This is a genomic window from Micromonospora sp. NPDC005161, from assembly GCF_053599855.1.
Genome location: NZ_JBSFYQ010000029.1, coordinates 1 through 56,035, shown reverse-complemented (window position 1 = coordinate 56,035; position 56,035 = coordinate 1). Strand labels below are relative to the sequence as shown.

General features: G+C 72.8%; 51 protein-coding genes, 1 tRNA gene and 3 pseudogenes (1 of these 55 cut by a window edge). 29 read left to right on the top strand and 26 right to left on the bottom strand.

Going from position 1 to position 56,035, the window contains the following annotated elements; genetic code table 11:
- Together ACWD5O_RS24970 and ACWD5O_RS24965 are read left to right on the top strand one after the other, a co-directional pair.
- On the top strand, positions 1-960 hold the 3' portion of the coding sequence (locus tag ACWD5O_RS24970) for an FAD-dependent oxidoreductase (protein WP_450086722.1). Its footprint begins 279 nt before the window's first position; 960 of the gene's 1,239 nt are visible here — the last part of the coding sequence; its start codon lies beyond the left edge, outside the window; the stop codon is at positions 958-960.
- Positions 961-1,101: 141 nt separating this feature from the next.
- Positions 1,102-1,175 (top strand) — tRNA-Ile (locus ACWD5O_RS24965).
- A gap of 238 nt (positions 1,176-1,413) precedes the next feature.
- Here ACWD5O_RS24965 and ACWD5O_RS24960 read toward each other — a convergent pair.
- From ACWD5O_RS24960 to ACWD5O_RS24950, 3 genes are read right to left on the bottom strand one after another with little or no spacing between them, the layout of a single operon-like run.
- Positions 1,414-2,313: an aminoglycoside phosphotransferase family protein gene (locus tag ACWD5O_RS24960; RefSeq protein ID WP_450086721.1), complete on the bottom strand. Its 900-nt coding sequence runs from the start codon at positions 2,311-2,313 to the stop codon at positions 1,414-1,416.
- Between the two features lie 60 nt (positions 2,314-2,373).
- Entirely contained in the window at positions 2,374-3,573 is a 1,200-nt protein-coding gene (locus tag ACWD5O_RS24955) for an MFS transporter (RefSeq protein ID WP_354965519.1), read from the bottom strand.
- Positions 3,574-3,606: 33 nt separating this feature from the next.
- On the bottom strand, positions 3,607-4,398 hold the full coding sequence (locus tag ACWD5O_RS24950) for an SDR family NAD(P)-dependent oxidoreductase (RefSeq protein ID WP_354965518.1): 792 nt from the start codon (positions 4,396-4,398) through the stop codon (positions 3,607-3,609).
- A gap of 56 nt (positions 4,399-4,454) precedes the next feature.
- Here ACWD5O_RS24950 and ACWD5O_RS24945 point away from each other — a divergent pair, with 56 nt between their 5' ends.
- Complete coding sequence (locus ACWD5O_RS24945; RefSeq protein WP_450086720.1) at positions 4,455-5,444, top strand: ArsR/SmtB family transcription factor; 990 nt, start codon at positions 4,455-4,457, stop codon at positions 5,442-5,444.
- Between the two features lie 134 nt (positions 5,445-5,578).
- On the top strand, positions 5,579-6,019 hold the full coding sequence (locus tag ACWD5O_RS24940) for a hypothetical protein (protein WP_354965516.1): 441 nt from the start codon (positions 5,579-5,581) through the stop codon (positions 6,017-6,019).
- A gap of 142 nt (positions 6,020-6,161) precedes the next feature.
- On the opposite strand, the pseudogene ACWD5O_RS24935 reads toward ACWD5O_RS24940, so the two are convergent.
- A pseudogene (locus ACWD5O_RS24935) lies at positions 6,162-6,413 on the bottom strand (helix-turn-helix domain-containing protein); the annotation flags it as partial.
- A gap of 284 nt (positions 6,414-6,697) precedes the next feature.
- On the opposite strand from ACWD5O_RS24935, the gene ACWD5O_RS24930 reads away from it, so the two are divergent.
- The 9 genes and pseudogenes from ACWD5O_RS24930 (at position 6,698) to ACWD5O_RS24890 (ending at position 19,361) form a co-directional block, all read left to right on the top strand.
- On the top strand, positions 6,698-7,078 hold the full coding sequence (locus ACWD5O_RS24930; protein WP_354965515.1) for an HD domain-containing protein: 381 nt from the start codon (positions 6,698-6,700) through the stop codon (positions 7,076-7,078).
- A 20-nt stretch (positions 7,079-7,098) separates the two neighbouring features.
- Positions 7,099-7,296, top strand: a complete 198-nt coding sequence (locus ACWD5O_RS24925) for a hypothetical protein (protein WP_354965514.1) — start codon at positions 7,099-7,101, stop codon at positions 7,294-7,296.
- Between the two features lie 276 nt (positions 7,297-7,572).
- Positions 7,573-8,577 (top strand): multicopper oxidase domain-containing protein, encoded by a 1,005-nt coding sequence (locus tag ACWD5O_RS24920; RefSeq protein WP_450086719.1) that lies wholly within the window; start codon positions 7,573-7,575, stop codon positions 8,575-8,577.
- A 23-nt stretch (positions 8,578-8,600) separates the two neighbouring features.
- Entirely contained in the window at positions 8,601-12,539 is a 3,939-nt protein-coding gene (locus ACWD5O_RS24915) for a ThuA domain-containing protein (protein ID WP_450086718.1), read from the top strand.
- Positions 12,540-12,619: 80 nt separating this feature from the next.
- Positions 12,620-13,807, top strand: a pseudogene (locus ACWD5O_RS24910) (OmpL47-type beta-barrel domain-containing protein); the annotation flags it as partial.
- A 299-nt stretch (positions 13,808-14,106) separates the two neighbouring features.
- On the top strand, positions 14,107-15,087 hold the full coding sequence (locus ACWD5O_RS24905) for a hypothetical protein (protein ID WP_450086717.1): 981 nt from the start codon (positions 14,107-14,109) through the stop codon (positions 15,085-15,087).
- A 63-nt stretch (positions 15,088-15,150) separates the two neighbouring features.
- Positions 15,151-15,579: a hypothetical protein gene (locus ACWD5O_RS24900; RefSeq protein ID WP_450086716.1), complete on the top strand. Its 429-nt coding sequence runs from the start codon at positions 15,151-15,153 to the stop codon at positions 15,577-15,579.
- 186 nt (positions 15,580-15,765) lie between these two features.
- Positions 15,766-16,560 carry a class I SAM-dependent methyltransferase gene (locus ACWD5O_RS24895; protein WP_450086715.1) on the top strand — a complete coding sequence of 265 codons (795 nt, stop codon included), beginning with the start codon at positions 15,766-15,768 and terminating at the stop codon, positions 16,558-16,560.
- 140 nt (positions 16,561-16,700) lie between these two features.
- Positions 16,701-19,361, top strand: coding sequence for a LuxR C-terminal-related transcriptional regulator (locus tag ACWD5O_RS24890; RefSeq protein ID WP_450086714.1), 2,661 nt, complete (start codon positions 16,701-16,703; stop codon positions 19,359-19,361).
- Here the strand turns inward: ACWD5O_RS24890 and ACWD5O_RS24885 are convergent.
- From ACWD5O_RS24885 to ACWD5O_RS24875, 3 genes are all read right to left on the bottom strand, one after another.
- Positions 19,356-20,297, bottom strand: a complete 942-nt coding sequence (locus tag ACWD5O_RS24885; protein ID WP_450086713.1) for a GNAT family N-acetyltransferase — start codon at positions 20,295-20,297, stop codon at positions 19,356-19,358. The two genes, ACWD5O_RS24890 and ACWD5O_RS24885, sit on opposite strands and share 6 nt — an antisense overlap.
- Before the next feature lie 10 nt (positions 20,298-20,307).
- Positions 20,308-20,877: a dihydrofolate reductase family protein gene (locus ACWD5O_RS24880; protein ID WP_450086712.1), complete on the bottom strand. Its 570-nt coding sequence runs from the start codon at positions 20,875-20,877 to the stop codon at positions 20,308-20,310.
- Positions 20,878-21,109: 232 nt separating this feature from the next.
- Positions 21,110-22,312, bottom strand: coding sequence for a hypothetical protein (locus ACWD5O_RS24875; RefSeq protein WP_450086711.1), 1,203 nt, complete (start codon positions 22,310-22,312; stop codon positions 21,110-21,112).
- A 592-nt stretch (positions 22,313-22,904) separates the two neighbouring features.
- Between ACWD5O_RS24875 and ACWD5O_RS24870 the strand changes: the two genes are divergently transcribed.
- Positions 22,905-23,174, top strand: coding sequence for a hypothetical protein (locus ACWD5O_RS24870; protein ID WP_450086710.1), 270 nt, complete (start codon positions 22,905-22,907; stop codon positions 23,172-23,174).
- Positions 23,174-24,215: pseudogene (locus ACWD5O_RS24865) on the top strand (hypothetical protein). Before ACWD5O_RS24870 ends, ACWD5O_RS24865 begins: the two are co-directional and overlap by 1 nt.
- Positions 24,216-24,264: 49 nt before the next feature.
- On the opposite strand, the gene ACWD5O_RS24860 reads toward ACWD5O_RS24865, so the two are convergent.
- Both ACWD5O_RS24860 and ACWD5O_RS24855 read right to left on the bottom strand, forming a co-directional pair.
- The gene (locus ACWD5O_RS24860; RefSeq protein WP_450086709.1) at positions 24,265-24,795 is read right to left on the bottom strand and encodes an SRPBCC family protein; all 531 of its coding nucleotides are present in this window, start codon (positions 24,793-24,795) and stop codon (positions 24,265-24,267) included.
- A complete protein-coding gene (locus ACWD5O_RS24855) occupies positions 24,796-25,107 on the bottom strand; it encodes an ArsR/SmtB family transcription factor (protein ID WP_450086708.1) in 312 nt (103 codons plus the stop codon).
- A gap of 98 nt (positions 25,108-25,205) precedes the next feature.
- Between ACWD5O_RS24855 and ACWD5O_RS24850 the strand changes: the two genes are divergently transcribed.
- Complete coding sequence (locus tag ACWD5O_RS24850; protein WP_450086707.1) at positions 25,206-26,135, top strand: LLM class F420-dependent oxidoreductase; 930 nt, start codon at positions 25,206-25,208, stop codon at positions 26,133-26,135.
- Positions 26,136-26,141: 6 nt separating this feature from the next.
- Here the strand turns inward: ACWD5O_RS24850 and ACWD5O_RS24845 are convergent, their stop codons facing one another.
- The gene (locus ACWD5O_RS24845) at positions 26,142-26,579 is read right to left on the bottom strand and encodes a hypothetical protein (protein WP_450086706.1); all 438 of its coding nucleotides are present in this window, start codon (positions 26,577-26,579) and stop codon (positions 26,142-26,144) included.
- Positions 26,580-26,680: 101 nt separating this feature from the next.
- Between ACWD5O_RS24845 and ACWD5O_RS24840 the strand changes: the two genes are divergently transcribed.
- Both ACWD5O_RS24840 and ACWD5O_RS24835 read left to right on the top strand, forming a co-directional pair.
- Positions 26,681-27,454: a hypothetical protein gene (locus tag ACWD5O_RS24840; RefSeq protein ID WP_450086705.1), complete on the top strand. Its 774-nt coding sequence runs from the start codon at positions 26,681-26,683 to the stop codon at positions 27,452-27,454.
- A gap of 41 nt (positions 27,455-27,495) precedes the next feature.
- The gene (locus tag ACWD5O_RS24835; RefSeq protein WP_450086744.1) at positions 27,496-28,734 is read left to right on the top strand and encodes an FAD-binding protein; all 1,239 of its coding nucleotides are present in this window, start codon (positions 27,496-27,498) and stop codon (positions 28,732-28,734) included.
- On the opposite strand, the gene ACWD5O_RS24830 is transcribed toward ACWD5O_RS24835, so the two are convergent.
- Both ACWD5O_RS24830 and ACWD5O_RS24825 read right to left on the bottom strand, forming a co-directional pair.
- Positions 28,735-29,883, bottom strand: a complete 1,149-nt coding sequence (locus ACWD5O_RS24830; protein WP_450086704.1) for a site-2 protease family protein — start codon at positions 29,881-29,883, stop codon at positions 28,735-28,737.
- A 63-nt stretch (positions 29,884-29,946) separates the two neighbouring features.
- The gene (locus ACWD5O_RS24825; protein ID WP_450086703.1) at positions 29,947-30,801 is read right to left on the bottom strand and encodes an alpha/beta hydrolase; all 855 of its coding nucleotides are present in this window, start codon (positions 30,799-30,801) and stop codon (positions 29,947-29,949) included.
- Positions 30,802-30,954: 153 nt separating this feature from the next.
- Here ACWD5O_RS24825 and ACWD5O_RS24820 point away from each other — a divergent pair, with 153 nt between their 5' ends.
- The 4 genes from ACWD5O_RS24820 to ACWD5O_RS24805 are packed head-to-tail and all read left to right on the top strand — an operon-like array spanning position 30,955 to position 34,478.
- Positions 30,955-31,854: an ABC transporter ATP-binding protein gene (locus tag ACWD5O_RS24820; RefSeq protein ID WP_450086702.1), complete on the top strand. Its 900-nt coding sequence runs from the start codon at positions 30,955-30,957 to the stop codon at positions 31,852-31,854.
- 1 nt (position 31,855) lies between these two features.
- The gene (locus ACWD5O_RS24815) at positions 31,856-32,671 is read left to right on the top strand and encodes an ABC transporter permease (RefSeq protein WP_354965491.1); all 816 of its coding nucleotides are present in this window, start codon (positions 31,856-31,858) and stop codon (positions 32,669-32,671) included.
- Between the two features lie 26 nt (positions 32,672-32,697).
- Positions 32,698-33,828: a sensor histidine kinase gene (locus ACWD5O_RS24810; RefSeq protein ID WP_450086701.1), complete on the top strand. Its 1,131-nt coding sequence runs from the start codon at positions 32,698-32,700 to the stop codon at positions 33,826-33,828.
- Complete coding sequence (locus ACWD5O_RS24805) at positions 33,825-34,478, top strand: response regulator transcription factor (RefSeq protein WP_450086700.1); 654 nt, start codon at positions 33,825-33,827, stop codon at positions 34,476-34,478. The genes ACWD5O_RS24810 and ACWD5O_RS24805 overlap by 4 nt, the downstream gene beginning before the upstream one ends.
- Before the next feature lie 34 nt (positions 34,479-34,512).
- On the opposite strand, the gene ACWD5O_RS24800 is transcribed toward ACWD5O_RS24805, so the two are convergent.
- Entirely contained in the window at positions 34,513-35,424 is a 912-nt protein-coding gene (locus ACWD5O_RS24800; RefSeq protein ID WP_450086699.1) for a L,D-transpeptidase family protein, read from the bottom strand.
- 79 nt (positions 35,425-35,503) lie between these two features.
- Complete coding sequence (locus ACWD5O_RS24795; protein ID WP_450086698.1) at positions 35,504-36,949, bottom strand: alpha amylase C-terminal domain-containing protein; 1,446 nt, start codon at positions 36,947-36,949, stop codon at positions 35,504-35,506.
- A 274-nt stretch (positions 36,950-37,223) separates the two neighbouring features.
- Here ACWD5O_RS24795 and ACWD5O_RS24790 point away from each other — a divergent pair, with 274 nt between their 5' ends.
- From ACWD5O_RS24790 to ACWD5O_RS24775, 4 genes are all read left to right on the top strand, one after another.
- A complete protein-coding gene (locus ACWD5O_RS24790; protein ID WP_450086697.1) occupies positions 37,224-38,900 on the top strand; it encodes a hypothetical protein in 1,677 nt (558 codons plus the stop codon).
- Positions 38,897-40,363: an NADH-ubiquinone oxidoreductase-F iron-sulfur binding region domain-containing protein gene (locus ACWD5O_RS24785; protein ID WP_450086696.1), complete on the top strand. Its 1,467-nt coding sequence runs from the start codon at positions 38,897-38,899 to the stop codon at positions 40,361-40,363. The genes ACWD5O_RS24790 and ACWD5O_RS24785 overlap by 4 nt, the downstream gene beginning before the upstream one ends.
- Before the next feature lie 70 nt (positions 40,364-40,433).
- Complete coding sequence (locus ACWD5O_RS24780; RefSeq protein WP_450086695.1) at positions 40,434-41,030, top strand: redoxin domain-containing protein; 597 nt, start codon at positions 40,434-40,436, stop codon at positions 41,028-41,030.
- A 32-nt stretch (positions 41,031-41,062) separates the two neighbouring features.
- The gene (locus tag ACWD5O_RS24775; RefSeq protein WP_450086743.1) at positions 41,063-41,977 is read left to right on the top strand and encodes a cytochrome c biogenesis CcdA family protein; all 915 of its coding nucleotides are present in this window, start codon (positions 41,063-41,065) and stop codon (positions 41,975-41,977) included.
- On the opposite strand, the gene serS is transcribed toward ACWD5O_RS24775, so the two are convergent.
- The 4 genes from serS to ACWD5O_RS24755 all read right to left on the bottom strand — a co-directional run bounded on the left by serS (position 41,974) and on the right by ACWD5O_RS24755 (position 46,236).
- On the bottom strand, positions 41,974-43,260 hold the full coding sequence (gene serS, locus ACWD5O_RS24770) for a serine--tRNA ligase (RefSeq protein WP_354965482.1): 1,287 nt from the start codon (positions 43,258-43,260) through the stop codon (positions 41,974-41,976). The two genes, ACWD5O_RS24775 and serS, sit on opposite strands and share 4 nt — an antisense overlap.
- 113 nt (positions 43,261-43,373) lie before the next feature.
- On the bottom strand, positions 43,374-44,462 hold the full coding sequence (locus ACWD5O_RS24765) for a DNA polymerase III subunit beta family protein (RefSeq protein ID WP_450086694.1): 1,089 nt from the start codon (positions 44,460-44,462) through the stop codon (positions 43,374-43,376).
- Between the two features lie 25 nt (positions 44,463-44,487).
- Positions 44,488-45,732 carry a saccharopine dehydrogenase family protein gene (locus tag ACWD5O_RS24760; protein ID WP_450086693.1) on the bottom strand — a complete coding sequence of 415 codons (1,245 nt, stop codon included), beginning with the start codon at positions 45,730-45,732 and terminating at the stop codon, positions 44,488-44,490.
- Positions 45,733-45,795: 63 nt separating this feature from the next.
- Positions 45,796-46,236 (bottom strand): hypothetical protein, encoded by a 441-nt coding sequence (locus ACWD5O_RS24755; RefSeq protein WP_450086692.1) that lies wholly within the window; start codon positions 46,234-46,236, stop codon positions 45,796-45,798.
- A gap of 76 nt (positions 46,237-46,312) precedes the next feature.
- On the opposite strand from ACWD5O_RS24755, the gene ACWD5O_RS24750 reads away from it, so the two are divergent.
- Complete coding sequence (locus ACWD5O_RS24750; RefSeq protein WP_450086742.1) at positions 46,313-49,213, top strand: LuxR C-terminal-related transcriptional regulator; 2,901 nt, start codon at positions 46,313-46,315, stop codon at positions 49,211-49,213.
- A gap of 28 nt (positions 49,214-49,241) precedes the next feature.
- On the opposite strand, the gene ACWD5O_RS24745 is transcribed toward ACWD5O_RS24750, so the two are convergent.
- From ACWD5O_RS24745 to ACWD5O_RS24725, 5 genes are all read right to left on the bottom strand, one after another.
- Positions 49,242-49,790 carry a DsbA family protein gene (locus ACWD5O_RS24745; RefSeq protein WP_354965477.1) on the bottom strand — a complete coding sequence of 183 codons (549 nt, stop codon included), beginning with the start codon at positions 49,788-49,790 and terminating at the stop codon, positions 49,242-49,244.
- A complete protein-coding gene (locus tag ACWD5O_RS24740; RefSeq protein WP_450086691.1) occupies positions 49,787-50,284 on the bottom strand; it encodes a redoxin domain-containing protein in 498 nt (165 codons plus the stop codon). Before ACWD5O_RS24740 ends, ACWD5O_RS24745 begins: the two co-directional genes overlap by 4 nt.
- A 65-nt stretch (positions 50,285-50,349) precedes the next feature.
- Entirely contained in the window at positions 50,350-51,036 is a 687-nt protein-coding gene (locus ACWD5O_RS24735) for a BON domain-containing protein (protein ID WP_450086690.1), read from the bottom strand.
- 308 nt (positions 51,037-51,344) lie between these two features.
- Positions 51,345-51,752: a hypothetical protein gene (locus ACWD5O_RS24730; RefSeq protein WP_450086689.1), complete on the bottom strand. Its 408-nt coding sequence runs from the start codon at positions 51,750-51,752 to the stop codon at positions 51,345-51,347.
- A 135-nt stretch (positions 51,753-51,887) separates the two neighbouring features.
- Positions 51,888-52,031, bottom strand: a complete 144-nt coding sequence (locus ACWD5O_RS24725) for a hypothetical protein (RefSeq protein ID WP_354965473.1) — start codon at positions 52,029-52,031, stop codon at positions 51,888-51,890.
- A 389-nt stretch (positions 52,032-52,420) separates the two neighbouring features.
- Between ACWD5O_RS24725 and ACWD5O_RS24720 the strand changes: the two genes are divergently transcribed.
- A complete protein-coding gene (locus ACWD5O_RS24720; protein WP_354965472.1) occupies positions 52,421-52,783 on the top strand; it encodes an STAS domain-containing protein in 363 nt (120 codons plus the stop codon).
- A gap of 24 nt (positions 52,784-52,807) precedes the next feature.
- Here the strand turns inward: ACWD5O_RS24720 and surE are convergent, their stop codons facing one another.
- Together surE and ACWD5O_RS24710 are read right to left on the bottom strand one after the other, a co-directional pair.
- Positions 52,808-53,635 (bottom strand): 5'/3'-nucleotidase SurE, encoded by an 828-nt coding sequence (surE, locus tag ACWD5O_RS24715; RefSeq protein WP_450086688.1) that lies wholly within the window; start codon positions 53,633-53,635, stop codon positions 52,808-52,810.
- Positions 53,632-54,609, bottom strand: coding sequence for a PfkB family carbohydrate kinase (locus ACWD5O_RS24710; protein WP_450086687.1), 978 nt, complete (start codon positions 54,607-54,609; stop codon positions 53,632-53,634). Before ACWD5O_RS24710 ends, surE begins: the two co-directional genes overlap by 4 nt.
- Positions 54,610-54,787: 178 nt before the next feature.
- On the opposite strand from ACWD5O_RS24710, the gene ACWD5O_RS24705 reads away from it, so the two are divergent.
- Positions 54,788-55,255 (top strand): SRPBCC family protein, encoded by a 468-nt coding sequence (locus ACWD5O_RS24705; RefSeq protein ID WP_354965469.1) that lies wholly within the window; start codon positions 54,788-54,790, stop codon positions 55,253-55,255.
- A gap of 78 nt (positions 55,256-55,333) precedes the next feature.
- On the opposite strand, the gene ACWD5O_RS24700 is transcribed toward ACWD5O_RS24705, so the two are convergent.
- Positions 55,334-55,852 carry a hypothetical protein gene (locus ACWD5O_RS24700; protein ID WP_450086686.1) on the bottom strand — a complete coding sequence of 173 codons (519 nt, stop codon included), beginning with the start codon at positions 55,850-55,852 and terminating at the stop codon, positions 55,334-55,336.
- Positions 55,853-56,035 lie beyond the last annotated feature (183 nt).

The following is a 56,035-nucleotide window of genomic DNA, read 5'->3' as shown; positions in this document are numbered from 1 at the left end:
CTGCGGCTGGTCAACCCGCTGCGCGAGCCGACCGGCGGGCCGCGCACCGCGCTGGCCGGGGTCGGCTCCCTGCTCGACCGGCTGCGTTTCGCCGCGCTCGCCACCGGCTGCGCCACCCTGCCCGCGTCCCGGCTGCTCACCGCACCGGAGACCAGCGCCGAGGTGGCGCTGCGGCGGGCCGGCCTGTCCGACGCGATCATCGAGGAACTGCTGCGGCCGTTCCTGTCCGGCGTGCTCATCGACCGGGAACTGGCGACCTCCAGCCACGTGCTGGCGATGGTGCTGCGCTCCTTCGCCCGCGGCCGGATCGGGCTGCCCGCCGAGGGGATGGCCGCGCTGCCCCGGGCGATCGCCGACCCGCTGCCGGCCGACCTGATCACGCTGGACACCCCGGTCGCCGAGGTCGCCCCCTGCCGGGTCCGCACCCAGGCCGGCGACATCCGCTGCCGGGCCGTCGTGGTCGCCGTCGACCCGCCCGCCGCGGCCGCGCTGCTGCCGGCCCTGGCGACGGTACGGATGCACAGCTACACCACCTACTACCACAGCGCGCCCGAGCCGCCGCTGACCGAACCGATCCTGCTCATCGACGGTGACCGGCGGGAAACTGTCGCCAACACCGTGGTGGTCAGCAACGCCGCCCCGACGTACGCGCCAGCCGGACGACACCTCGTGGCCACCTCGGTCGTCGGCCCCACGGCCCCGCCCGAGCCGACCGTACGGGCCGAGTTGACCCGGCTGTACGGCCGGTCCACCGCCGACTGGACCCACCTCACCACCGTCGCCGTCCCCGACGCGCTACCCGCCGCGCCGCCACCGCAGGGGCGGCTGCGCAAGCCGGTCGCGCTGGGGGAAGGGCTGTTCGTGGCCGGTGACCACCGCGACAGCCCATCGATCCAGGGCGCGCTGACCAGCGGCTGGCGTACCGCCGGGGCGGTGCTGGCGGAGCTGCGTGCAGCCTGACCGGCCGCCGCCCGGCCTCCCCGGGCGGTCGGCAGCGCGCTGTTATATTCCTGTAGCCCATCGTGCTACTGCGGGCGTGGGCGCCGGCCGGCTCGATGCTGGCCGTCGACGACTGGGCGGGATAAGATCCGGCACGGTGTCGGGGCGGTAGCTCAGCCGGTTAGAGCAGGGGACTCATAATCCCTCGGTCGCGGGTTCGAGTCCCGCCCGCCCCACTCCATGACGTGATCTCGCTGCCTACTTGCGCTTCTGCGGTTCGCGTGACCGGAGGGCGCGTCCAGTAGGCGGCGGTGCGCGAACCACAGGGACGGCCGCATGCTGCGGTAGGCCGCCGCTCGGTGGATACGGGCCCGGCGAGGTTCCGCGCTCTGTCTGCGTGTTACTTGCGGCTATCCGGCGCGGGCCGACGCGGCGGTATTTGCTGGCTGCGACGACGCGTTCGGGCGTGCCGGCTCAGGCTGATGGCGGGTCGGCAATGATGCGCGCGAGAGTGCGTCGGCCCATCCGACTCATGGTGGCGTTGGTCTGGTGGTAGTACCAAACCACCCCCATCGCCTGCTGGAAGGCCCACGCTTTGCCGCGCTCCCATTCGAGATCGTCGCAGCCGAGTTGCTGCCGAAGCGCCTGACGTGGCCCGCTTTCCAGCAGGTGCCAGGCACTTACGAGGTCAAGGGCAGGGTCGGCCGGCCCCAGTCCGCCCACGTCGAGAACCCCGGCCAGCCGCCCGTCGGAGACGAGGACGTTTCCCGGAATGAGATCACCATGGTTCATCCTGTCCGGGGCCTCGCCCCGCGGCAGTTCCCGCATGACCTCCCAGATCCGGCGGAGCAGCGGGACGTCCAGCAGCGTCTCGCTGTGCCCGAAGCAGGTTTCCATCCACCCGTCGTGCGCTGGTAGCTCGCCACCGCGACCCTGGCCTGTGAACGTGCGTCCCCGTGCGTCGATGGCTCGCACGCCACTGACGAACTCGGCCAGATCGAGCGCGAACGCGAACGAGTCACCTGGGTCCTGGTCGGTGGCTACGACACCGGGTACCCACGTCTGTACCGACCATGGAAGCGGGTAGCCGACGCCGGGTTCACCGATGGCGACCGGCTCGGGGGTGGGAAATCGCGTACGACCCACCAGTTCTCGGGCCGCTTCCGCTTCGCATTCCAGCCAGCGCCGCGCCGCCTCGACCTCACGAGGCTGAAGGGGGAACCGGGCCGTGAACCGTTCCCCGATACGGAAGATGGCATTGACCGTTCCCTGCGAAGCGACGCGCCCGACAGGCAGGCTCCGCCACTCGGGGAACTGCGCGTCCACCAGCTCACGCACCATCTCGAGCGAAACGGCGAGCTGGTCATCGTGCATAGGTGCATCCGGCGACAGGGGTGGGCGGTGGGTACAGGCTGGCAAGTCAACCATCCTTGGTCAGGCGTTCTGGGCAGCGACCGTGGTTCGAGTGTGGCCGGTGGCGGGGGTCGACGTCAGGTAGCGGGCAAGAGCTGTCACGGCGAGGAGCGTCAACACCGTGCATACACCCAGCCACCCGAAGTGGGCGTAGGCGCGGGCCCCCAGCCAGGAGCCGAGGCTGCCGCCGAGGTAGGCGCAGGTCATGTAGGCGGTGTTGAGTCTGCTCCGGGCTTCGGGCCCCAGGGCGTAGATGCGTACCTGGTTGGCGACCATGCCGGACTGCATTCCGACGTCGAGCAGCAACGTGCCGAGCGCCAGTGCCGCGAGGCCCCCCGCCCCGCCGAGACTGGCGAACGCGAGGACGGCGGCCGAGGCGATGATCCCGAGCAGGCAGGCCAGGTTCACCGCGTCGCTGCCCCGCCGGTCCACCTGCCGTCCGGCGACCGGGGTGCACAGCATTGTCGCCGCATTGACCAGTGCGAGCATCCCGACCGCCGGTGCGCCCAGGCCGTACGTCGGACCGGTCAGCAGCAGCGCGACGGCGGTCCAGACCGCCGAGAAACCGGCGAAGATCGTCGCCTGGTAGAAGCAGGAGCGGCGCAGGTCGGCCTCGGTGCGCAGCAGGCGCAGCGGCTCGGCCAGCAGCGCCGGATATCGGTGCCCGGACGGCGGTTGTGTTGTCGGCAGCACGCGGGCCATGACCACCGCGATGAGCAGCACGGATGCCGCCGCCGTCAGGTAGGGGGCCCGCCATCCCCACCAGTCGCCGATGGTGCCCGCGACGGTGCGGGACAGCAGCATGCCACCGATCGAGCCGCTCAGCAGCGTGCCACTGACCATGCCGCGCTGCTCTTCGGCAACGAGGCCGGCTGCCATGGGGCCGATGATCGGCGCGACCACGGTCGTGACCCCGACGAGGGCGCTCGCGCCGACGAGCGGCGGCAGCGCCGGCGCGGCGCACGCGGCGAGCAGCCCCAGCCCGCTGAGGCCGAGCAGGGTGACGATCAGCGGGCGGTGCGGGAGCCGGTCGCCGAGCGGCACCAGCAGGAAGATCCCGGCGGCATAGCCGAGCTGCACCGCGGTCACCACCAGCGCGGCCGAGTCAGCGCTGACGTGCAGGCTGGCGGCGACCAGCGGGCTGATCGTCTGGGGGAAGTAGATGTTTCCGACGGCGACCCCGCAGGTGAGGGCGAGGAGCACCAGCAGCCTGCGACTCATTTGCGAACCGCCTGTCCGAAAGCGTCGATCACGTCAGTCCACCGGCCCGCCGGCGACGTAGATGACCTGGCCGGAGACGAACCCGGCTTCGGGGCTGACCAGGTACGACGCGGTGTGCGCGATGTCCTCGGGCTGGCCGACCCGGCGCACCGGGATGGTCTGCGCCACGATCCGCTGGTGCTCCTCGAAGCTGCGGCCACGCCGCTGGGCCGCGACCCTGGTCATGTCACTGACGACGAAGCCCGGCCCGATGGCGTTCGCCGTCACGCCATGCTGCCCGAGCCGCAGCGCGAGCGACTTGGTGAAGCCGATCAGACCGGCCTTCGCGGCGGCGTAGTCGACCCGGCCGGAATCGCCGAGCGCGGAGATGCTCGACATGTTGACGATCCGTCCCCAGCCGGCGGCGATCATGTAGGGGGTCACGGCCCGAGTGAGGAAGAACGCCCCGCGCAGGCTGACCCCGACGACCGCGTCCCACTGCTGGGTGCTCGTCTCCTCGACGCCGGCGTTGGGGCCGCCGATGCCGGCGTTGTTGATCAGCACCGTCGGTGATCCCAACTCAGCGGCGATCCGGGCGACAGTGGCGGCCACGGCCGCCTCGTCGTTGACGTCGGCGGCGAACGCCGCGGCTGTTCCGCCTTCGCGGGTGATGGCGTCCACGGTGTCGGCGCAGTCTTCCTGGCTCAGGTCGACCACGGCGACCGCGAGGCCGTCGCGCGCCAGACGCTTGGCCACCCCGGCGCCGATGCCGCGTGCCGCACCCGTGACGATCGCCGTACGCTGCCGATCGGCCTGCTGGCCGGGGATGTTGATCTGGTGTGTCATGGCTGAAAGTCCACGGCACCCGGCGTCGGCTGCCAACCGATGTAGCGTATAGCTTAATGATCAGCTTTCTGCTCGGCGTCGAAGACCTCGTCGACACCCGCTTCACAATCTCACCGATCCATCAGGCCGTGCTCAGCCTGCGGGTGCTACGCGAGCCCGGCCTGTACGCGCTGCACCTACCCTGGCGCAGATCGGTACTCGGTAGGCTCGATGCGCCCGACGCCAACCTGCTGACGTCCTTGGTTGGGCCAGACCGTGGCCTTCCCGACTTCCTGACGCCCCGGCCGACCGAGTTCGCCGCGACCTTCGAAGAAGAGTTGGCCGCAGTGCGCCGGACACCTCCGGACGTCGTACGCCGCGATGTGCTCGCCGTGTACCCCCGTGGTCGGCTGCCGTCCGTTCTGCGGGAGATCACCGCAAACGACGATGAGCCGGTGCTCGCGCTTCGCGACACCATCTGCGACCACCTGCACCGCTACTGGGAGGCAGCGATCAAGCCGACCTGGCCGCAGATGCGACTCGTCCTGGAAGCAGACATGACCTATCGCGCCAGACAACTGGCCGTAGGAGGCGCGCGCCTGCTCTTCGCAGACATGCACCCGAACCTGCGCTGGCACGACGGGGTCCTGCACATCGACAAGATGATCGGCAGGCACCGCGTCGCGGTATCGGGTCGTGGACTGCTGCTGGTGCCGTGCATCTTCTCGTACAAACCCTCCCCACCGGTCAGTCCGGACGAGCCGCCAATGCTGGCATACCCCTGCCGAGGAGTAGCAACGCTCTGGGCGCCGGCACCGACCGCCGACGCGACTGCCCTCGCCTCGCTCCTCGGCGCATCCAGGGCACGACTGCTCCACCTTCTTGCCGAGCCGCTACCGACGGTGGAGATCGCTCGACGGCTCGCCGTGACACCCAGCGCCGTGTCGCAACACCTGCAAGTCCTCCACGCGACCGGTCTGGTCACTCGCGCACGCGACGGACGGCATGTGCTGTATCGGCGCACCCCTCTTGGCGATCAATTGGCTGGCTGGTCGGCGGCGCGGTGATCCTAGGGTCAAGGCGCCACCCCTGATGTGATCATGTCCACCAGTCACGTGAGACCACTTGCCTACGCACCGGAGAAATCGCCACAACAGGTCCCTGAGCCCGCCTGCTGCGCGAAGGTGATCTACTGGCCGGCGTGGGCAGCTCGTACCTGGACTACCGCGGATCTGGTTTCTGGGTCCGCGACTTTCAGGCGGAAGTGTGGCTGTACCTCCTGGCGCAGGAGGCCAAGAAAATCCCCGCAGCTCCCGTATGGCTCGTTGACGCCCAAGACGACTGGGAGACGCAGGCCACAGCCGGCTTCATGGGATGCGTGTCGTCCTACCTGGACGATCATCTCGGAACGCAGCCCGATCGCGCCGCGCTTGTGCTCGACCTGTCTGAGCGCGTCCTCCGGCGACTGCACGCCTGGTCTCCGGCCATCCCGAAGGATCTCGTGAACTCCTTTGGCGCCGGGGGTGAGCAGGAGTCGTTCACCTCGGACCTGCCTACCGGCCCGCTGCTGGCATGCGGCCACGCCTTCATCAGCCTGCTTCGTGGAGAGTTTCCACTCGGTCACGACGGGTGGGCACGTTGAGATCCGTTGGGTAGCCGGACGCGGGCTATCAAGACAGATGTCCGTCCGCTTCCTCACCGTGTGCAGTCGGAATCCAGTCCGCAAAGGTCGAGGGGCGGCGGGGGAGTGATGTGAGATGCTCCTGCCGGCGTTCGACCCGCCTTCACGCGGCCGGTCTGCGTCGGAACTGCCGGCGGTACTCCGACGGTGTGACGCCTGTGGTGGACACGAACAGCGTTCGGAACGTCGCGGCGTCGGCGTACCCGACCTGGGCGGTGATCTCGTGGATGCTGCGCTCCGACGTCTCCAGCAGCCGTTTCGCGGCGCTCACGCGGGCGGCCTGCAGGTAGGCCAACGGCGAGCTGCCGGTCGCGGACGCGAAGCGGCGCAGCAGCGTGCGAGTGCTCACGTGGAAGGCGGCCGCGAGAGCCGGGAGGTCGTACCGGTCGGCGAGATGCGCGCGTAACCACGCGCACGATCAGCGCCGTCGACTGCACGTCGATGAGCGGGTAACGCCGTGCGAGTTCCGGCGCGAACAGCCAGGACGTGGTCGCGGCGTGACCATTGAGCAGGCCCGCCTCGGCGAGCACGAACGTGCCACCGCACACAGCCGACAGTTGTGTGTCCACCAGGCCACGCAGGTAGTAGGTGGCGATCCGGCCACTCGTGGTGCGTGGCTGGATCATGAAGAGTCAGGCCATGACGATCACACCGATCTTCTCGCGCGTCCCCGACACGCGCCTCAGCGCCGCGGCGACCGATCTGCTCATCGCGTCATCTCCGGCCACGCTGGTGAACCACTGCTTGCGTACGTACCATTTCGGGCTCGCGATGGCCGACCGCGACGGCCTCGACCCGGACCTCGAGTTGCTGTTCATCGGTGCCGCTCTGCACGACCTCGGGCTCACCGAACGCTACGACGGGCCGGCGCCGTTCGAGGAGATCGGCGCGGACGCCGCCGCCGAATTCCTGCTGTCGCAGGGCGTCGACGCGACGCGCGCCGACCTGGTGGCCGAGCGATCCGCCTGCACGTGCGCGCGCAGACCGCGACGGATCCACGGCCCGAGGTCGCACTCCTGAGCATCGGCGCGGCAGTCGACGTGTTCGGACTTCGCCTGGACCTGATCCCCCCGGACATCACCCGGCGAATCATCGAGGAACATCCACGGCTCGGCTTCGCCGCCGCGATCACCGCGATCGTGGCCGGCCAGCCGGCCCGCAAGCCCGACAGCGCACTGGCCCGACTCGACCGCGCAGGCGGCGCCCAACTGCTCGCGGCAGCCCTGTTCTCCGACTGACAGTCGTGGCCTGCTCGGGCTGCCGATCCCCCGGGCCGGCCCCGTCGAGGACAAAACCCCTGCTCAGGCAGCGGAAACCGTTGTCGGCGGCCGCCTTTCCATCGAAGGATCTTTACTTTCGTCAGATCGGTACATAGATTGATGTCATCAGTCGAAAGTTCTGAGTCTTCCGAGCAAAGTCGCGACGACTCATGAGCTCGCGGGGCCGTCCCTCCTGTCTCGACGGTCGCCGCACCCTGCCCTGTCGCGGCTGTGCCCGGTCGAGAACGGAGTCCCATGGACGACCATCCCGTCGGCTTCCCCCGCCACCTGTCCCGCAGATCCCTGATGACCACCGGAGTGCTGGCCGCCGGAGCGGTCGGCGTGACCGCGTCCACGGTCGGCGTCCCCTTCAGCGGTAGTCCGGCCCAGGCCGTCGCCGGCGTCACCAAGAAGGTCACCATCTACGCCGAGCAGTTGCCCGGCGGGCTGTTCGGCTACGGCCTGGCACCCGGCCAGGCCACCGTGCCCGGGCCGGTGCTGGAGATCTACGAGGGTGACACGCTGGAGATCACCCTGGTCAACACCACCAGTCAGCGGCTGTCCATCCACCCGCACGGGGTGGACTACAGCACCGACTCGGATGGCAGCCCGCTCAACGCCTCGTTCAACAATCCCGGCGAGACCCGGACGTACGTGTGGCGTTCGCGGGAGATGTTCCTCGCGTCCGGCCGGCGGTTCATGCCGGGCAGCGCCGGCTACTGGCACTACCACGATCACGCCATGGGCACCGACCACGGCACCGCCGGGGTGGCCAAGGGGCTGTACGGCGCGCTGATCGTGCGGCGCCGCGGCGACATCCTGCCGGAGAAGCAGTTCACGGTCGTGTTCAACGACATGATGATCAACAACCGGATGGCGCCGGACACCCCGATGTTCGAGGCGAACCTGGGCCAGCGGGTGGAGTGGCTCGCAATCGGGCACGGCGGGACCTTCCATACCTTCCACCTGCACGCGCACCGCTGGGCGGACAACCGCACCGGGATGCTCGAGGGCCCGGCCGACCCCAGCCTCGTGATCGACAACAAGGACCTCAACCCGGGCAGCTCGTTCGGGTTCCAGGTGCTGGCCGGGGAGGGCGTCGGGCCCGGCGCGTGGATGTACCACTGCCACGTGCAGTCCCACTCCGACGGCGGCATGGCCGGGATCTTCCTGGTGCGCAACGCGGACGGCAGCATGCCGCCGGGCGCCGAGGAGGCCATCCACAGATTTCAGGGCCACACCCACACGCACGGCAGCTGAGTGAATCGAGAGTGGGGATGGGGATGACACGAAAACTACGACGAACCCTGGCCGCTGCGGCGGTCATCGCGACGCTGTTGCCGGGCACGGCGGCAGCGGCAGCCGCACCGAAGGAAGCACCCGCGTCCAAGGCGGCGCAGGAGAACAAGACAGCGGTCCTCGTCTTCCACGGGCCGGTGGCCGAGCAGCAGGACCCGGTTTCGCGCGCCGCGGAGGCGATCAGAGATCTTGGCGCCGGTCATGACATCGATGTCACGACCACCACGGACCCCGCCGTCTTCACCACGGCCGGGCTGTCCGCGTACCGCAGCGTGGTTTTTCTCTCCGCGACCGGCGCCGCGCTCAACCGTGACCAGGAAGCGGCGCTGCAGAGCTACATGAAGGCCGGCGGCGGGTTCGTCGGCATCGCCGACGCGGCCCGCGCGCAGGTCGACTCCGCCTGGTTCACCGGTCTGATCGGCACCCGCCCGGCGGGCGCCATCCCGGTGGCCGAGCCGGTGGCCCGGGTGACCGCCAGCGGCGAGAACCCGCCGAACGAGACGAAGGAGAAGCTGACCGACGGCGACTCCGGCACCAAGTGGCTCGTCCGCACCCCGACGGCATGGGTGGCGTACGAGTTGAGCGCCGCCAAGCGGATCACCGGGTACGCGCTGACGTCGGCGAACGACTCTTCCGGCCGCGACCCGAAGGACTGGACCCTGCAGGGCTCGGCGGACGGCCAGAGCTGGTCCGACCTGGACCGACGCACTGGCCAGACCTTCCCGGAGCGGTTCCAGACCCGGCGGTTCGACATCGCCACCCCGCAGGAGTTCAAGCACTTCCGGCTGAACATCACCGCGAACAGCGGTGAACCGCTGACCCAGCTCGCCGACCTGCGCCTGTTCACCGGCAGCACAGCTCCACCGGAGCCACCGGCGGTGAACCGGGCGGTCGTCAACATCCTGGACCGCAACCACCCGGCGACGGCGTCGCTGCCGATAACGCTCACCCGGTCGGACCGGTGGGAGAACTGGGACCCGAACCCGATCGGCACGGTGCACACCGTCGCCCAGGTCGAGGAGCGCCACTACAACGCCGGACCGGGCGCCAACGGGCCGTTCCACCCGGTGTCCTGGTGCCGGGACTACGACGGCGGTCGGTCGTTCTACACCGGCATGGGCCACACCGAGGGCAGCTACGGCGAGGCGGCGTTCCGCACGCACCTGACCGGGGCACTCAAGTGGACCACCGGCCTGGAGCGCGGTGACTGCCAGGCGACGATCGCCGCGAACTACAAGGTCGAGCGGCTCACCGCGACCAACCAGACCGGGCAACTGGACCAGATCGGCGAGCCGCACGGGCTCACCATCGCGCCGGACGGCACGGTCTTCTACGTCGGCAAGGCGGCCTGCCCGAGCGGCCCCGTCGCGGACTGGAACAACCCGAACGTCGGCCTGGGCTGCGGCACCATCCACTCGTGGGACCCGCGCACCAAGCAGGCCAAACTGCTCACGACCCTCGAGGTGATGGGTAACCGGGGCAGCGGCTCCGAGCTGGTGAAGAACGAGGAGGGTCTGCTCGGCATCGTGCCCGACCCCACGTTCGCCGAGAACGGCTGGCTCTACGTCTACTGGATGCCGCACGAGTCGGTCGACCGGGTCAAGCGGGTCGGGCAGCGGACCATCTCCCGGTTCACCTACGACCGCGAGACCCAGACCATCGACCAGGCCACCCGCAAGGACCTGCTGCAGTTCCCGGTGCAGATCCACAGCTGCTGCCACGCCGGTGGCGGCATGGCCTTCGACGCCAAGGGCAACCTGTACGTCGGGTCCGGCGACAACAACTCCTCCGAGGGCTCGCAGGGCTACTCCGGCAACAACTGGACCCAGGAGTACCAGGGGATCTCGTTCCAGGACGCCCGCCGCACCTCGGGCAACACCAACGACCTCGCCGGCAAGATCATCCGGATCCACCCGGAGGCGGACGGCACGTACACCATCCCGGAGGGCAACCTGTTCCCACCGGGCACCGAGAAGACCCGACCGGAGATCTACGTGATGGGCGTGCGGAACATCGCCCGCCTCCAGGTCGACCCAAAGCACCAGTGGCTGACCGCCGGCTGGGTGGGGCCCGACGCCTCGTCGCCCAGCCCGACGTTGGGCCCGGCCAAGTACGAGACCGCGACCATCATCACCTCGGCCGGCAACCATGGCTGGCCGTACTGCATGGGCAACCGGCAGCCGTACCGGGACCGCAGCAGCACCGACGCGACCGTGCTGACCGGCTGGTACGACTGCGACAACCTGAAGAACGAGTCGCCGCGTAACACCGGCCTGGTGGACATCCCGCCGGCCCGGGACAACATGATCTGGTACTCCCCGGACGGCGGCGGTCCGGTGTTCCCGAAGCGCACCGACGGCAGCGGGCTCCCGACCTACGTCGCCGCCGACGCCACCTACACCCAGCCGTACCTGCGCGGCGGTGGTCAGGCCATCATGTCCGGTCCGACCTACCACCGCGATCTGGTCGACACGACCAGCGGTGTGGCGTGGCCGGCGCACTGGGACGGCAAGTGGCTCATCGGTGACCAGTCGAACCCGAACAACCGCGTCGCGGTCACCGTCGACCCGGCTGGCGTACCCACCGCGGCCCCGCCGGTGTTCGCCGAGTCGCTGCGGGCCATCATCCCGGGCGGTAACGGCGACGCCCGACTGCAGAGCTGGATGGACGCCAAGTTCGGCCCGGACGGCGCGCTCTACCTGCTGGACTACGGAGGCGGCTTCTTCAGCCTGCACCCCAACCAGAAGCTCATCCGGATCACCTACACCGGTGGCGCACCCACCCCGGCGCCGGCCGCCAGCTCGGTCGCCGTCCAGAACAAGCCGCTGACCATGGCCTTCAACGGATCTCGTTCCGGCGGGGTCAGCCACCGGTGGGAGTTCGGCGACGGCGCCACGTCGACCGAGGCGAACCCTCGGCACACGTACGCCCGGGTCGGCACCTACACGGCGAAGCTGACCGTCAAATACGCCGACGGTGAGACGGCGACGGTGCAGACCACGGTCACGGTGGGCTGCGCGGTGCCCGACGGCCGGGCCACGGTGTGGCTCGGCGACACGGACACGAAGGTGCCCAGCCGTACGGTCGGGCAGGGCTGCACCATCAACGACCTGATCGACGACGAGAGCACCTGGGCCGACCACAACAGCTTCGTCCGGCACGTGACCGCGGTGACCCGCACGCTGCAGGGCGACGACCTGCTCACCGCCCGCGAATCCGGCACGCTGACCCGCCTGGCTGCCGCGTCCGAGATCGGCCGGGACGGGCACACCGGGTACGAGCCGCTCTTCGACGGCACCGCCGAGTCGCTGCTCGGCTGGCAGCAGGCGCCGTCCGGATCGTTCGGCATCCAGCCGGACGGCTCGCTGCGGTCCAGCGGTGGCCTGGGCATGCTCTGGCACACCAGGGAACTCGCCGACTTCTCGCTGAAGGTGCAGTTCCGCGACATCGCACCCGGTACCGGCCGGGCGAACACCGGCGTCTTCACCCGGTTCCCGGACCCGCGGATCCCGCTGGAGCAACGCCCACCGGGCAGCTGCGGCACCGTCGGATCGGCCCGAACCTCGCAGGCGTGGGTGGCGATCTACTGCGGCCACGAGATCCAGATCTACGACGGTGAGACCGGCGAGCCGCAGAAGACCGGCTCGGTCTACAACTTCGATCTGGTGCCGCTCGCCCAGGCCGGCGTCACCCCGAAGGACCAGTGGAACGACTACGAGATCCGCGTGGTCGGGCAGCACTACACGATGATCCGCAACGGTGTGGTGATCAACGAGTTCGACAACACGCCGGGCAAGCAGTCCTCCCGCGCGGGTGACCCGCCGACCGATCTGCGGCAGTTCCTCAGCGGCTTCATCGGGCTCCAGAACCACGGCGACAACGATCTGATCGAGTTCCGCAACATCCGCGTGCGCGAGCTCTAGGAGAATCCATGATCCGACGACTGACGGCCGCGTTGGCGGCGCTCCTGCTCACGGTGACCCCGTTGGCCGGTGCGCCCGCCTCCGCCGCCCCGCGCGTCGCGGAACAGGTGCTGACCTGGACCGCCGACGACGACATCACCCGCTACAAGTCCGCGCCCACCCAGGCGGTGGCCGGAGCGACCACGATCATCTGGGAGAACAGCGCGGCCACCGGCAACACCACCGGGATGCCGCACACGCTGACCTTCGACACCACCACCGACGGCTACAACCACGACGTCACGCTCAACATCCTGGCCAACCCGTTCGACGTGAACGACGGGCGGCACCAGGCGACGGTGACCCTGACCCCGGGCAGGTACCGCTACTTCTGCTCCATCCCCGGCCACAGCCAGATGGTCGGCGAGCTGGTGGTCACCGACGGCGGCGGAGGCGGCGACACCACGCCGCCGGCAGTCTCCGCCACCGTGGCCGGCGACCGCGACCAGGACGGCAACTACATCAGTACGGCCACGGTGACCGTCACGGCCACCGACGCCGCATCGGGCGTGGAAACCGTCGAGTACCAGGTCGATGACACGAGCTTCCTGCCGTACACGCAGCCCGTGCCGGTCACCGCCGTTGGCGACCACTCGGTGCAGTTCCGCGCCACCGACCAGGCGGGCAACACGAGCGAGGTCGGCTCGGTGTCGTTCCGGATCGTCGAGCCGAGCGATGAGGACACCACCCCACCGGTGGTGACGGCCGACCTGGCCGGCGATCGGGACGACGACGGCAACTACATCGGTACGGCCACCGCCACGCTGGCCGCCACCGACGCGGATTCGGGTGTCGCCTCGATCGAGTACTCGTTGGACGGGGCCGCCTTCACCGCGTACTCCCAACCGATCGTGGTCAACGAGGCCGGCATGCACATGCTGCACTACCGGGCGACCGACGTGGCCGGGAACACGTCGGCCGAGCAGATGGCCCACTTCACCGTCATCGAGCCGCAGGCCGAGGACACCACGCCGCCCACGGTGTCCGCCACGGTCGCCGGTGAGCAGAACGACGACGGCGCGTACGTGGGCGGTGCGACCGTGACCATCACGGCGACCGACGACGACTCAGGTGTCGCCTCGATCGAGTACGCGGTCGACACCGCCGCCTGGACCGCGTACGCCGGACCGGTCTCCGTCCGTGCCACCGGGGCGCACACCCTGCGCTACCGGGCGACGGACGTCGCCGGGAACGCCTCCGCGGAGCAGTCGACCACGTTCACGGTGGTGGCGGACGGCACCGACGCCTGCCCCGACTCGGACACCCGGGCCAGAGTGATCATCGACGGCGACGACACCGGCGTCGCCAACGTCGACACCGGCGACGGCTGCACCATCAACGACCTGATCGACGAAGACGCCGTCTACGACGGGCACGCCGCTTTCGTCCGGCACGTCGAAGCGGTCACCGCGACCCTGGTGGCCGGCGACACTCTCACCCTGCGGCAGCAGGGCGCCATCGTCCGGGCCGCAGCCCGATCGGACGTCGGCGCATGAGTCACCGAACCTCATCGACAGGGAGTACAGCGATGCCCAGACGTACCGTCGCCAAGCTGGCCACCGTGAGCGCCGTCATCACCGCCTCGGTGCTGGCGGTGGCGCCCAGCGCGCACGCCGACCTGGTCACCCACTGCATCGGCACCGGTGGTGCGGTGACGGTGCCCAACGACCTGTACGTGCCGGCCGGCGAGTCCTGCGCGCTCACCGGCACCACGATCACCGGAAACGTCACCGTCGCCGCCGGCGGCAACCTGGTCGTCACCGGTGGCAACGTCAGCGGCGAGGTACGCGTCGCCGCGGACGGATACCTGGACGCCACCGACACGACGATCGCCGGCCAGGTGGTGCTGGCCGCCGGCGGTTACGGCGCCTTCCTGAGGGACGCCCGGACCGGCAACGTGACGGTGCGGCCGAAGGGGGCCGCGACCATCGACAGCTTCCTGTTCGTCGAGCAGTCCACAATCGTCGGTACCGTCAACGCCGGCGCCGGTGAGGTCCGGCTCGACCGCGGCACCCAGGTGGAACGCAACCTCACCACCACCGGCACGTACTACACCGATGTGCACGACTCGTTCGTCGACGGCACGCTGTCCGTGCTGAACAGCGCCACCGGCAGCGTCGTGTGCGGCAGCGCGGTCCGCGGCCTGGCGACCTTCGCGGGCAACCTGGGCGCCGTGCAGCTCGGCCCGAACGGCACCCTCGACAGTTGCGCCTCCGGGGGCTACTGGGGCCGGGACGTCAGCGTCACGAACACCACCGGCGGCGTCACCGTCGACGACAACATCATCGACGGCAGGTTGACCCTGACGTCCAACAACCCGGTTGCCCAGGTGGCCGACAACAACCGGATCCGCGGCGGCGTGACCGGTGACCAGGCGGTTGCCACCACCTCCCGGTCGGCCCGGTCCGCGGCCGCCGCAGACCGAAAGGACGCCGGAGCGCAGCGGGCGGAGGCCCGCCTTACCTCCGCCGAGCAGGAGGCCGCCGCGGCCGGTGCGGCGCGTCTCTAGGTAGTTCCCCGCGCGGGGTCACGGGCTGTCCGGCCCGTGGCCCCGCGCGGCTGCCTTGTTCGCGTGGCCATTGCGGGCCTGGACATGGGCCGTGCCGCGATCGTCGTCGAACGGACCGACGGGGTGTCGGTGCAGACACCGCTGCAGCGCGGCGACCTCTTCCGCCCGTTCACGTTCCGGCCCGAACTGGGCCGGTTGGCCGCCTGGCCGGAGCACTACGACGAGATCCTGGCGACACTGCAGGCACATCTTCGCGAGGCGCGCCGCCGGGGGCAGGCGCCCGGCACCGGGCGACCAGCGCAGCCCTCCTCCACCGCCGGTGCCCGGCCGACGCCCACATCCGCCGGAGCCCGCTGGGCGGGCGCGTCCCCCGGTCGGCAAACTTCCGACAAGCGGCGCGACATCCATGCGCTCACCCGGCAACACCAGCGGGGCGCGCTCACCGACGCCGAGTTCGCCGCGAAACTCGCCAAGATCCACGAGAGGGGCTGACGCGACGCCCGGCATGGTCCGTCGATGAGCGATATACCTCAGGGGCATATTTATGCCTCAGAGGTATATCGCTCACAACAGCGACCGCTCGGAGAGGGGGCGGCAGCGACGAGATCGCGTCGCTGGTCAGGATCGCCGACGCATCGGCGGGCCACTGGGCGACCGCAGCTGTCGTATCGTTCCGGCATGGCGCAGCCGGTGTGGGCGGACGGTGACGCGTACGAGGCGTACGTGGGCCGGTGGAGCCGCCTGGTCGCGGCCGATTTCCTACGCGGGCTGGACGTACCGCCCGGGAGGCACTGGCTGGACGTGGGCTGCGGCACGGGCGCGTTGACCTCGACGATCCTCACCGACGCCGATCCCGTCCGGGTGACCGGAGTGGACCGGTCGGCCGGGTTCGTCGCCAGCGCGCGTGCCCGGGTCGCCGATGGTCGGGCGACCTTCCAGGTCGGGGACGCCCGCGCGTTGCCGCTGTCCGATCGGGCCGTGGACGTGGTGGTCAGCGGTCTGGCGCTCAACTTCGTGCCGGAGCCGGCGCGGGCGGTGGCCGAGTTCGCCCGGGTGGTCCGACCGGCGGGTGCGGTGGCGGCCTACGTCTGGGACTACGCCGACGGCATGGCGATGATGCGCCACTTCTGGGCGGCCGCCGCGCAGCTCGACCCGGTCGCGGCGGGGCTGGACGAGGGGCACCGCTTCACGGTGTGCCAGCCCGACGCCCTCCGGGAGCTGTGGGTGGACGCCGGTCTGGGGCAGGTGTCGGTCCGGCCGGTCGAGGTGCCCACCACCTTCACCGACCTGGCCGAGTACTGGACGCCGTTCCTCGGCGGGCAGGGCGCCACCCCGACGTACGTGACGACGCTGGCCGACCCGGCCCGCGCGGCCCTGCGGGACCTGCTGGCCGCCCGGCTGCCGGTGGAGCCCGACGGCTCGATCCGGCTCACGGCACGCGCCTGGGCGGTCCGGGGCACCGCGCCGCAGTGACGGCCCCTGCCGGGGGTCCGTTCTCCGCCGGGCACATTGCTGAGCTAGATTCAGGTGCCTCGAAGAGGCACCTGACCTGCGGCTGCACCGCTTCGCGTTGCCGGCACGACGGCCGGTGGGATCGGTGACGACGGGGGTACGTGGTGCAGGGCCGGGCGGCGGAACGCGACCGGATCGACCGGATGCTGAGTGACGCCCGGGCCGGCGCGAGCAGTGTTCTGCTGATCCATGGTGACGCCGGCATCGGCAAGACAGCCCTGCTGGACCACGCCGCAACTCGCGCGTCCGACATGCGGGTGCTGCGAGTCGACGGCCTGGAATCGGAGACCGAGCTGGCCTTCGCCGGCCTGCACCAGCTGTTCCTGCCGGCCATGGACCTCGTCGACCAGCTGCCCGGCCCGCAGGCGCGGGCCCTGCGTGCCGTCTTCGGGCTCACCGACGACACGGTGCGCGACCGGTTCGTCATCGGCCTGGCCGTGCTCAGCATGCTGTCCGAGGTCGCCGGCGAGGGAACGCTGCTCTGCCTGGTCGACGACGTGCAGTGGCTCGACCGGGCGTCGGTCGACGCGTTGGCGTTCGCCGCCCGCCGGTTGCAGGCCGAGGGCGTCGTGCTGATCTTCGCCGCCCGGGAGGCCGCCGGCGTGGCCGGGGTCGGCGGGATTCCCGCGCTGCACCTCGCGGGACTCGACCCGGAGGCGGCCGCGGCGTTGGTCGCGGACCTGTCGCCGTACGTGCGCCAGCGGATCATGGAAGAGGCGCAGGGCAACCCGCTCGCGCTGCGGGAACTCTCCGCCGCGTTGACCCCGACACAGCGCGCCGGTCAGCTCAGCCCGTTGACGCTGTCCGCACCGTCGAACCGGGTGCAGGACACCTTCCTGGATCAGATCCGCCGGCTCCCCGAGGCCACCCGGACCCTGCTGCTGACGGCCGCCGCGGACGACACCGGAACACTCGACCTGATCCTGCGGGCCGCGACTGCAACGATCGGTGACCTGGCGCCGGCCGAGCGCACCGGCCTCATCGTGCTGACCGGCGACACGCTGCGCTTCCGGCATCCGCTGATCCGGTACGCGGCGTACCAGGGCAGCCCGTTCGCCGACCGGGTCGCCGCCCACCGGGCGCTGGCGGCGGCGCTCGTCGCACCCGAGCACGCGCATCGGCGCGCCTGGCAGCTGGCCGCCGCGGCCACCGGGCCGGACGAGCGGGTCGCCGACGAGTTGGAGCGGGTCGCGATCTGGGCCGGCGGCCGGCAGGCGCTCGCGTCGGCGTCCGCGGCGTACGAGCGGGCGGCCCAGCTCACGGCCGAACCCGAAGGCCAGGCCCGCCGGTTCATCGCCGCCGCACAGGCCGCGGCCGACGCGGGCCAGGACGAGCGGGGCGGCCGGCTCGCGGCGATGGTCGAGGCGGCGCCGCAGGACCCGGGCCTGGCGGCGGACCTGGCGCGGGTTCGGGCGGTGGTGGAGCTGGGGTACGGCAGCCCCGACGTCGCCGGCCGGATGCTGCTCGACTGCGCCGACCAGATCGGCGCCCAGCGGCCCGACAAACTCCCCACGCTGCTGGTGGACGCTCTGCACGCCGCCTTCTCCTCGGGAAACGTGGAGCTGATCGCGGCGGCCGCGGAACAAGCCCCCTCCGAGCCGGTGCTGGCCGTGCCGGCCCGACTGCTCGCCGACGACGTGCCCGGTGCCCTGCGCGCGCTCCGATCGCTCGTGGCGGCGCGCGGCCGAACCGACACCGGGTTCATGGACCGGCTGATGACCGGGATCTACTGCCACCTGGCCGCCGATGACGAGATCGCGTACGAGATCGCGGCCGAGGCGGTCGAGCACTGCCGGGACAACGGCATGGGCGGATGGCTGCCCACCGCACTGCACCTGCTCGCCCGGGTGGAGCTGACCCTCGGGCGGCTCGACGACGCGTCCGCGCACGCCGCCGAGGGGCTCCGGTTGGCAGAGGGGTACGACCTGCGCCACCGAGCCGCCCACGTGCGTGCCGTCCTGGCGGTACTGGCCGCCGTACGGGGCGAGGAGGAGCAGACCGGGCGGTTGGCGGGCGACGCGATGGCGTACACGCAGCCGCGCGGCGTCGGCCGGGCAACGGCGGACGCCCTGTGGGCGCTGGGCCTGCTCGACCTGGGCCTCGGCCGCGCGGACGTGGCGCTGCAACGGTTCGAGGCGGCGCGAGTGGCCGCGGGTCACCGGTTGTTCGGCGCGTTCCTGCTGCCCGATCTCGTCGAAGCGGCAGTACGCGCCGGTCGACCCGAGCGGGCCGCCGAACCGGCGCGTCTGCTCGACGAGTGGGCCGAGGCCACCGGCCGCCCGGCGCTCGCCGCGCTGGCCCACCGCTGCCGTGCCCTGACCACGCCGGACGCCGAGGCGGAGCAGCACTTCGCCTCGGCCGTCCGGCTGCACGGCGACGGCAGCGCCTTCGATCAGGCCCGCACCGGGCTGCTCTACGGGGAGTGGCTGCGCCGCGCGCGCCGGAAACTCGAAGCGCGCGGCCACCTGCGGGACGCCCTCGACACCTTCGCGGCGCTCGGCGCCGAGCCGTGGGCCCGGCGGGCCGGGGCCGAGTTGCGGGCCAGCGGCGAGGTGGCGGAGCCCTCCCTGGGCGGACCGCTCAGCCGGCTGAGCCCTCAGGAACGCGAGGTGGTCCGGTTGGCCGCGACGGGCGCGACCAACCGGGAGATCGCCACGCAACTGTTCCTGAGCCCACGCACCGTGGGGCACCACCTCTACCGGGCGTTTCCCAAGCTCGGTGTCACCTCGCGCACCGACCTCGCCTCGATGCTCTCGTCATGACTCCGGCGCGGAGTAGAGCAGCCGGATCTGCGCGACCCGGTAACCGGCGCGCGCGAACGCAGCGGCCATCGGCACGTTCGTCGTGTCGGTCGTGGCCGTGATCAGCTCGGCCCCCTGCTCGGCGTGGAACCGGGTGATCTCGGCGAGCACGTCGTCGATGTAGCGACGCCCGCGCAGCTCGGGGACGACGCCCAGGTAGCCGACGTTGCGGTTGTACGGCGTCGCGGACGGAATCGCCAGCCCGGCGAGCGTCCCGTCAGTCGTGTGGACCAGCCGCCACCACGCCCGCTCGCCCGGGCAGTCCAGGTAGAAGTCCATCTCCTCCCGGGCGGTGACCTCCGGGCTCTTGACCGCCAGGTTCCGGCGGGTCTCCCTGTCCAGGCTGCCCACCGCGATCCGGCGGAACACGTCGAGGAACTCGTCGTCGGAGCCCTCGGAGAAGACGAGCCTGCCGCTGGAGGCGGGCACCCCAACCTCGGGCGTCCACTCCAGCCGCAGCCGCTCCACCTCGTCGGTCAGCCCGACCGCGAGCGCCGCGTCCCGCCGCCACGCCACCGCCGCCGCGACGGACTCATCGTCCCGCCAGTCGTTGGGCAGGGTCAGGTTGTACAGCGGAGGCTTCGGCGCGCCGTCCCGCGCGAACGCCCGCAGGCCCGCGGTGAGCAGACCGACCGCGACCCCCGTAGGGTCGGCGACCGACGCGTCGACGTGCAGGCAGTCCAGGGCGACCGGGTGGGCGCTGGACGCCTGCCCCCACCACAGCGCGCGGCCGACCACCCGCTGCTCGTCCTCGGCGATCCAGGTCCACTCCGGCCGGTACATGCCCTGACCCAGTTCGTCGAGGTAGCGGTCAGCGTCGATCGTGCTGACCCCGTCGTCGATGGGAAAGCCGGTGACCCGGTCGAGGTCGGCCTCGGTGGTGGCGCGGAACAGCATCGGTCCTCTTTCAGTGCTTGACATAGGTGGAGATGGTCGTGCCGGTGTTGAACACCCGGGAGTCACGCAGTGCGAAGCTCGCCACGGCGAAGGGCGCCCGGAACAGGGGAATGCCGGAGCCGAGGACGACGGGGTACCGCTTGATGACCAGTTCGTCGATCTCGTCCACGAGTTGGCCGGCGAGTGTCGCCCCGCCGCAGAGCCAGATGCCCATTCCGTCCTGGCGCTTGAGCGCGCGGACGAACTCCGCCGGCTCGTCCGCAACGATCTGCACCGACGGATCGCGCTGGTCGAGGGTCCGGGAGAACACGTACTGCCGCAGGTGGGCGTACGGGCTCGTGACGCCGATGGCCAGGGCAGGTTCGTAGGTTGCGCGGCCCATGAGGACCGTGTCGAACGTGGTGTTCGCCGCCGCGGCGATCCCGAGCGGCTCCCGCGCGTGGGTTGGCAGGGTCTCGGGATAGTCGGCCAGGATGGCCGCGGCAAGGTCCCCCTCGAACGCGAAGAAGTCGGACCCGCCGTCCGGCCCGGCGATGAACCCGTCCAGGCTGGTGGCGATGTAGTACGCCAGTTTGCGCACGTCAGATGCTGCTCCTTGAAGATGATGTTGACAGCTGGAACGCTAGTCGGCTCACCGGCGGCCGGCATCGGTAGCAGCGACGTAACGTGACTGAACGGCCTGGTCGTCGCGTACAGCGGTACCGCCCTTGACATCCTGTTCGGCCAGGATGACCCGGAACACGCCGTTCGGCGCCGACGACCTCAGCGGGGGAGCTGGTGACCGTGGTGTGGAGCGCGGTCGGGGTGGATCGTCACTGGTCGACGACCGCCGCGATGGCGGCGCGCTGTGGCCACGTCTCCTCGGTCATGCAGTCGGTGAGGCAGGAGAGGCTGAAGGCCAGCGGCCAGGAGGCGCTGTGCCGGTTCTCGGTCGGTAACAGGGTCAGTGGTGCGTCCGGGTCCCACTCGGAGGTGGGTGGCACGTGGACGGCCAGCACCTCACCGACGTACGGCCGTTCGGCCCACCGGACGGTCCGGCGCAGCACCTGCTCGGCGGTGACCTTGAGCAGGGTCACCGTGCAGAACTCGGGAGTGCCGCCGCGGCTCATCCACCGGCCGTAACCGAGGACGCCACTCTCGGCGATCTCGTTCGGTTCGAGGTGACACTCCTCGCGCAGCTCCCGCAGCGCGCCGCCGATGACGACCTCCTGCAGGCTCGGCGCGGTGGGCGTCGCCGACGCGTCCTGCGGTTCCAGGGAACCGGAGCCGGAGGGGGCGATGAGCCCCGGGCTGCCCACGTTGTCCCGGGTCTGCGCGACGAGCAGCAGCTGCCCGTCGATGGTGAACGCCAGGGTGGAGACCCCCACGACGTTGGCGAGCCGGCTGTCGGCGAACCCCCGCAACCGGCCGCGATGGTCGAGGATGAGGTCTCGCCCGCGCAGCGCCAAAGTGTCCCGGCCGGCCTCGTAGACGTCGTAGGCGGCGAGCAGGTTGCTGCAGAAGAAGTCGAAGTACCGCGCGGGCCGTAGCGTGACCACCCGGTCGTCGGTGCCGGTCGGCAGGTCGGCGGCGAGGCCCAGCACTGCGGCGTTGTGCATGGCCGCGGTGCGGGCGTGCCGGGCCAGGAAGTCGAACGACCAGCGTCGGAGGTCCCGACCGAGCAGGTAGCTCGTCGGCGTCACCTCGCAGCGGATCCGTAGGTCGCGCAGCCGGGCACTCTCGGCGATGCGGACGATGCCGGTGCTGTGGGCGTTCTCCAGCACCCGCTTGGGGCCGGTGGCCTGCTCGGCGATGTCCCGGTAATCGTCGCCGTCGCGCGGGTGGAAGCGGAACTGCCGGGCCCGTCGGCGGTTGCCGCGGATCTCCATCGCCGAGACGAGCGCGCCGGCGGTGGCCGCCGCGACGCTGAGCGCCAGCGGTGGGTTGTGCACGGCGGTCGCCACGCTCAGGGCCGCCAGGCCGACGCCAGCGGTGGTCAGGCGGTACCGCCACAGGCCCTGACGCCAGATGCTCATCGTCGTGGTGACTCTTCTCGCCGTCTTGAGCACTCGGCACCTTTTCCGGTCGCGCCTGACGGAGACGACCGCATGGTATCCGCAGCGGAAACCCGCACAATCCAGCCGAGTTGCCGTCCAAGCTTGCGAATGTGTCCGCTGAACCACGGCACGCCGCACCGGAGCGCCGGACAGCCGCCCTGGTCACGGCCAGGGTCCGTCGGTAGGCGCGTCCCGGGCGCTGTCGCATACCGGACAAGACGGTAAAGCCCCTGGTAGAGCACTGTTGGGGCAGGTGGAGAGGCTGCGGATGGCGGACCACATCCCAGTCCTCCGGCCCGGCAGGGGACAGCACCGTCCGCACCGGCGCCGCCTTCACCCAGCCCGGCCTCGCCGCCGTGGCGGACACGGCACAGCCGCCGGCCCGACCACGCGTACGGCCACCGCCCATCGGCACAGGGTCGTCTACACCTCCGGCAGCATGGCGACGCCGCTCACCGGACGCGCCGCCGTACCCGTGCCCCGCCTGCCTTTCGCACCGTGGACCACGCCCGGTCCGGCGTCGCTCACCCGCGCGCCGGCCCGGCGACCGAAGCAGAGAGAAGGCCCCGACATGGCCGCTCCCACCGCGATCGCAGCCCTGAGCGCATCCGCCTACTCGCCGGGTGACCAGATGCTGCTGACCGTCACCTATTCCGACACCGACACCAAACCGCTGACCGTAGCCATCGTGGTCACCGACGCGCAGGGCAACAGCAGCGCTCCCGTCAAGGTCACCGCGGTCATCGACCCGCTCACCCTGACCGTCACCGACGACTCCGGACGTACCTGGACGCGGGTCTCCGACAACGGCTCGGTCGCCGTGTACCGGGGGGTGGCGTGATGCCCCGGGTCACCGTGCAGGTCCGCGACGCCGCCGGACACACCGCGGCCGCCACCGCCGACTACGCCCTGAACCAGCCGGTGCTCGGTGGCTACTACCTCTCCGGCGGGGCCGACCCCACCGCCGACATGGCCGGCGGTAACTTCCGCTCGCTCACCCAGTACCGCAGCTTCGCCGACGGCTACATCTTCCCCGGCTACAACCGGCCCTGGCTGACCAACCTGGGCAAGGCCGGGGTAAAGATCAACATGGTTCTGGAGCTGAAGCACTACGGCGCCCCGAACGCCGGGCCGCAGAGCTTCACCGTGGACGGCACCAGCTACACCGTGCCGGGGCCGTCGATGACCATCCAGCAGCGCCCCGGCACCACCTGGCCGAAAGCGTACGGGTACGGCCAGGTGCTCAACGGCCAGTGCGACGGGCTGCTCCACCGCGCACTGGCGCAGTACCGCACACTCGGGTTCGCGGTGAACATCCAGCTCGCCTCGGAACTGGACACGGACCACGAGTTCGGCACGACCGAGGGCAGCAAGGCGTACACCTGGGCCGAGTCGGACGCCCGCGCGGTGCAGGCGACGAACTACATCCTCACCTGGTTCAAGGCACGGACGCTGCCCGCCGGCACGACGTTATCAATCGGCCTCGGCGGCTTCGACCGGGCCTGCTTCCAGCGCACCCACCCGGAGGCGCTGATGTCCAGGCTGGACTTCCTCCAGTGGAACGCCTACGCCACCAACGCCAACGACACCGCGCTGTCCCGGTTCCGTCGCACGAAGGACTGGGCAGTGGCGGACCTCGGCCCGGTGGCGCTGTCCCGGCCCGTGATCATCGCGGAGTGGGGAGTGCGGTCGGCCGAGATCCCGAACCAACCGGCCTGGATCGCCACCGTCCCGGCGGCCGTCGCCAAGCTCAACGCCGAGCGTGGACCCCGGATCGTGCGGACCAACTACTTCAACTCCGGGTGGGGCACCCTGTCGCCGAAAGCGGCCCGCCGGGTTGGCCGCCCTCCGGACCGCGTACGCCACCCGCCCGTACGTCTGACCGGGCCGGAGTTCGTACCGGCTCGGTGGCAGGCGACAGCGTCGCCGGGTCAGCCCTTGTCGAGCCGGCCGGCGTACGTGTCGCGCAGCTCGGGCCAGCCGAAGTCGAGGGCATCGGCCCCCCGGATCGGGCCGACCGGGTCGCCGTCGAGCAGCCGGTCGGCCACGTCGAGGCAGAGGTGCCAGCCGGCCGTGACCATCGGCAGCATTCCCGGGTCGGCGACGGTGTGCCGCAGGGTGAGTCGGGTGCCGGTGCCCAGCGGACTCAGCTCCCAGCGCAGCAGGTCGTCGCCCCAGGTGTACTCGAGCAGGTGCGATGGCTCGGCCCGGCGGACCGTCGCCGAGGTCGGTGTGGTGGTCTCGCCGGCGACCATGGTGAGCACGGCGGCGCCGGGGGAGGCGAGGTCCCGGTCGGCGAGGAAGGGCGCCCACTCGGCGAGCTGTGCCGGGTCGGTCAGCGCCGCCCAGACGGCGGCCGGCGGGTGCCGCAGGTCGCGGACGAAGACCAGCGTGGCGCCGCCGTCGGCGGGCTCGGCGCGTACCTCGGCGGGTGGGCTCGGGCGGAAGGCGTCGCGGTCCATTCACTGCTCCTGACTGTCGAGGTGCCGTTTCAGGGCGTCCAGGTGCCGGTTCCACAGCCGGCGGTACGGGTCCAGCCATCCGTCGACCGCTCGCAGCGGGCCCGGGTCGAGGCGGTAGATGCGCTGCCGGGCGGCGATCCGGCAGGAGACGAAGCCGGCCTCGCGGAGCACCCGCAGGTGCTTCGAGACGGCCGGTTGGCTGACCCCGAGGCTGTCCACCAGCTCGCCGACGCTGCGCTCCGCGTCGCGGAGCTGCTCGAGGATCCGGCGCCGGGTGGGCTCGGCGAGGACGGTGAAGATGTCGGCGGACACCACCCCAATATGCCCCATCGGTCATATGACTGTCAAAGCATATGAGCGGCGCCCGCAGTACCGGAGCGGCACGGGGCCCGGCTTCCTATGCTCGGAGCATGGAATTGCGGATCTTCACCGAACCCCAGCAGGGCGCCAGCTACGACCAGTTGCTCGCCGTGGCACGCTGCGCCGAGGACGCCGGCTACGGTGCGTTCTTCCGGTCCGACCACTACCTCATGATGGGCGAGGTGACCGGTGATCCCGGCCCCACCGACGCCTGGACCACCCTCGCCGGCCTGGCCCGGGACACCAGCCGGATCCGGCTCGGCACCCTGATGACGGCTGCCACCTTCCGGCTGCCCGGCCCGCTGGCGATCACCGTGGCGCAGGTCGACCAGATGAGCGGCGGCCGGGTGGAGCTGGGCATCGGCACCGGCTGGTACGCCGATGAGCACACCGCGTACGGCATCCCGTTCCCCGCCCTGGCCGAGCGGTTCGACCGGCTGGAGGAGCAGCTCGAGGTCGTCACCGGGCTCTGGGCCACGCCGCCGGGGGAGCGGTTCGACCACGCCGGCCGGTATTACCCGATCAGTGACTCGCCCGCCATGCCCAAGCCGGTTCAGCAGCCGCGCCCGCCGATCCTGCTCGGCGGGATGGGTCCGAAGCGGACTCCCCGGCTGGCCGCCCGCTACGCCGACGAGTTCAACCTGCCGTTCGCGTCGACGGTCGACACGGCGGCGCAGTTCGACCGGGTGCGCGCGGCGTGCGCCGAGATCGGTCGGGACCCGGCCGAGTTGGTCTGGTCCAACGCCCTGGTGCTCTGCTGCGGTCGGGACGACGCGGAGGTGGCCCGCCGGGCCGCCGCCATCGGCCGCGACCCGGACGAGCTGCGGGCCAACGGCGTGGCCGGCACGCCGGCCGAGGTCCTCGACACCATCGGCCGGTACGCGGAGATCGGCAGCCAGCGGATCTACCTCCAGGTGCTGGACCTCAGCGACCTGGAGCACCTCGAGCTGGTCGCCAGCGAGGTGATGGCGAAGCTCTGAGCCCGCTCACGAGCCTCGGTGAGCCCCGCCGCCCGTTCGGACCATGCCCGGGTCGCGCAGCACGGTGTTCAGCCGGCCGTCCCGATCGCTGTCCACATAGGTGACGTCGGCTACTCCGTCGCCGTCCAGGTCGACCTGGACGATGTCGGCGACGCCGTCGCCGTCGAGATCGGTGGCCACCTCCACTGAACCGTCCAGATGCCGGGTCACGATCGACCGTGGCTCGGCGCCGGGGGCGCGTGGCGGCGGCCCGGGCGCTGGCACCGGCGTCGGTGCTGGCGCGGGTGCGGGTGTCGGGCGGGGCCCGGGCGTGGGTGCCGGATGGCTCTGCGACCGGGCGCCCGGCGGGGCGCTGGTCGGCTCGACACCACTGCCGGTCGGGTCCAGTTCCTCCTCTGAGGGGAACACGTCGCCCCGCGGGGCTGGATCACGGTAACTGCTCATGGGCGTAGGGTTCCCCGACGATGGCGAGAACAACCGTGCCCGATCGTCCGGTGTCCGTGGCTCCCGGTCTGTCGGACGATGCTGGGACCGACGCCACGGTCATGAACGGGGGTCCGAGCGTGGAACTGCGCCGGAGTCGGGGGGCCCTGGTGCTCGCCCTGGTCTGCGTACTCGGTGGGGTGGTTCTGCTGGCGCTGCCCCGCGACGACGCCCTGCTACGGACGATCACCGCGGTGGGCGCCGTCGCGCTCGGCGTCGTGGCCCTGTTCAGCGCGTTGCGGCCGTTCCGGTTCGGAATCGGCGCGGACGGGCTGACCATTCGGCGACCGGGCCTGCGCCGGTCGATCCGGTGGGCCGAGGTGGACACGCTGGTCCTCGACGAGCCACCCCGGCGGGACGGCCGCCCGGTGCCGCCACGGCTGCTCCTGGTGCCCGTGCCGGGTGTGACGCTCGGGCCACCGGTGACCGCCCGCCATCCCGTCGACGGCCGGCCAGCCATCGAGCTGCTCGTCCTCGACCAGGTCCGGGAACAGCCGGAGCAGGTGTCCGCCGCGCTCACCCGCTACGCCGGCGACCGGTTCGTGGACCTGCCCGCGCTGCGCCGCGCCGCCTTCACGGAGCCGGAGCTCACCGTGAGCCTGCGCGGCTACCGGATGGACCAGGTCGACCAGTTGATCCGGCGCGGCCAGGACGCCCTGGTGTCCGGGGACGCCCAGACCCGGCTGGCGGCCCGCGTGGAGATCGAACGAGCCCGCGCGGTCGGCCTGCCGATCGCCCAGCGCGGTTACACCCGACTCCAGGCCGACCCGGCGCTGGACGCCCTCGTCGCCGCGTTGGCCGACCACCCGTCCACCGATCGGGAGACCACATCGTGATCGCGCCGGGACAGGGCGGCCCCTCGGCCGCCACGGTCGACGTGCCGCGCCGGAACTGGGCCGGCAACGTGCGCTACGCCGCGCGGGCGTTCCACCGGCCGACCTCCACCGACGAGCTGCGTCGGCTGGTCGGTGCCAGCTCCCGGATCCGGGCGGTGGGCACCGGGCACTCCTTCAACCGGTTCGGGGACACGACCGGCGACCTGGTCACCCTGGCCGGGCTGCCTCCGGCGATCGAGGTGGACGCCGAGCGCGCACGGGTCACCGTCGCCGGCGCGCTGCGCTACGGCGACGTCGCCCGGCAGTTGCACGCCCAGGGGTACGCGCTGGCCAACCTCGCCTCGCTGCCACACATCTCGGTGGCCGGGGCGGTGGCCACCGCCACCCACGGCTCCGGTCAGACCCACGGCAACCTGGCCACCTCCGTGGCCGCCCTGGGAGTGGTCACCGCCGACGGCGACCTGCTGCGCGTCGACCGGGACACCGACGGGGACACGTTCGCCGGCATGGTGGTGGGGCTCGGCGCGCTCGGCCTGGTCACCCGGGTCACCCTGGACGTGGTGCCGACCTTCGAGCTGCGCCAGTACGTGCGGCTCGACCTGCCCCGGGAGGCGCTGGACGAGGCGCTCGGCTCGGCGTACAGCGTCAGCGTGTTCACCGACTGGCGCGGGCCGCGACTGCGCGAGGTGTGGCGCAAGCAGCGGGCGGACCAGCCGCCGCCCCCGGCGGACTGGCTCGGCACCACCGCCGCCAACGAGCCGCGCCATCCGGTGCTCGGGATGCCGGCGGAGAACTGCACCGAGCAGCTCGGTGCGCCGGGCCCGTGGCACGAGCGGCTGCCGCACTTCAAGCTCGGGTTCACCCCCAGTAGCGGTGACGAACTCCAGTCCGAGTACCACCTGCCACGGGCGGCCGCAGCCGACGCCCTCGCCGCCCTGGACGACGTGGCGCACCTGATCGCTCCGGTGCTCCAGGTGTGCGAGCTGCGTACGGTGGCGGCCGACGAGCTGTGGCTCAGCCCGAACCACCACCGGGACAGCATCGCCGTGCACTTCACCTGGATCGGCGACCCGGTCGCGGTGGCCCCCGTGTTGGCGGCGGTGGAGGAACGGCTGACGCCGTTCGCGCCGCGTCCGCACTGGGGCAAGGTCTTCACCACCGACCCGGCCGCGCTGGCCGCCCGCTATCCCCGGTACGCGGACTTCACCGCCCTACTGGCCCACCTCGACCCGACCGGCAAGTTCCGCACCACCGAACTGGACACCTACTTCCCCCGCTGATCAGCGGGGTGCGGCCGGCGTGGGTTGGTTGGTGCGGAGGGTGCCGCGTTGGACGGCGCGACTGATGTCGCTGGGCGAGACGATGCCGACCAGCCGGCCGTCGGTGACCACCAGGGCGCGGCCGTCGGCGCACTCGCTGAGCCGGGGGAGCAGGTCGTTGAGTTCCTCGCCGGGCTGGGCGAGGACCAGCTGGTCGGCCCGGCAGGCCACCTCGGCCAGCGTGGTCGACGCCCGCCGGTCGGCCGGTACGCCCCGCACCCGGTCCAGGGTGACCAGGCCGGTCGGCCGGCCGTCGTCGGTGAGCGGCAGCGCCGAATGCCGGTACGCGAACAGGTAGTGGTCGACGAAGTCGGCGACCGTCATCTCCGCCGAGGCGGTCTGCGGCTGCGGGGTCATCACCTCGCCGACCCGGATCCCGCGCAGCGCGCTGCCGGTGCGGGCCTGCCGCTCCTCCATCCCGGCGGCCCCGATCAGGAACCAGCCGATCAGCGCCAGCCAGAGCCCGCCGAAGCCCACCCCAGACAGGAACTGCCACAGCCCGAGACCGATCAGCAGCGCGCCGAGCACCCAGCCGGCCCGAGCGGCGACGACCGACGCCCGGGTGCGGTCACCGGTGGCCTTCCACACGGCCGCGCGTAGCAGCCGCCCGCCGTCCAGGGGCGCGGCCGGCAGCACGTTGAAGATCGCCAGCAGCACGTTGATGCCGGCCAGCCACGCCATCACCCCGAGCAGCAGGCCACCCTGCCCGGCCAGCGCGAGCAGCGCGGCGATGACGCCGAAGAAGGCCCCGAGCAGCAGGCTGACCAGCGGGCCGACCCCGGAGATCCGCAGTTCCGCGCCCGGGTCGCGGGGCTCGCCCTTCAGCTCGGCCACCCCGCCGAACAGCCACAGGGTGATGCCCCCGACCTGCAGGCCGTTGCGCTTGGCGACGATCGCGTGCGACACCTCGTGGGCCAGCAGGCCGACGAAGAAGACCACCGCCGCGGCCAACCCCGCCAGGGTGTACGCCACGGGCGAGCGGTCGGGGTAGGACCGGGGGAACTGATTGGCCGCCAGCCCCCAGGCGATCAGCGCGAAGATGACCAGGACACTCCAGTTGACGCCGACCGGTACACCCGCGATCCGGCCAAGCCGGAAGCTCGCCCTCATCCCTCCCCGTTACCCGCGCTCGGCCCGCCCATGCGCTCGAGAGCCCGCCGGCGCTGTGCAAGGTCAGCGGCGCGGGCTCTCGCTGGCGATTGTCGCCTCCCGGGGCAGCGCAGCCGCCCGTAGCGCCCAGTCCAGCGCGTAGTCGGCGATCGGCTCCCAGCCGTCCTGTCCGACGGTGAAGTGTGACCGGCCGGGGAACTCCTGGTACGCGGTGAGCGCCCGGGACTTCTGGTAGAGCGTGGCGTTGGCGCGGACCACCGACGGCGGCACCACGTGGTCGACCTCGCCGGCCATCAGCAGCAGCGGCGCGCGGTCGTCGCGCCCGGCGTCGACGCGGGTGGGTGAGCGCGGGTCGAGGTTGGCGAACGCGCCTTCGAAGTACACCCGCCCCGCACCGGGGACGGCGTAGCGCTGCCAGGCCCGGTCGGAGTCTTCGCGGCTCATCGCGTTGCCGAACGTGTAGGCGAAGTCGTCCGGGGTGAACGGGACGGCCTTGTGCCGGTTGGCGGGGCTGCGCAGGATCGGGAAGCCGGAGCGCAGCTGACTCAGGGGCACCTTGAGCACCCCCTTCACCTGCGCGGGGTGCACTCCCACCGCCGCCGAGCCGAGCCCACGGTCGACCAGGAGTTGGGTGATCAGCCCGCCGAACGAGTGCCCCATGATGATCGGCGGTCGGGGCAGCGCCCGGATGATCCGATCGTAGTGCGCGACGATCGTGGCGATGCTCTGCTCGGCGATCGGCCGGGGATCGTCGCGCAACTGCTCGACGGACCGGTCCATCCCGGGCCAGGCGGGGACGATGACGTGCATGCCACGCGCGTTGTACCGCTCGGCCCAACCCTCCCAGCTGCGGGGGGTCATCCAGAGCCCGTGGATCAGCACGATCGTGTCGGTTCGGCCCTGCGGCGTGGCACCCATCGCGTTCCCCCTGTCGCGGCGTCCGGCCCGGCGGTTACCCGCTCCTGCGGGCGTCACGCTCCGTGTCGCGCGGACGGCCCCTGACAAATGTCACGGCCGGAACGTGACGACCGCTCCGGGTACCGCACCCCGCGCGGCCGGAGCATGGCTGACATGACCAGTACGCACCCGGCCGTCGAACTCGACGGCCTCACCAAGACCTTCGGCGCCGTCACCGCGGTTCACGGGCTGAGCCTGCGGGTGCAGCCCGGCGAGGTGGTGGCGTTCCTCGGCCCCAACGGCGCGGGCAAGACCACCACCATCGACATGCTGCTCGGGCTGGCCCGTCCGGACGCGGGCACGGTCCGCCTCCTCGGCGGCACCCCGGACGACGCGGTGGCCCGGGGCCGGGTCGCCGCCGTGCTCCAGACGGGCGGACTGCTCAAGGACCTCACCGTCGGTGAGACCGTCCAGATGACCTCGCACTTCTACCGGCACACCCGCCCGGCGACGGAGGTGCTGGAGCGGGCCGGCATCGCCGACATCGCCGACCGGGTGGTCGGACGCTGCTCCGGCGGCCAGCAGCAGCGGCTGCGCTTCGCGCTCGCACTGCTGCCGGACCCGGATCTGATGGTGCTCGACGAGCCGACCACCGGCATGGACGTCGAGGGTCGACGGGACTTCTGGCAGGCTCTGCGCCGCGACGCGCGCGCCGGACGAACCGTCATCTTCGCCACCCACTACCTGGATGAGGCGGACGCGTACGCCGACCGGATCGTGCTGGTGCGGCAGGGGCGCGTCGTCGCCGACGGCACCACCGCGGAGATCAAGAACCTGGCCGCCGGCCGCACCGTCCGGGCCACCCTGCCCGGTGCCGACCAGGCCGCCCTCGCCGCGCTGCCCGGCGTCGACGCCGTCGAGGTACGCGGCGACAGCGTGCTGGTGCGCACCGGCGACTCGGACGCGATCGCCCGACACCTGCTCACCCGGACCGCGGCCCGAGACGTGGAGATCACCTCCCGCAACCTCGAGGACGCCTTCCTCGCCCTGACCACCGAGCACACCGGAGCCTGAGATGACCACCCTGCCGGCCACCCCCGCCGCCACCCGTGCCGACCGGCCCACCGAACCGGACCGCCGGCTGCCCGCCCTGGGCGGGTTCGCCCCGGCCGTCCTGCGCATCGAGCTGCGCAGGGTGCTGCGCAACCGCCGCACGCTCGCGTTCACACTGATCATGCCGGGTGTCTTCTTCCTCATCTTCGGCCTGCCGCAGGGCGGGCAGTCGCTGGACAACGGCCGCCCGGTGACCGCGTACGTGATGATCAGCCTGGCCGTCTACGCGGCCATGGTGGCGACCACCAGCGCCGGCGGCGCGGTGGCCACCGAGCGGGCGCTGGGCTGGAGTCGGCAGCTGCGGCTCACCCCGCTGCGCCCGACCGCGTACGTGGCCACCAAGCTGATCACCGCGATGGCCCTCGGCCTGCTCGCGGTCGTCGTCGAGTTCCTGGTGGGCGCCGCCGCCGGCGTCCGCATCCCGATGCACGTCTGGCTGCTGGCCGGGCTCGCCGCCTGGGTCGGCTCGCTGGTCTTCGCCGCGTTCGGCCTCTTCATGGGCTATCTGGTGCCGGCCGAGAACGTCATGCAGTTCATCGGCCCGATCCTGGCCGTGCTGGCCATGTTCGGCGGACTCTTCGTCCCGCTCGAGGTGCTGCCGGACGTGCTCCAGCACGTCGCCCGGTTCACCCCGGTGTACGGCGTGGGCGAGCTGTCCCGCGCCCCGCTGACCGGTGAAGGGGTGAGCATGGCCGCGGTGGCCAACATCGCCTGCTGGGCCCTGGTCTTCGGCGTCGGCGCGGCCCGGCTGTTCCGCCGGGACACCGCTCGGGTCTGACCGCTCCGACCGTTAGCGTGGACCCGATGGATCTCTCGACAAGCCACCCCCGGCCGGCGAGCCGCCACTGGCGGCTCACCGGTTGGCTGCTGGCGGCGGTGTGGCTGTTCTTCCTCAACGTGCCGCTCGCCACCACGCTGCACCAGCCACAGCCCTGGCGGCGGGTCGTCGGCGTGGCCGCGCTGCTCGCCTTCGGCGTCGGCTACGTGCTGCTGTTCCAGTGGGCCCGCCAGCTGCGCGAGTCGCTCACTCCGATCCCGGTGGGCCGGGCGCGGGCGGGGCTGCTGCTACTGCTCCTGGTGGGCCTGGCCAGCATCCCGGGCGCCGGTGGGGACTGGCTGGTCACCCTGGTCTACGTGGCCGCCGCGGCGGTGTTCCTGCTGCCGGGCCGGGGGGCGTCGCTGGCCGTGGCGCTCTGCGCGCTGACCCCGGTGCTGGCGTCCTGGCTGGTGCCGGGGTGGGAGGCCGAGAACACCATCGTCTTCGCGGTGCTGCTCGCCTCGTTCGCCATGTTCGGGGTGTCCCGGCTGGCCCAGCGCAACAGTCAGCTGCAGGCCGCCCAGCAGGAGATCCGCCGGCTCGCGGTCGCCGAGGAGCGGGTCCGCACGGCCCGCGACCTGCACGACATCCTCGGGCACTCGCTGACGGTGGTGGCGATCAAGGCCGAGTTGGCCGGCCGGCTGATCGAGGTGGACCGGGACCGGGCCGCTGCCGAGATCGCCGAGGTGGAGTGCCTGGCCCGGGCGGCGCTGGCGGACGTGCGGCAGACGGTCGGGGCGTACCGCGAGGTGACCCTCGCCAGGGAGCTGGCGGGCGCCCGTTCCGCGCTGGCCGCGGCGGGCATCGCCGCGGAGCTGCCGGGCGAGGTGCCGGCGCTGCCGGACGAGTGGGACCGGTTGTTCGGTTGGACGGTTCGGGAAGGGGTGACCAACGTGGTCCGGCACAGCGAGGCGCGGTGCTGCACGATCCGGGTGCAACCGGACCGGGTCGAGGTGAGTGACGACGGCCGGGGTCCGTCCACTTCCGACGTCTCCGGGCACGGGCTGGTCGGTCTGCGGGAGCGGGCGCGAGGGCTGGACGCCGTGGTGTCCGTGGGTCGCCGTCCGGACGGAAGCGGCTTCCTGCTGCGGGTACACGCGCCGACGGAGGCCCGATGAGCGGCCCCGCCGGTGGTACGCCCGCGCCGGGCGCGCCGATCCGGTTGCTGCTCGCCGACGACCAGGCGCTGGTCCGTGGCGCGCTCGCCGCGCTGCTCTCGCTGGAGCCAGATCTGACCGTGGTGGCCGAGGTCGGCCGGGGCGACGAGGTGGTGCCGGAGGCACTCCGAACCACCCCCGACGTGGCTCTGCTGGACGTGGAGATGCCTGGCCTGGACGGGATCGCCGCCGCCGCCGCGCTACGCGCCGCGTTGCCGGCCTGCCGGGTGCTGGTGGTGACCACCTTCGGTCGGCCCGGCTACCTGCGTCGGGCGATGGAGGCCGGCGCGAACGGCTTCGTGGTCAAGGACACCCCGGCCCGGCAACTCGCCGAGGCGGTCCGTCGGGTGCACGCCGGCCTGCGGGTGGTCGACCCGACGCTGGCGGCGGAGACCCTGGCCACCGGTGCCAGCCCGTTGACCGAGCGGGAGACCGAGGTGCTTCGGGCGGCCCGCGCCGGTGGCACCGTCTCCGACCTGGCGGGGGAGCTGCACCTGTCCGACGGGACGGTGCGCAACCATCTCTCGGCGGCGATCGGCAAGACCGGCGCCCGCAACCGGGCCGAGGCGGTCCGCATCGCCGAGCGGAATGGCTGGCTGCTCGGCGAGTGAGCGGCGTTCGCTCAAGCCGTTGAGCGGCGTTCGCTCAGGCCGTGGGCGGCGGGGTGGGAAGCTGGTCGACGACCACCAGGCTGCTGCCGGGGCGGACCTCCGCGAGCAGCTCCCGCTGGCCGCTGCGGGTGACCCGGATGCAGCCGTTGGTGGTGTTCTCGCCCAGCTCGCCGTCGTGGTACCAGGTGTGCAGCCCGATGTGCGCGCCACGCAGCCCGGTCGGCACCGACTCCGGGTCGTCGGGCACCGAGCCGAGGGCGTAGATGTCCACCCCGCCGTAGACGTCCTGCGGTGGCGGGGTGCGGCCCAGGATGAAGGTCCGCCCGAGCGGGGTCTCCTGTCCTTCCTGCCCGAGGCTGGTCTGCCAGGAGCGCACCGCCTTGCCGGCCCGGTACCAGGTGAGCCGGTGCACCTTGCGCTCCACCACGATCTGGTCGCGCAGGGCCACGGTGTCGAACCCGCCGGACGGCAGCCAGGCGAGCCGCCGGTTGGCCGACGGGAGCAGGACGGCCGTCCAGCCGAGGCGTTCTTCGGCGATCGGCACCGTCAGCTCGACACCGGCGAGCGTCGGTTCGAGGAAGGCCAGCGGACGTCCGCCGGGCGCGTCGTACGCGGCGATCCGCCGGGTCGGGTGCACACCCTCGGTCAGGGGCGTGGTGTCCATGGTGGCCGGATCGGCGGGAAACCCCTTGGGGGCGGGGTCGTAGTCGACGACCGGTAGCCCGTCCGGGGCGGGCGCCGCCGACGGCACCGGTTCCTCGGGGCTCTGCTCGATGCTGCTCGGCGTCGGATCGGGCGCCGCCGCGACAGGTCGGTCGGCGGTCGTCGAGCGCGGCGTGAGGGCCTGGCCGACCAGCAGCGCGGCGATCAGCAGCGCGGCCACGGCGACGGCGGCGGCCACCCAGCCGCCCCGGCGGCGGGACGGGGTCATTCGGTCAAACGGCACGAAACCACTGTATCTGACCTGTTAGGAAGGTGCCCTTGCTACACAAAAGGCGATAACAAGGGCACCTTCCGTGCGGTGCTCAGACGCGCGCGCCGACGTGGATGGCCACGGCGTCGTGCGCGGGCACGTTGGCGGCGAACCAACCGTTACCGTCCACCGTGATCACCGGGCCACTGCACGTGCCGCCCGCGTACGTGCCGTGGATGACGTCGCAGTACCGGCCGGCGGGCAGCCCCGTGTAGTACGAGCGCCCGTTCACCGCGGAGTCCTCGTCGTTGACCGTGATGAAACCCTTGCCGCTGCGGCTGAACGCGATGTGGTTGTTGCCGTTGTCGTACCAGTTGGCCACGCCGGCGCCCTCGGTGGCGTTGCGGAAGCCGACCATGTTGGCGATCACCGGCCAGCGGTGCTCGCACTCCCAACCGGAGTAGCAGGTGGTCTTCAGCGTCTTGTTGGCGCCGTCCGAGGGCGGGCCGGCGTCCCGGTTGCTGAAGGTGTAGCTGGACATGACCGTCGGCGAGCCGTACGGCCAGGCCAGCATGAAGGCGTTCGCGAGGGCGTAGATCCCGCGGTCCCGGTACGTGAGCACCCCGCCCGCGTCGCGCTGGGTGTCGTGATTGTCCACGAACACCGAGGACGGCCCGGTGGGAAGGTGCCCCCAGCCCTCGCCGAAGTTGCGCAGGTACGCCAGCCGTTCGGAGCGGAACACCCGGGCCAGGTCCTTGCCGTAGCGGAACTCGTGCACGTCACCGTTGCCGGTGTACTCGGTCGGTTGGATCGGCTCGCCGGCGCCGTAAATGACCTCCTGCACGATGTACGCCGAGCGGGAGAGCTTGCCCCTGATCGCGGCGATGTCGGCCGCCGGCATGTGCTTGCTGGCGTCCAACCGGAACCCGTCCACGCCGAGGGAGAGCAGGTCGTTGAGGTACGACGCGATCTTCGTACGGACGTAGTCCGACTCGGTCTTCAGGTCGGAGAGGTTGACCAGCTCGCAGTTCTGCACCTCGTACCGGTCGTTGTAGTTCGCGATGTCGTCGCCGCCGTTGCGGCCGCAGTGGTGGAAGTCCTGGGTCTGGTAGATGCCCGGGTAGTCGTAGTGCGAGTAGGACGAGCCGGCCCAGCCGGTGCCGCCGTTGTCCTGACCGGACATGTGGTTCATGACCGCGTCGACGATCACCTTGACCCCGGCCGCGTGGCAGGTGTTCACCATCGACTGGAACTGGGCCCGGGTGCCCTTGCGTGACTCGATCCGGTAGCTGACCGGCTGGTACGCCAGCCACCACTGGTTGCCCCGCACGTGTTCCTGCGGGGGCGAGACCTGGACGTAGCCGTAGCCCTTCGGCCCGAGTGTGCTCTGGCACTCGCTGGCCACCGACGGCCAGTTCCACTCGAAGAGCTGGACGATGACCTTCTTGCCGCCGGGCGGGGCGGCGACGGCCGGGGGAGCCGTCACGGTGGTGGGAACGAGCAGGCTGGCAAGCAGGCCGAGGGCGAGGATCGCTGAGCCGCTTCGACGTCGGTGCATCGGGACTCCTGACGGGGGATGGGGGTGGTGGTGCGGCGGGGGAGCAGCCTGGTTGCCGGAATCTTGCAACCACGACTGAAATTTTCCGAAAGGTTACAAGCGTGTTGCAGGCACTGTCAACGCATGGACATCTATCACTGCCCTTCCCGCCCTGTCGCGTGGCGGCTCCGCGCCCCGGCGGTCCCCGCTACACGCGTCCCGGCGGCGGTTGGTTCGATCCGGCCCAGAAATTTCCATCCCGGGGTGATCCGCGCGCCCCTTCGGTCCGTACTGGATGAGGGAGCAGGGTCGGCCGGTGGTGCGCCGCCGCGAGACGATCGAGGAGCAGATGGCCCGGGCAAAGCAGAACCAAAAGGCGCCCCCCGTCCGGACCAGCGCCAGCAGTCGGGGGGTGCGAACCCGGTCACGGTCGGCGACCACCCTGCTGATCGCGTCGGCGCTCGCCGCGCTCTGGGCGGCGACCATGCTGACCGGCGCGGGTCAGAAGGCGTACGCCTACGGGTTCTTCTTCACCGAGTTCTTCGCCGGTGTGATCGCCCTGGTGTCGCTGAGCCTCACCGTCATGCTCGGCCTGCTCGCCACCGACCGCCTCGTGCTGCGCATCGCGCACCGGGTGCTGTTGCAGTCGGCGCACCGGGCCACCGGTGTGCTCGGCGTCGCCGGACTGCTCTTCCACGTGCTCACCAAGATCGCCACCGGCCGGGCGGCGGCGACCGACGCGCTGGTGCCGTTCGTCGGCGGCGGAGGGCTCTACGTCGGGCTCGGCACGGTGGCCGCCCTGCTGATGGTCAGCGTGATCTGGACCGGCATCATCCGCGCCCGCTTCGCCGACGTCGGTCCGAAGTGGCTGTGGCGCGCGCTGCACTCCACGGCGTACGTCGCCTGGCCGTTCGCGCTGTTCCACGGCCTCAACGCCGGCCGGGCCGCGAAGTCCTGGGTGGTGTTCAGCTATCTCGGCTGCGTCCTGCTGGTCGTGCTGGCGCTGCTGGTCCGGCTCTCGGTCACCATCGGCCGGCGTAGCCGCGAGCAGCACCAGGCCGCGGTGCGGAACGCGGCGATGGCCGGCCGGACCAGCGAGGAGGGCCGCGGCCGGTCGCTGCGGACCGGGCTGAGCCGTCGCCGCGAAACCGGCGCGGAGAAGCGTCCCGCCTGGGCGGAGACCACCACCGCCACGTGGGCCGCACCGGCCACCGCCCGGCCCCGCGACCCCGACCGGTTCACCGTGCCGGTGGTGCCCGAACCGGGCTCGCTCACCGAGCCCGCCCGGCCCAGCCGGCGCCAGCGGGACGAGGAGCCAGCGGCCCGCCGGGGCACCGAACGGGCCGCGCGCGGCCGGCGCGACGAGCTGGAGCCGGCGGCCCGCCGGTCGACCCGGCGGGACGTGGACGAGCCCCGCCGGCGCGACGAGGAGGAACTGGAGCCGGCGGCCCGGCGCCGCGGCGAGCGCACCCGGGACCGGGACGAGGCGGCCCCGACCCGGCGGCGGCGGGGCAGCGCGCCGGTCGAGGAGCCGGTCGCCGAGCGGTCCACCCGCCGGTCCCGCGCCGAGGACGACGGCAGCCGGTACTCGGCCCCGCCCCGACGGACGGCGGAGGAGCCCGAGGAGCCGTGGGACAGCCCGCGGCGGTGGCAGGCCGCGGAGCCGATCTCGGCTGGCCCGGTCTCTGCGGAGCCGATCTCCGCTGGGCCGATCTCCGCGGCGCCGCGCAGCGGCAGCGGCCGGCACAGCGTTGAGGACGACCTGCCGGAGGAGCCGGACTACTGGCGCCCGCCGGCCCGGTACCTGCCGGAGGACGTCGCGCCGCCCGTCGACGACACCCCCACCCTGGTCGACCTGGCGTCGCGCCGGGCGCGGCGGGCCTCCGGCGAGAGCCGGTCCAAGCGCCGCAAGGCCAGCGCCGACGCCGTGGACGGGGCGTACTGGGCCGGGCTGCGGGGTGAGGCGAAGTGATGCGTACGACCGTGCCTCCGGTGGCCTGCGTCGGTGAGCCCCGGCTCACCGCCGGGTTCGCCGAGTTCGGTCGGCTGGACCTGGCCGCGCACGACGAGGTGCACGGGCCGATCGGCCCGATGGAGCCCGCCCAGCTGCTCAGGCTCGCCGAAGGCATGCAGCTCAAGGGCAAGGGCGGGGCGGGTTTCCCGTTCGCCCGCAAGCTGCGCGCGGTGCTGGAGTCCTGCGAACGGCAGGACCTCGCCGCAGTGGTGGTCGTCAACGCCACCGAGGGGGAGCCCGCCAGCTGGAAGGACAAGGTGCTGCTGACCCGCGCACCGCACCTGATCCTCGACGGCGCGGCGCTGGCCGCGTACGCGCTGGACGCCGACGAGATCGTGATCGGTGTGGCGGATGACGGGGTCGGCCGGGACTCGCTGATGGAGGCGCTGGAGGAGCGCCGGATGCCGGTGCCGACGACCATCGTCACCGTGCCGCACCGGTTCATCTCCGGCGAGGGTGGCGCACTGGTCAACGGCATCAACGGGCTGCCGCACATCCCGCCCGGTACCAAGAAGCGCTCCAGCGACTCCGGGGTCAGCGGTCTGCCCACCCTGCTGTCCAACGCCGAGACGTACGCCCAGCTCGCCGTCGGTGCGCGACTCGGCCCGTACGAGTACTCGGCGCTCGGCACCGACGACGAGCCGGGCACGGTGCTGCTCACCGTGACCGGCGCGGCGGCCCGGCCGGCCGTGGTGGAGTGCACCGCCGGCATGCCGCTGCGCGACGTCCTCGACCTGTGCGAGGTCCCGGACATCCAGGGCATCCTGATGGGCGGCTACCACGGCAAGTGGATCACTCCGGAGGCGGCGGAGAAGGCCGAGGTCTCCCGCAAGGGCCTGGCCGCGGTCGGCGCCACCCTCGGCGCGGGCATCATCGTCCCGCTCGGCGTCGACACCTGCCCGCTCGGTGAGGCCGCCCAGGTGGTGCGCTACCTGGCCGGCGAGTCCGCCGGCCAGTGCGGACCGTGCAAGATGGGCCTGCCCGACCTGGCCCGCGCGGTGGACCTGGCGGTCGCCGGCAGCCAACCGGCGGACGTGGTGCGGGCCGCCGCCGGTGAGGTGAAGGGGCGCGGTGCGTGCAGCCACCCGGACGGCACCGCCCGGTTCGCCCTGTCCGCGATCGAGGTCTTCGCCGACGACCTGCGGTTGCACAGCACCGGCGACGGCTGCGGCCGGCGGGTCAAGGGCGTGATGGGGCTGCCGGGCGCCCCCGACGGGAACCCGCAGAAGCTCACCCTGGACTGGTCGCGCTGCGACGGGCACGGGCTCTGCGCGCACGTGGTGCCCGACTTCATCCGGCTCGACGCCAACGGTTACCCCGCCTTCCCGCCCACCCCGGTGCCGACCTGGCTGCGGGAGGGCGCGCTGAAGGCGGTCAAGCTCTGCCCGGAGCTCGCCCTCCGACTCGCGAAGGCCGAGTAAGGAAGGGCACCTTCTTAACACCTGGTGCATAGGAAGGGGCCCTTCCTAACGACTGTGGAGGGAGACGCGGATGCGCAGCTGGCACGCACGGAGGGGACCACGTCGGGCCGGCACCGCCGCCGCGCTGGTCGCGGCGCTGCTCGGCGCGGTCTCCTGCACCGGTACGGCCGCCCCGCCACCGGCGGCCGCCGGCACCGCGCCCGCCGCCACCACCGCTGCCGCGACCGGCTCGCCGACCGCCGCCCCGACTCCGGCGCGGGTCCCGGACACCCTGCGCTTCACCGGAACCACCCTCACCGGCGCCGCGTTCGACGCGGCGCAGCTGGCCGGCCGCCCGGTGGTGCTGTGGTTCTGGGCTCCGTGGTGCGCCACCTGCGCCAGCCAGGCCTGGACGGTGGCCGAGATCGCGCCCCGTTTCCGGGACACCGTGCCGATCGTCGGCGTCGCGGGCCTCGGCGAACAGCGGGCGATGAAGGACTTCGTCACCGAGTTCGAGCTTGCCGGGACGCCGCAGATCGACGACCGCGCCGGCGCGCTGTGGCGTCGGTTCAAGGTGACCGAGCAGAGCACCTTCCTGATCATCGATCGGGATGGCAAGGTCGTCCACCAGGGCTTCCTGGACGGTGAGGCGCTCACCGCCCGGGTCACCGCGCTGGCCGGGGCGTGACCGCCCCGCTGCTGCTCGCGCTGACCGCCGGCATGCTCGGCGCGGTCAACCCGTGCGGCTTCGCGTTGCTGCCCGCGTACCTCTCGCTGCTGGTCGCCGGGGCACCGGACGCCCGCGGCGCGGTCGGCCGCGCGCTCACCGCGGCGGCCGGGCTGACCCTGGGGTACGTCCTGGTCTTCGGCGCCTTCGGCCTCGCGCTCGCGCCGCTGGCCGGCTGGCTGCGGCCCCGGTTGCCGTGGCTGACCGTGGCGCTGGGGCTGCTGCTGGTGGCGGCCGGGTGCTGGCTGCTCGCCGGCCGGCGGCTGCCCGCCCCCGGCTGGTCCGCCCGGGCGCCCCGGCTGACCCGTTCCTGGCCGTCGATGGCGCTGTTCGGCGCGGCGTACGCATTGGCCTCGCTCGGCTGCGCCATCGCGCCGTTCCTGGCCATCGTGGTGACCAGCCTCCAGGCCGGCTCGACCGGCCGCGGGCTGGCGCTGTTCGGCGCGTACGCCCTCGGGATGGGGCTGGTGGTCGCGGTCGCCGCGCTCGGCGTGGCGCTGCTGCGCGACGGGCTGGTGGCCCGGCTGCGCGTCTCCGGCGCGTTGGTGCCCCGGCTCAGCGGCCTGGTGCTGCTGCTGACCGGCGGGTACGTCGCCTGGTACGGCTGGTACGAGCTGCGGCTGGCCGCCGGCCGCCGCGACGCCCTGGAAGATCCGGTGATCCGGGTGGCGGCCCAGGTGCAGCACGCCCTCGCCGACACCCTCGACACGCTCGGCCCGGCGGCGCTGCTCGCCGCCCTCGTCCTGCTCGCCGCGGTGGGCGTGCGCGTGCGCGTTAGGAAGGGCACTTTAACGCCTGCGGTAGAGAAAGGGTCCCTTCCTAACGTGGTGGCCGAGCGCACGACGGCACCGCCGGATACGCCGACGGGGGCCGGGGTGGACCCGGCCCCCGTCGAACGGATCGGCTAGCGCAGCGGGGTCAGACGGTCGGTGCCCATGCGGTCGCGGAGGACCTCGGGGATCAGCACCGAGCCGTCGGCCTGCTGGTACTGCTCCAGGATGGCCGGGAAGAGCCGGCTGGTGGCCAGCGCCGAGCCGTTGAGGGTGTGCACGAAGCGGGTCTGCTTGCCGCCCGGCTCGCGGTAGCGGATGGCCGCCCGGCGGGCCTGGTAGTCGCCGGCCCAGGAGACCGACGACACCTCCTTGTACTTGCCGGTGCTCGGCATCCACACCTCGATGTCGAGGGTCTTCTTCATCGACGCGCTGGCGTCACCGGCGGAGAGCAGGGTGCGCTGGTAGTGCAGGCCCAGCCCCTCCACCAGGCTCTCCGCGTGGGCGAGCATCTCCTCCAGCGCCGCGTCGGCCTGCTCCGGCAGGGTGAACTGGAAGATCTCCACCTTGTTGAACTGGTGCCCGCGCACCGTGCCGCGCTCGTCCGAGTGCGAGCCGGCCGACTCGCGCCGGTAGCACGGGGTGTACGCGAACGCCTTCAACGGCAGCTTCGTGGTGTCCAGGATCTCGTCCTGGTACGCGCCGAGGATCGCCGTCTCCGAGGTGGGCAGCAGGAACTGCCCGCGCGGGGCGGACTCCCGGTCCAGGTGGTAGACGTCGTCGTAGAACTTGGGGAACTGCCCGGCGGCGAAACCGGCCGAGTCGAGCAGCAGGTGCGGCGGGAGCAGGAACTCGTACCCGGCCCTGATGTGCTGGTCGATGAAGTAGTTCAGCAGCGCCCACTCCAGCCGCGCGCCGACCCCCGTGTAGAGCCAGAAGCCGGAGCCGCCGAGCTTGACGCCGCGCTCGTAGTCGACCAGGCCCAGCGCCCGGGACAGCTCCACGTGGTCACGGACCTTCTCGATGGCCGGCGGCTCACCGAAGGTCTTGACGACCCGGTTCGCCTCCTTGCCGCCGGGGAGGACGTCCTCGCTGGGCAGGTTCGGCAGTTCGCTCATCGCGTCCCGCAGCCGGGCCTGCACCTCGTCCAACTGGGACTCCAGCTCGGCGAGCTGCTTGCGCTCCGCCTCCGGTGCGGTGACCTGCGGCTCGGTGCCGGCACGCTTCGCCTGCGCGTACGCCCGGGCTTCCGCCTTGCGGCGCTGCCGCTCCGCGTCGATCTCCGTGATGAGGGCGCGGCGTTCCTGGTCGAGCCGCTGGATCTCGTCCAGGGCCAGGTTGACCTCGGCGGGATCCAGTCGCTTCGCCAGCGCGGTCGCCACCGCCTCGCGATCCTTCCGGATCAACTCCATGTCGAGCATGCTGCTCCGTACGCCTCCGTCCGGGGTCAGGTGGACCAACAGATGCTACCGTCGCGCCCCGTTCGCTTCGGGTCGGGGAGCGCGAGCCCACCGCGCGGAATCAGACGGCGGGTTCAGAGCCGGATCGGCATCAGCACGGAGAAGGTGTCCGTGTCGTCCGGGCGGCGTACGGCCAGCGGGGCGATCGGCCCGTCCAGCTCCAGGACCAGCTGCGACCCGCCGGCCGCGTCCAGCGCGTCCAGCAGGTACGCGCCGTTCACCCCGACCCGCAGCCCGCCGACCGGGTCGGACCCGGCGGTGGGCACCAGGCGCAGACCGCCCCGCTCGTCGAGGCCGAGCACGGTGACCGCCAGCCGCGTTCCGTCGTGTTCGCGGTCCACCGTCGGGGCCGCCGGGTCGGTCAGGGCGGCCCGCAGCGCCGGCACGTCCACCGGGATCCGGCGCGCGGCCGGTCGCTCACCGACGGCCTCACGCAGCAGCCGCCGGTAGTCCGGGAAGTCGTAGGGCAGGGCGGCGCCGGTCAGCGTCCGGCCGGCCACGGCGACCCGCACCTCCGCGCCGGCCACGGTCAGCCGCACCGGCCGGGTGTCGGCGGGGTCGAGCAGCGGCCGGAACCGGTCGACGAGGTCCACCGGGACGAGCACCCGCACCGGTGGTCCGTCGACGGCCGCCCCGGCCCGGGCCAGCGCGAGCCGGTGCCGGTCGGTGGCGACGAGCCGGACGCCGTCCAGCTCCACGTCGACCAGCACGCCGGTGAGCACCGGCAGCTCCGGGTCGCGGCCGACGGCGAAGCGCACCGCGTCGACGGCGGCGGCAAGTTCGGCGGGGGCGAGCAGCAGCGTGGTGATCGCCGGCGGCGCCGGGTCGACCAGGGCCCGGAGGCGGGCGACCTCCCGGCGGGCGTCGGCGAGCCCGTCCGCCAGTCGGCGCAGGTGCGTGTCGAGCAGCCGGTGCACCGCCGCCGGCTCGGCACGTACCGCCGCGGCGATCTCCGGCACGGGCATCCCGACCCGACGCAGCCCAGCTACCAGCCGGGCTGGGGGGATCTGCTCGTCGGTGTACCAGCGGTAGCCGGTCACCGGGTCGACCAGGGCCGGCTCGAGCACCCCCGCCGAGTCGTAGAAGCGCAGCGCGCTGACGGTCAGGCCGCTGGCCCGGGCCAGCTCACCGATGCTGTGCAGGTCGCTCTCCACGACCGGCATCCTGCCCCCTCGACCGGGTCGAGGGTCAAGCCGCCGCCCCCGCGTCCGGCGCGGCGGCCGTCCGGTCGGCGGCCTCGGGCACCTGCCGCGCGGCCTCCTGCTTCAGGACCCGGAAGGTGAGCCCGGCCCGGATGAGCCGGTCGAGCAGCGCGTCGCCCATCGCGGCGACGGGGGTGAGCTGGCCGGCGGTCGGCGCCAGTTCGTCGAGCGCCAGGCAGAGCGCCGACTCGGCGAGCATCTTCGCCGTCTCGTCGTAGCCCGGGTCGCCGCCGGCCACCTCGGTGACCACCCGGCGCCCACCGCCGGTGCCGACGAACCGGACCCGGAACCAGGACGCCGCCCGCTGCTGCGGGGTGGGCCCGTGCCCGGACGCGAGCCGGCCGAGCAGCCAGCGCCGGGTGGGCGGCAGCTTCACCAGCCCGACCAGCGCGCCGAGCCCGGCGGCCGCGGCCAGCACGGTCGGCAGCCGCTTCACCGCGGCGAAGTGCCGGTACCGGAAGTCCGGGCCGTACTCCGGTCGGGCCGCCGCCGAGCGGCGTACCACCTGCGGGTCGATGGTGGGCAGCGGTACGGTCCAGATGCCCAGCTCCGCCGAGCGGCCCAGCCGGCCCGGCGCCGCCCGGACCCGGCGGTCGGTGGGGCGCGGCTCGACGGCCCGGCGATCCCGGGCGGCCCGGCTGGCCTGCGCGGTGCGGGAGAACGCGGTGAGCGCGGACTGGTACGTGCCGGCGGAGAACTTGCCACCGGCACGGACGTAACCGTCCACGGTGATCGGCGTGTCGGCGGGCAGTTGCTTGACGGTGAACCAGACGCCCAGGTCGTGCGGGATGGAGTCGAACCCGCAGGCGTGCACCATCCGCGCGCCGGTGCGGGTCGCCTCGGCGTGGTGGGCGACGTACATCAGATCGACGAACTCCGGTTCGCCGGTGATGTCCAGGTAGTCGGTGCCGGCCCGGGCGCAGGCCGCGACCAGCGGCTCCCCGTGGTGGATGTACGGGCCGACGGTGCTGGCCACCACCCGGGCGTTCTCCGCCACCGCGCGCAGCGAGTCGGCGTCGGTCACGTCGGCGCTGAGCAGCGGCAGCGCGGCCAGGGTCGGGTCGATCGCGGCGAGCCGGTCCCGTACGGCGGCGAGGCGGCCCTGGTTGCGGCCGGCCAGCGCCCACCGCAGCCCGGACGGCGCGTGCCGGGCCAGGTATTCGGCGGTCAGCCCCCCGGTGAACCCGGTGGCTCCGAACAGCACCACGTCGTACGTCCGCTCCCCAGCCATCCCCAGAGTCTGCCATCCGCCGCCGTGCGTGGCAGATCGTGAGCGCGGTGGATCTGGACCGGATCACCCGCCAGGTCGGGGGCGGTCCAGCGCGGACCGGTCCGCGCGCAGCACCTCGCCGGCCTCGATGTGCTGCTTGGCCTGGCGCAGCGCCCGGCGGACCAGCAGACCCGGATCGTCGCCGACCAGGTGCGCGGCCAGCCCGACCCGGGGAGTGGCACCGGCCAGGGGTCGGGCGGCCAACTCGGTGCCCCGGCCGCCCGGGGCCGGCCGGACCCGCACCTCGACCGCGCCGTCCAGGCGGCGCAGCGGCTCCGGCCACCGGCCGTCGGGGAGCACCCGCTCGGGCGGCCGGCCCACCGTCACGACCTCCCACCGGGCCGGCGCGGCGGGGTCGCCGCCCGCGCCGGACCGGTCGCGCCGCCGACGTACGGGGAGCAGCCTCGCCGCCCCGGTCAACGCCGCGCCGCCGAGGGTGACTCCCACCCGTACCAGCGGTCGCATCGGTCCCACCCATCCTTTCCGTCCACGTCCCCCGATCGTCGGTCGGGACCGGGTGAAGCGGGCTCGCCCCGAAGGGGTGAACGCGTCCGCGCCGGGTAACCGCTCGCCGACCGGGGGTGGAACGCGTCGGTGGGGGTGGAGCCGGGTGCCGGAGGAGCAGGATCGCGTACGGGTCGGCACGGCACCGGGGCACCCGGCGGACCCGCCGCTGCTGGCATCCCGGCTGGCCCCGGCGGTGCCACCCGAGCCGGTGGTGGCCCGGCCCCGCCTGCTGCGTCGGCTCGACGAGGGCAGCGCGGGACCGGTCACCCTGGTCTCCGCCCCCGCCGGCTGGGGCAAGACCACCCTGCTCGCCTCCTGGGTGCGGCTGGCCGGCGGCGCCGAGGACGGCCCGGGTCCGGCGTGGGTGTCGGTGGAGGCCAGCGACGACGGCGACCGGCTCTGGGCGTACCTGGCGGCGGCGTTGCGTGCGGCGACCGGGCCGGCGGACGACGGCCCGGCGGCGCCGGTGCCCGACCGGCCGCCGCGCCCCGACCAGTTGGAGCTGCTGGCCGCCGCTCTCGCCGCCCTGGAGCGACCCGTGCTGCTGGTCCTGGACGACCTGCACCGGGTCGCCGACCCGGCGGCGCTGACCGGGCTTGAGTTCCTGCTCCGGCACGCCGAGCAGCGGCTGCATGTGGTGGTCGGGGCCCGGGCCGGGTTGCCGCTGGCCCTGCACCGGCTCCGTCTCGCCGGCGAGCTGACCGAGATCGGCCCGGACGAGCTGGCCTTCACCGACGACGAGGTGGCCGACCTGCTCACCGCGCACGGGGCGCCGCTGCCGGCCGCCGCCCTACGACGGCTGCGCGAGCGCACCGGGGGATGGCCGGCCGCGCTGCGGATCGCCGCGCTGGCGTTGCGGGCGCAGCCCGATCCGGAACGCTGGGTGCGACAGTTCGGCGGCGACCAACCGGAGATCGCCGGCTACCTGCAGGAGGAGGTGCTCGCCGCGATCGATCCGGCCGACCGGGACCTGCTGCGTCGCACCGCCCTCGCCGAGACGGTCTGCGCGGACCTGGCCGGGGCGCTGACCGGTCGCGCCGATGCCGGGAGGGCGCTGGCCGACCTGGCCGGAGCGGGCGGTCTGCTGCACCGGGAGGAGGGCCGGCCGCCGTCGTATCGCTGTGACCCCCTGCTGGCCGACCTGCTCCGGGCCGAGCTGGCCCGGTTGCCTGCCGACGAGCTGCGTGAGCTGCACGCGCGGGCGGCTGACTGGTACGCCGGAGACGGACGCCCGGTTGACGGGTTGCGGCACGCGCTGGCCGCCGGCCGGTGGGACCGGGCCGGCGACCTGTTCGTCGCGCACTGGCCGGAGTTGACCCGGTACGACGTCGACCCGGTGACCGGGCCGGCTCCGCCGTCCCCGCCACCGGAGGTGGTCCGCGCCGACCCGGAGGTGGCGCTGGCCTGCGCCGCCGAGCGGGCGTACGCCGGTGATCTGCCGGCCGCCACCGGCCACCTGCGTGCCGCCGCCGGGTACGCCGACGGCCTGCCGGTGCCGCGCCGGGACCGGTTCCTGCGGCTGGCCACCGCGCTGGAGCTGACCCTGGCGCGGCTCGCCGGCGATCCGGACGAGGTCCGGGCCGCCGCCGCCCGGCTGCTGCGGACCCGCCCGGCCGGCGCCGCGCCGACCGGGGTGCCGAGTGCCTCGCGGAGCGGGGGGTCGAACGCCGCGCCGAACCATGCGCTGGCCCCGGGTACGGGCAGCGCCGCCGAGGACGCGGACCTGCGGGCGTTCACCGGCACCGCCCTGGGGCTCGTCGAGCTGGCCGCCGGCGCGCTGCCCGACGCCCGGTTCGTCCGGGCCCGGGCGGCTGCCCGCGAAGCCGGCCGGCCGCGTACCGAGCTGGTCGGCGCCAGCCGTTCCGCACTGCTGCTCGCGATGCGTGGCGACCTGCGCGCGGCCGAACAGGCGGCCCGGGACGCGCTGGGCATGCCGCCGAGCCGGGGCTGGTCCTGCCGGCTCGACTGCGCCTACGCCCACCTCGCGTTGGCGGTGGTGGCACTGCACCGCGACCAGCCCGAGGAGGCCGCGGCCAACCTCGCGCTCGCCGCGCCGGCGACCGGCCCGGCCGGCTCCTTCGGAGCGGACTCCGGGGACGACTGGTCGGCGGAGCCGCCCACCGAGCCGGTGGCGGCGGCGGTGGCCGCCCTCTGCCGGGCGTACCTGCACCGCGACGCCGGTGACCCGGCCGCCGGCCAGCGGCTGCTCGTGCGGGCCCGGGAGTCGTTGACCGAACCGCCGGCCGCCGCCGAGCTGGCGAACCTGCTGCGGGCCGCCGAGGCCGAGCTGCGGGCCGAGCGGGGCGACCTGGACACCGCCCGCGACCTGCTGGCCGGTGTCGCCGACGACCCGGCCGACCCCGCGCTCGCGGTGACGCTGGCGCGGGTGGAGCTGCGGTCCGGCGACATCGGCGCGGCCGGGCGCGCGCTGCCGGACTGGCAGGCGCCGCCGGCCGAGACGTGGCCCCTGCCGGTACGCCTGGACGCCGGCCTGCTGGGCGCGGTGCTGGCCGAGCGGGGCGGAGACGGGCGCCGGGCCGGACGGATCCTGGAGCAGGTGCTCGACCTCGCCGGCCCCGAGGGCTGCCGCCGGGTGTTCACCCGGGCCGAACCGCCGGTACGGGACCTGCTGGCGGCGCACCTGGACGCGGGTACCGCACACTTCTCGCTGGTCAGTGACCTGGTTCGGGGCGCCGAGCAGATCACGGCCCGGCCACCGGCCGAGTCGGCGGGCTCGCTCGACGAGCCGCTCACCGAGCGAGAGTTGACCATCCTGCGGTACCTGCAGAGCATCCTGTCCAACGTGGAGATCGCCGGCGAGTTGTCGCTCTCGGTCAACACGGTGAAGACCCACGTCCGCAACATCTACCGCAAGCTCGACGCGACCCGCCGGCGTGAGGCGGTCCGGCGGGCGCGCGAGCTGCGGCTGATCTGAACGGCCGGCCGCTCGCCGGCCACGAGGGTCAGGTGTTGGCCGCCGCGTCCACGGCGGTCAGCAGGTCGGGCAGGTCGTACCCGCCCTCGTGCCGAACGTCGTTGACGAAGAGCGTCGGGGTGCCGTTCACCCCGCTGCGGATCCCGCCGACGAAGTCCCGGCGCACCCGGTCGGCGTACGCCCGGCCCTCCACCTCCGCGTTCAGCTCGTCCGGTGGCAGCCCGAGCTGCTCGACGCCGAGCGAGAGGTGCACCGGGTCCAGCTGGTCCTGGTGCTCGTAAAGCCAGTCGTGCATCTCCCAGAACCGGCCACGGACCGCGGCGGCCTCGGCTGTCTCGGCGGCTCGTTCGGCGTACGGGTGGATGTTGGCGATCGGGAAGTAGCGGTAGACCATCCGTACCGTGTCGGCCCGCTGCCGCAGCAGCTCGTGCAGGTTGGGGTACGCGGCGCCGCAGAACTGGCACTGGAAGTCGCCGTACTCGACGATCGTGACCGGCGCGTCGGCCGGCCCCCGGACATGGTCGTCGGTGGTCACCGGGTCCCGAAGGCGGGCGGTGACCTGGAGCGGGGTGCTCATCGGGCCATCACCGCCCGGTCGGCCGCGAGCCGGTCCAGCGCGTCGAAGATGCCGTCCGCGCCCGGGTTGACGTCCGGTGGGGAGAGGTGGCTCCAGGCCACCGTCCCGGCCGGGTCGAGCACCACCAGCGCCCGGGCCGCCTCGCCCTGCGGGGTGTACGCGCCGTACCGGCGGGCCACCTCGCCCTTGGGCTCGAAGTCGGCCAGCAGCGGGAATTCGATGCCCCGGCTCTGCGCGAACGCCCGGTGCGACCAGATGCTGTCCACCGAGATGCCGAGCAGCGCGGCGTCGTACTGGTCGAACACCGGCGCCGCCGCCTGGTAGAGCGACATCTGGTCACCGCAGACCGGGCTCCAGTCGGCGGGGTAGAAGGCGAGCACGACCGGCCGGCCGCGGAACTGCTCCGGCCCGGTCGGGCGCCCGTCCGGGGTGCTCTCCAGGGTGAAGCCGGGTGCGGGTCGCCCCGGTTGGATCAGCCCGTTCGGATCACTCATGCCCCCAGCCTGCTGCCGGGGCGGGTGAGGCCGGCTCACCCGTCCCGGGTGGTTCCGCGCTCGGCTCAGCGCAGCACCGGGGCGACCGCGATGTGGTTCTGCACCTCTCGGATCCCCGGCGCGGACCAGGCCACCCGCTCCACCTCGGCCCGCTCGGGCATCGAGTGCACCAGCCCCGCGAGCACGGCGGTGTCTCCGTGCACCCGGACGCTGATCCGCTCGGCCTCGGTGGCCCCGGCCCGGGCCAGCGCGTCGACGATCCGCTCGGCCAGGTTCTGGCCGGCCGGCACGGCGGACGGGCGGACGGTGATCCCGTTGCTCACCCCGCGTACGCCGGTCAGCCTGGTGACGGCGCGCTCGGCGGCCCGGCGCTGGTACTCCCACTCGACCTCGCCGTGCAACGTCACCCAGGCGGCCGAGACCGTGACCTGGAGCTTCTCGACGGGCACGAACGCGTCCCACTCGAGCGCGTGGCTCGCCGCGGCGGCCAGGTCGGGGTCGGCGCGTTCGGCCTCGCCGGGCAGTCGCACCGTCAGGTCGTTGGCGAGTGCGCGGACCCGTGCGACCCGGTGCGCGGCCCGCTCGGCGGCCCACTTCTTCGCGTAGCTGTCCACCCGCCCGGTCAGCGTGACGACGCCCTCGGCGACGGTCACGCCGATCTCGTGCGGCTGCACTCGCGGTTCCCAGGTCAGCTCGTCGAGTACGGCGGACTGGATGTCCTGGTCGGTGCGGCTGATCGTCGCGATGGCCATCTGTCCCTCCTCCGGTGCGTGGGCGGCGGACCGGGTGACGGCCGCGGCCGGAGTCCGCCGGGTCCGATCCTGCCGCCGTCCGGGGTGAGCCGTCCTCGCCCCGCCGGGGTGAGGCGAGGGGCCCGGCCCGTCCCGTCGGGTGGTGGACGCGTGCACGAGGATCGATGGTGGGAGCGATTCCAAAGCTCTCTCACGCGGACAGGGCGCCGGAGGGCGGCGCGGGGCGGGCGGTGGTGGTGGAGAGGGAGAAAGGCAGGGGCCCCGCGGACCGTGGGGTCGAGCGGGGCCCGCGTACGGCCGCGGGTGGGTCAGTCGTTCAGGCCGATGGGGGAGTTGAGGCGGTCGACGTCGACGAACTCGACGTCGTCCACCGCGCGGTCGTCCCGGCTGCCGGCGGCCCGGGCAGCGGAGCCGACGGCCCAGCCGACCGCCGCGCCGACCAGCGCGGCGCCGATCAGCAGCGTCCAGGGCAGTGCCGGCTGACGGCCGGCGAGCGCGTCGAAGGCCAGCGAGGCTCGGCGCCGCGCCTCGTCGGCGGCGGAGCCGACCAGGTCGGTCGCGCCGTCGGCGAGGTCGCTGCTGCCGCGCCGGGCGGAGCGGGCGGTGCCCCGGACACTGTCTCCCGCGGAGCTGACGGCGGAGACCAGGTGCTCCCACGCCTGGTCCGCGATCCGCTCCGGCTTGCCGCGGCGGTCCAGCAGGTTGGTTCCGAACATCGTGGTTACCTCCTCGGGTGCCGAAGCCTGCGGCCACTTCGGACTTCGGCGTCTGTCAGCGCGTCACGATTCGCCTACCCCGCAGTGCCCCGCGCCGGCCAGGCGCAAACCCGGCCGACCCGGCTCGCCGGACAGTCAGCGCAGCACCACCACGGAGACGCCCCGGGCGAAGTCGTCATCGTCATCGTCGTCGTCATCGCCTCCGCCACCGAAGCCGCAGGCCAGTACGAGGGCGAGCAGGGCGCCGACGCCGGCCAGCCCGGCCAGTCTCTTGATCATTGAAGGTCCTCTCCGTCACGGTGGGTTCCCCGGCCGATGCTAGGTGGCGTCGGCAACCATCCGGGCTCGTCAGGGTCGATCGACGAGGTGCGACACGCCGGTGTCACGCGAGGCTGGCACGCATGGCGGGCCGGTTGGCGGGTGCGCCGGGCCGGGACCGCTACCCTGGTCCGGCGACGCGTCGGTTCCGACCGATCGTTGAGTGGTCAGATAACGAAAAGTACTGAGTGATCAGGAAGTGAAAAATCCGGATATGGCCGACTTGCCGTGCCCGGATCCGCACATTGCTCATCCCGAGGGGTGGCGACCGAGGCCGTCAAAGGAATACTGTCGGTCGCGGCCCGCGTACTGATGAGGCGCCCGGGGGACGGGCGGGTGGAGGTGCTCGCGTGAGCCTGTCGATCGTGAAGTCGGTTCTGTCCGGTGGTGTCGTGGAGATCGCCCCGCGCGGCGAGATCGACGTCGACACAGCGTACGAGGTGCGCGAGGCGATCGCGGAGGTGCTGGCCAAGGGCCGCCCCCTGCGCATCGAGCTGAACATGAGGCTGGTCACCTTCATCGACTCCGTCGGCATCAGCGCGATGGTGGCCGGTTTCCAGACCGCCGAGGTGAGCGGCGTGAAGCTGGTGGTCACCGAACCGAGCCGGTTCGTGCACCGGCAGCTCTGGGTGACCGGCCTGCTCGGCCTCTTCGGCGCCCCCGAGCCGTACTTCGCCGGCACCGCCACTCCCGAGGTGCTTCCCGGCGCCTGAGCGCCGACACCCGGCCCACGCCGGTCAGGGCTGTTCGTCCAGGCCGGTCAGGTCGACGTCGGCCACCTCGGTGACCGCCCGAATGGCCGTCACGGACGCGTACCCCGCGGCCAGCAACGCCACGTCCGTGCCGGGCTGCGCGGCCTGGCCCGGCTCCTCCAGAGACGTACGCACGAAGCCGTGCCCGGATTCGGCCACCGTCATCTGCACCTGACCGAAGCTGGCCAGCGTGCCCCGGCGCACCCCGCGCAGTCGCCCGTGCGGCAGGTCCGGGGCGTTGACGTTGAGCACGCTCTCGATCGGCGCGGCGGTCAGCCGGGGGAGCAGATCCAGGGCGACCCGCGCGGCGGTGCTCCAGTTGCGCTCGGCGTCGCGTACCCGGGCGGCGGCGTGCACCGCGGCGCCACCGCTGGCGGCCGTCGCCTCGCCCGCGGAGAGCACGTCCAGCGAGACCGCCATCGCCCGGCAGCCGTTCGTGGCGGCGGTGAACGCGGCGCCGACCGTGCCGGAGTGCAGTACGGCGCGGCCGGCGTTGGCACCCCGGTTGATGCCGGAGAGCACCACCGACGGCGGCGGGCCGAAAGCGCCGTGCAGCGCGATCAGCGTGATGAAGCCGGGTGAGCCGCCAACCCCGTACGCCGGCACGCCCGCCAACTCCGGCAGCGGGTGGTCGTGCACCACCACCCGCCCGTCCTGCTCCAGGGCGCTCATGGCGGCGCTGGTACCGCTCGCCTCCTCCAGCGGCGCGGCGACAACCACATCCAGGCCCCGCTGCGCCGCCGCCCAGGCCAACGCCTGAATCCCCGGCGCGGCGATCCCGTCGTCGTTGGTGACGAGCACGCGGAGCGTCATCGTTCGACCGCCCGGTCGGCCAGTTCGTCGGGGGTGGTCCGCTCCTGTTGTCGGCTGTCCGCCGGGACCAACCGGACCCGCTCCACCAGACCGGTGATCGAGTCCAACCGCCCGGTGCCCAGCCCGTGCCGGGTCACGTTGAGCGCCCCGGCGGCGGCGCCGGTCCGGATGGCGGTCCGGATGTCTCCACCGCCGGCCACCACGGCGGCCACCCCGGCGGTCATCGAGTCGCCCGCGCCGCGCGGGTCGGCCGCCTGCAACCGGGGCATCTCCACCTCGAACAGCTCACCGTCGATGAGCGCGAGCGCCGGTTCGTCGGCCCGGCTCACCACCACCGTCTCGGCGCCGGCGGCGTGCAGCTCGTACATCGCCCGGGTGAGCTCCGCACTCTCCCCGTTGCGGGCGCGGCCGTCGCGGATCAGTTCCTCGTGGCTCACCTTCAGGAAGAACACCCCGCTGTCCAGCACCGCGCCGAGGTGATCGCCGGAGAGGTCGACCACCACCCGGCCGCCGTTGGCGCCGAGGTCGGCGGCGAAACGCCGGTACAGGTCGGCCGGGACGAGCCACGGCTCGTTGGGTCCACTGAGCACGCTCACCGACGCCCGCAGCCCCTCGCCGAGGGCCAGGTTGTACAACTCGTCGAGCTCGTGCCGGGTCAGGGGCTGCCCGGGCACATCGGCGATCTCCCGCCGGGACCCGTCCCGGCGGTCGTGCACGTACCCGCCGCTGCCGGAGTCGCGGACCACCACCTTGAGGTCCACTCCCTCGCTGACGAGCAGCGGCTCCAGCACCTGGCCGATCTCGCCGCCGAGGGCGGTGCAGAGCACCACGTCGACCCCGAGCGACATCACCATGCGGGCCTGCCAGACGCCCTGCCCGCCCGGGTGCAGGTGCAGCTCGGGCTGGTCGTTCGGCTGGTCGACGGTCACCGTCAGCTGCGGCGTAGGCGCGAAGACCATCACGTGCCCGCTCACCGGTCGTACCCGTTCATGCTCACGCCCTCCGTCGCCCGTCACGGCCGGTGGTTCCCCACCAGCCGACCGTAGTGGGAACGGGGTGTGCGTGCCGAGGCAACGGTCCGTGTCCGTCCGGGCGTTGCCAGCCCGACCGGGGTACGGGACGATCGTGCGACCAACGATGGCGGGAGACGGTGTGCTCAGGAGCGATACCTTCAGCTACACCGTCCAGGCCCGGTGCGAGCCCCGGGAGGCGGCGGCCCTGCTGAGCGACCTGACCCGGCAGGGCGAGCTGCACCCGCTGATCGTCCGGGTCCGCCGGCTGCCGCCCCGGCCCGGCGCCCGGGCCAGCTACGCGATCAGCGACCGACTGGTGGCCGGCCCGCTCCGCTTCCGGACCAGCTACCAGGCGGACGTGCTGATCAGCGAGGACGACGAGATCGTCACGGTGGCCCGCCAGTGGCCGGCCACGACGGTGCGCAACCACACCCGGCTGCGTGGCGAGCCGGACGGCCTGGTCCGGGTCGACGTCGAGATCACCCTGACCGCGCCGGCCCCGCTGTTCGGGTACGCGTTCCGCCAGGCCCGGGCGGCCCACCTGGCCCTGGCCACCCGGCTGGGCGCGGCCCTGGACCGCCCCGGCGAGACCCCGCCCGCCACCTGATCGCCCGCCCCGCGCTCGGCCGCCCGCGAAGATCGTGCTCGATCCTGGATGTAGTGGCCTGCCGCCGAGAGGAGGCCACTAGATCCTGGTTGCGGAGCGATCATGGCCGGTCCGGCCCGCGACGGTGGGCCGCGCCGCCGGCCGTCGACCCCACGGCTTGTACGTGGACAGCACCGTCGCAATGATCATGAGGCTGGTCGACACGGCCGGCGCGATCACCAGGTCGGCGCGGTCCCGGGCGGGCAGGGCGGCGCCCAGCGCGCCGGCGTGCCGCAGGTTCGGGGTGAGCAGGAACAGCACCAGCCCGACCATCACCGTGGTGAGCACGAGTTTGACCACCACCCATCGGTAGCGCAGCAGGCCCCACGGGGTGAGCAGCGCGCTGGCCACGCCGACCAGCCAGACCAGCACGCTCAACGGCGCGAACAGCACGGTGCCGACCAGCGCGGCGACCGGGTAGACGACGGCCGGGTCGGCGCCGCGTTGTGCCGCGACGCCGAGCGTGAGCAGCGTCAGGTCGGCGCCGAGCCAGCCGAGCGAGGTGACCAGGTGCAGGGTGAGCAGCGCCTTGCGGGCGGTGGGCGGGATCCGACGCATACCAGGATGCTGCCCGCCGGGCCCGGTCCGGGCGTCCGACCGTCGGCGACATCCCGGGTACGTCCGCTGACGTACCCGGGGTCCGGCGGCCCCCCCCCGGGGCGCCCCGCGCCCCGGGGGACGCCCCCCAGGTCCGGGAAGGCGCCGGTCCAGGTCCGCAGCAGCGCGGGCAACTCGATCGGG

Coding starts and splice junctions, on each gene's coding strand:
- ACWD5O_RS24745 (WP_354965477.1), bottom strand. CDS start 49,790: ATGAGCACCCCGCTCCAGGTCACCGCCCGCCTTCGGGACCCGGTGACC.
- ACWD5O_RS24840 (WP_450086705.1), top strand. CDS start 26,681: ATGAACGGGGGTCCGAGCGTGGAACTGCGCCGGAGTCGGGGGGCCCTG.
- ACWD5O_RS24820 (WP_450086702.1), top strand. CDS start 30,955: ATGACCAGTACGCACCCGGCCGTCGAACTCGACGGCCTCACCAAGACC.
- ACWD5O_RS24895 (WP_450086715.1), top strand. CDS start 15,766: ATGGCGCAGCCGGTGTGGGCGGACGGTGACGCGTACGAGGCGTACGTG.
- ACWD5O_RS24930 (WP_354965515.1), top strand. CDS start 6,698: ATGACGATCACACCGATCTTCTCGCGCGTCCCCGACACGCGCCTCAGC.
- ACWD5O_RS24825 (WP_450086703.1), bottom strand. CDS start 30,801: ATGGGTGCCACGCCGCAGGGCCGAACCGACACGATCGTGCTGATCCAC.
- ACWD5O_RS24960 (WP_450086721.1), bottom strand. CDS start 2,313: ATGCACGATGACCAGCTCGCCGTTTCGCTCGAGATGGTGCGTGAGCTG.
- ACWD5O_RS24815 (WP_354965491.1), top strand. CDS start 31,856: ATGACCACCCTGCCGGCCACCCCCGCCGCCACCCGTGCCGACCGGCCC.
- ACWD5O_RS24740 (WP_450086691.1), bottom strand. CDS start 50,284: ATGAGTGATCCGAACGGGCTGATCCAACCGGGGCGACCCGCACCCGGC.
- ACWD5O_RS24730 (WP_450086689.1), bottom strand. CDS start 51,752: ATGTTCGGAACCAACCTGCTGGACCGCCGCGGCAAGCCGGAGCGGATC.
- ACWD5O_RS24845 (WP_450086706.1), bottom strand. CDS start 26,579: ATGAGCAGTTACCGTGATCCAGCCCCGCGGGGCGACGTGTTCCCCTCA.
- ACWD5O_RS24700 (WP_450086686.1), bottom strand. CDS start 55,852: ATGCGTCGGATCCCGCCCACCGCCCGCAAGGCGCTGCTCACCCTGCAC.
- ACWD5O_RS24760 (WP_450086693.1), bottom strand. CDS start 45,732: ATGGCTGGGGAGCGGACGTACGACGTGGTGCTGTTCGGAGCCACCGGG.
- ACWD5O_RS24725 (WP_354965473.1), bottom strand. CDS start 52,031: ATGATCAAGAGACTGGCCGGGCTGGCCGGCGTCGGCGCCCTGCTCGCC.
- ACWD5O_RS24875 (WP_450086711.1), bottom strand. CDS start 22,312: ATGAGCATCTGGCGTCAGGGCCTGTGGCGGTACCGCCTGACCACCGCT.
- ACWD5O_RS24870 (WP_450086710.1), top strand. CDS start 22,905: ATGGCCGCTCCCACCGCGATCGCAGCCCTGAGCGCATCCGCCTACTCG.
- ACWD5O_RS24735 (WP_450086690.1), bottom strand. CDS start 51,036: ATGGCCATCGCGACGATCAGCCGCACCGACCAGGACATCCAGTCCGCC.
- ACWD5O_RS24810 (WP_450086701.1), top strand. CDS start 32,698: ATGGATCTCTCGACAAGCCACCCCCGGCCGGCGAGCCGCCACTGGCGG.
- ACWD5O_RS24885 (WP_450086713.1), bottom strand. CDS start 20,297: ATGCTGTTCCGCGCCACCACCGAGGCCGACCTCGACCGGGTCACCGGC.
- ACWD5O_RS24805 (WP_450086700.1), top strand. CDS start 33,825: ATGAGCGGCCCCGCCGGTGGTACGCCCGCGCCGGGCGCGCCGATCCGG.
- ACWD5O_RS24905 (WP_450086717.1), top strand. CDS start 14,107: ATGCCCAGACGTACCGTCGCCAAGCTGGCCACCGTGAGCGCCGTCATC.
- ACWD5O_RS24830 (WP_450086704.1), bottom strand. CDS start 29,883: ATGAGGGCGAGCTTCCGGCTTGGCCGGATCGCGGGTGTACCGGTCGGC.
- ACWD5O_RS24950 (WP_354965518.1), bottom strand. CDS start 4,398: ATGACACACCAGATCAACATCCCCGGCCAGCAGGCCGATCGGCAGCGT.
- ACWD5O_RS24765 (WP_450086694.1), bottom strand. CDS start 44,462: ATGCCGGTCGTGGAGAGCGACCTGCACAGCATCGGTGAGCTGGCCCGG.
- ACWD5O_RS24915 (WP_450086718.1), top strand. CDS start 8,601: ATGACACGAAAACTACGACGAACCCTGGCCGCTGCGGCGGTCATCGCG.
- ACWD5O_RS24775 (WP_450086743.1), top strand. CDS start 41,063: ATGCTCGGCGCGGTCAACCCGTGCGGCTTCGCGTTGCTGCCCGCGTAC.
- serS (WP_354965482.1), bottom strand. CDS start 43,260: ATGCTCGACATGGAGTTGATCCGGAAGGATCGCGAGGCGGTGGCGACC.
- ACWD5O_RS24850 (WP_450086707.1), top strand. CDS start 25,206: ATGGAATTGCGGATCTTCACCGAACCCCAGCAGGGCGCCAGCTACGAC.
- surE (WP_450086688.1), bottom strand. CDS start 53,635: ATGACGCTCCGCGTGCTCGTCACCAACGACGACGGGATCGCCGCGCCG.
- ACWD5O_RS24795 (WP_450086698.1), bottom strand. CDS start 36,949: ATGCACCGACGTCGAAGCGGCTCAGCGATCCTCGCCCTCGGCCTGCTT.
- ACWD5O_RS24790 (WP_450086697.1), top strand. CDS start 37,224: ATGAGGGAGCAGGGTCGGCCGGTGGTGCGCCGCCGCGAGACGATCGAG.
- ACWD5O_RS24945 (WP_450086720.1), top strand. CDS start 4,455: ATGATCAGCTTTCTGCTCGGCGTCGAAGACCTCGTCGACACCCGCTTC.
- ACWD5O_RS24860 (WP_450086709.1), bottom strand. CDS start 24,795: ATGGACCGCGACGCCTTCCGCCCGAGCCCACCCGCCGAGGTACGCGCC.
- ACWD5O_RS24955 (WP_354965519.1), bottom strand. CDS start 3,573: ATGAGTCGCAGGCTGCTGGTGCTCCTCGCCCTCACCTGCGGGGTCGCC.
- ACWD5O_RS24780 (WP_450086695.1), top strand. CDS start 40,434: ATGCGCAGCTGGCACGCACGGAGGGGACCACGTCGGGCCGGCACCGCC.
- ACWD5O_RS24755 (WP_450086692.1), bottom strand. CDS start 46,236: ATGCGACCGCTGGTACGGGTGGGAGTCACCCTCGGCGGCGCGGCGTTG.
- ACWD5O_RS24920 (WP_450086719.1), top strand. CDS start 7,573: ATGGACGACCATCCCGTCGGCTTCCCCCGCCACCTGTCCCGCAGATCC.